Source organism: Exiguobacterium sp. UBA5002, from assembly GCF_002396765.1.
Classification (GTDB): domain Bacteria; phylum Bacillota; class Bacilli; order Exiguobacteriales; family Exiguobacteriaceae; genus Exiguobacterium_A.
In genome coordinates this window covers 37,161-94,831 of sequence record NZ_DGYQ01000034.1, presented here as the reverse complement: position 1 = coordinate 94,831, position 57,671 = coordinate 37,161, and the positions used below count along the sequence as shown (strand labels likewise).

Here is a 57,671-nt window from a genome sequence, read left to right as displayed (position 1 = left end):
ATAACGTCTCATTCGCCTTATTGACACGTCCCGCTGTTCCTTCCGTCGCTGCATACAGGGAACGCCGAACATCGGGGTCAGAGATCGGTGCATCTGCCCCACCGCATAATAATGCGCCGGTCTCAGCTAACGAACGTAAACGATAACTCCAGTCTAAGCGGTTCAATCCGAGTCGATCGACGATGAAGTCTGCGTCATCCAGTAAAAAGACCGGTTGAACGTCAATCAAGACCGGTAACTTCCGAATTCGTGCAAGCGTTTCTGGTCGAACGACCGTCGCATGAATGATCCGATCCCGCTTGCCTTTTGGTGCTGGATATTTCTCGAGCACCTGTACGAATCGTTCAATCGCTAAGTCACCGATGACATGTGCCGCAACTGTGAACCCGTAACTACGTGCACGCTTGACGAGTTGTTCGAGTTGTTCTGGCGTATGCACTTCGATGCCACGTGTCGTCGGATCATCAGAATAACCACGACCAAGTAGAGCTGTCCGTCCTCCGAGTGCACCGTCGACGAATAGTTTCATCGCACCAATTGACATCGTTGATGGCAAAATTGGTTGCTGTTGCACGAACTCATCGATGACAAGATGATGAACGAGTAGATGTGTATGGAAGCCTGTTTCTTGCGTCACTTCCTTATAAGCTTGCAAGATGTCCGCGACATCTCCGTGATACGATAAATCTTCTGTGTGTGCCGCAATGATGCCGTATTGATATAAGTTCTTAATTGCTGACCGGAGTGACGATTTGTTTCGCTCTAAGTTTCCAGCTTGTAACGCATACAAAGGTTCAAGCGCCGCATCGTACAAAAATCCGTCAGCTTCGCCGTTATCCGATAAGCCGATCTTTCCACCATCGATGACAGTCGATGCTTTATAGCCGAGCTGTTGGAATAAAACATCGTTGACAAGTGCGGTATGCCGGTCTGTCCGTTTTAATAAGGCAGGAACGTCCGGGAACAACTGATTCAGCCATGCTTTTGTCGGCGCACGGTCAAGTTTCGTTTCGTCATATCCTTCCGCCACGTGAATCCCATTGATTGGTTCTGCCTTGAGGAAAGCTTGTCCTAATGCTTCAAGCGTCGTATAACGCGAGGCATCGACACGGTTGATCGCTTCCCCGTAGCCAATCAGATGAATATGTGCGTCTGTGAAGGCTGGATAAACAGCTTTTCCGTTCAAGTCTTGAATCTGTTCAATACGTCTACCGAAACGTCGACGTAGTTTTCCTTCCTCCCCCATTGCGATGATCCGCGTCTTCTCGACGAACATCGTTGAATGGACGTCCTCTTCATGTGCCATCGTCCGAATCAATCCGTTTACGTATAGTGTTCCCATTCTACTCACTCCTCTTTTTACAAAAATAGGGTGACCATGACGGTCACCCTGAATTGTCGATCCTGATTTAAACGTGCAACGTTTCCTTTGGTGCACACGATCGTTTAATGCGTTCGATCGCGTCCGGATCGTATTCATTTAGGACACGTTCCGCTAAGATGATCGTACGTTCATAGTCTCCCGCTAAGAACTTCGTTTCCGCGATCGTCAGCGACATATGTATCTCATTGTCGTGGCGACGGTATCGGTTCGCATACTGGACGAGCCGTTCGGCATACGTGACTTCGAACACTAATGTATCTAACCGTTCTTGCACATGTTTAAACGTTTCTTGGACGTCTTGACTTTGTGCAACGATCGATCGGACATTAAACGGTAACTCTTCGAGCCGTGTCTCAAGCGTCTGTAGCGAACGATTCGCATTACGTAGTGCTTCTTCGACTTCCGTTGGTAAGTTCGGTAATCCAAGTCGTTTCAGACGAAGACGTGTTTGCGAGAGCTGATGACGCCATTCGACGATCCGTTCGCGCACTTCTGTCTCTTCTTTTCGAAGCGCTTGAAGTTCGACCGTAAAGCGTTCGTACTGAATCATCAACTGTTCCTCTAAGCGAATCGCATCGCGCATTTGATCTTCGAGCATACTGAACGGAATGATTTTCCCAGCAATCGACTCATCGAGATCTTTTGCCGCTTCAAATAGTAGCTCTTCGTCACGTTGGATCGTTTCGTAGTGAATTCCAAGATCTGCTGAGATTTCATACTTTTCACGTAAAATGCTGAACTCTTGTGCTAACTGATGAATCCGTTCGCGCATCCGTAATGCTTTTTGTTTCAAGGATTGATTTTCTTTTTTTACTTGATGACGTGCATCAACTTCACGACGGAACGTATCGTACATTTGATCAACGTCGGCTGATAACTGTTGAATCGCCTCTTCCAAACCATCGACTTCAAGTCTCTCGATTTTTTCAGCAAGACTTAAACGTTGTTCCTCGAACCGTTTAATCTCAGATTGAAGACCGAGGGGCTCAAGTGGATACCCATCTAACGACATTTCCTTATAACCCGCTCCGAGCTGATCAATCCGTTGACGCAATTCATGAGCGAGAATCTTCCATTGTTTCGGTACGAGCTCGACAAGGTGACGCGTCGTCGCTACTTCTTGCTCGAGTAACAAGCTTGTTTCATACGCCTTCGTCACTTCACCCGAAGCTTCGTACTGACACATCTCATTCCAGTGCGCGTCGATTTGTTCACTTCGTTCTTCCAGACGCGCGAGCGCCGGACCGAATGAGTTCGCTTGGATCAATAACGATTTCCGAACTTGCCCTGAATCGGCTTCCCCTTGCGCTTTCAACTCTGCTAGAACCGATTGATTCGTTTTGAACGTCGACATCTCGACGAGCATCTCATCGATCAATCCTTCGAGTTCCGCAATCAATTGTTCCGTTACTTCAAGGTCATTCTTGACGGCGATGAACCGGTATTTATCGAGCGCTTCTTCCGCTCGGTAAAGGGTTTCATCGATTTGGGCGACGTGGACCGTTAACAACTCTTCCCACGCTTGATGCCAGGAGCTGAACTTCGTCTCCGTCTCACCCGCCATCGGTAGTTGCTTTAAGTCCTGCAACTCCTTCGGAATCGATGCACTGACGATGCCTTGCTTGCGCATATCAAGTTCATCGATTTTCGTGTAGTATTTTTTTCGACTGATCATGCTGAATAGCATGACGAGTAATACGATGACGATGACTCCGATCACCCATGCCCACATTTGTCACGACCTCCACTCTGTCGTACGACTTTAGATTTTCTCTAAATCGCAATAATCTTATCCTTATAATAGTATAGCGCAACCGTTTTGCATAGATTTACAAAGGCTTTTCCTGATTTCTTCCGCTGTTTTGAATCCTTTTTCCAAAAATCAATTGTTTGTCAGCTACACGAAAACTCGTTAAACTAAAAAAAATACGCTTTTCACGGGAGGAATTTTTATTATGTTCGAAACAAAGACATATGAAGGTGACCGGACGAAACAATATGACATGCTATCAAAACAACTGGATGCTTTATTAATGGGAGAAGACAATCAAGTCGCGAACTTATCGAATGCGAGCGCGTTACTCAATCAGTTCCTTGACCGTATCAACTGGGTCGGTTTCTATTTGACGGATACCGAGCAAAACCAACTCGTCCTCGGACCATTCCAAGGACTTCCAGCATGCGTCCGTATTCCATTCGGTCGTGGTGTTTGCGGAACGTCCGCAGCAGAACAGACGACACAACGCATCGAAGACGTTCATCAATTCCCAGGTCACATCGCATGTGACGCGGCATCGAATTCTGAAATCGTCATTCCACTCGTCAAAGACGGCCAAACGATCGGCGTCCTCGATATCGACAGCCCAGAATTCAACCGTTTCGATGAAGTCGATCAAGCTGGTTTAGAAGCATTCTGTACGACGCTGCTTCGTCATCTGTAATTCTGATTGACAGTCGATTGTCCACACCGTATACTTGTAAAAGTGCAGAAATGATAACGATAGCGGTCAAATCGCTTACGTATCACATTTCATGACTCGGTGAATAACCGGAGGGGCATCGTGTAACTTTGCTATCAAGCGAGGGTGCCACATCATGAAATGGGCGTAATGTGGGTTTGATGGCGTTATTATTTTTATGCAAATAATAACGAACAATAAGGAGGAGTCTTATTATGGCTCGCTATACAGGTCCAGCTTGGAAACTCTCACGTCGTCTCGGTATCTCACTTACTGAAACAGGAAAAGAAATCGCAAAACGCCCTTACGCACCAGGTCAACACGGTAACAGCCGTCGTAAAGTATCTGAGTACGGTCTTCAACTTCAAGCGAAGCAAACACTTCGTCACATGTACGGAGTAAACGAACGCCAATTCAACCGTATCTTCAACGATGCTGGCAAAATGCCTGGTATCCACGGTGAGAACTTCATGTTCTTACTCGAAGCACGTCTTGATAACGTCGTTTACCGTATGGGTATGGCTCGTACACGTCGTGCTGCTCGTCAGCTCGTCAACCACGGTCACATCCAAGTTGATGGACAACGCGTTGATATCCCATCATTCCGCGTGAAACCAGGTCAAACGATTTCAGTTCGCGAAAAATCGAAGAACTTTGTCGTTATCAAAGAAGCACTCGAAGTTGCTCCAGCAACTAAAGACTTCGTTACTTTCGATGCTGAGAAGCTCGAAGGAACGTTCGTCCGTCTTCCTGAGCGTTCTGAATTGAACGATCAAATCCAAGAACAACTCGTCGTCGAGTACTACTCACGTTAATCGATTGTTCCAGCACTCACTTCGGTGGGTGCTTTTTTTATGCCTATGACTAAAATGTATACCTGGTCTTAAAAAAAGAGTGACGTCATTCATTCGTTTGTGTTAACCTTTAAATACACATAGTTAACACAAACAGGAAAGAGGACTTCATTCATGAAAACAAGAGATTTAACTTTCATCGCCCTTGGTGCTGCCATCATCGCAGCCGTCAGCTCTTTGCCACAAATTCAACTCGTCGGCGCTGTTCCAATCACGCTTCAGATGCTCGCGATCATGACGGTCAGCGCGATTCTCGGTGGAAAACGTGGTGGACTCGCTGTCTTAATCTTCTTATTACTCGCAGCAGCTGGTCTACCGGTACTTGGCGGAAAAGGCGGACTAGCTCCATTCGTCGGACCAACCGTTGGTTATTTGATTGCCTTTCCGATTGCTGGATTCTTCATCGGTCTTGTTGCTGAAAAAACGCGTCGCTTCGTTCCCCTCTTCATCGGGATGATCGTCTTTGGTCTTGGTTTAGTCTACCTGCTTGGAACATTCGGTCTAATGGCTGTACTCGATCTATCGTTCAAAGATGCTTTTGCGATTAACTATCCTTTCGTCTTATGGGATACGATCAAAGCTGTCATTGCCACGACGATTGCCGTTCGCTTGTTGCCACTCCGTTTATTCCGAACAGCTTAAAAAAACGCTCTCTGCATCTAAGTGCAGGGAGCGTTTCGTATATCATCAAGCATGCTCGATGACGAAGTATTTTTTCTTTCCGCGACGTACGATCGTAAAGCGACCGATTGCATCAGCTTCCGTAATTTCTTTCGTTAAGTCTTGCTCGCGTTCTCCGTTTAGGTAGATTGCACCGTTCGTAACGTCTTCACGTGCTTGACGTTTTGACGGACAGATCTTTGCCTCAACGAGAACGTCGACGAGGTTTGTCGCTTCGCCGAGTGTAAAACGCGGCATTCCTTTGAACGCATCTTCGATATCTTCTACTTGCAACGATTTAATATCTCCACTAAAGAGTGCCGTCGTAATACGTTGTGCTTGTGTCAGACCTTCTTCACCATGGACGAGAACGGTCATCTCTTCTGCAAGACGACGTTGCGCGACACGCTTCTCTGGTGCTGCCTTGACTTCTTCTGCGAGCGCGTCGAGTTCTTCGTGCGTTAAGAACGTGAAGTATTTCAAGAACTTGATGACGTCAAGATCGTCAACGTTGAACCAGAATTGGTAGAACTCGTACGGTGACGTTTTGTCAGCGTCTAACCAAACCGCACCACCTGCTGTCTTACCGAATTTTTGACCGTCTGCTTTTGTAACAAGCGGTACCGTCAAACCGAATGCTTTTTCTTCATGACCCGCACGACGAATCAATTCCATCCCTGCTGTGATGTTCCCCCATTGGTCACTTCCTCCGACTTGAAGGCGGCATCCTTTGTCTTCGTAGAGTTTCAAGAAGTCAAACGATTGAAGTAACATGTATGAGAACTCAGTGAATGAGATCCCGTTTTGAAGGCGTGAGTCAACAGAATCTTTCGCAAGCATGTAACTGACTGGGAAGTGTTTTCCGATATCGCGTAAGAAATCGATGATCGTCAAATCTTTCGTCCAGTCCAAGTTATTGGCGATCGTGACCGGGTTTTCTCCTTCAAGTGGTAAGAAACGTGACAACTGGTCCTTAATCCGATTCGCGAACTCTTCGACGATATCCGATGTATTCAACGAACGTTCTGTTGCGCGACCACTCGGGTCTCCGATCATTCCCGTTGCTCCACCGACGAGACCTACGACATGGTGACCTGCTTGTTGAAATCGTTTTAAGACTAAGATTGGCAACAAGTGTCCGATATGCAACGAATCAGCTGTTGGATCAAAGCCTGTGTAAAGCGTCGTTGGTGTCTCGAGTAATGTCTTCAATCCTTCTTCATCCGTCATTTGGTTAATTAAACCGCGAAATTCTAAATCCTCTAGTAACGTCATTGTGTCTCCTCCTAAAGTTCACTTTTAACAATAAAAAACCGCCCCTTCGTCTAAGACGAAGGGACGGAAGATTCCGTGGTACCACCCTGATTGCCCTTTACATAAAAAGGACCACTTGGTTCGTCGATAACGGGACGGACCGCTTGATTTCTCAAGAAACTCCCGGAAGCGTAATTCGTAAGTTCACTGTGTCCTAGTTCGCAGCACCACTAGGTCTCTGTCACAGGGAGTGACTTACTACTGTATTCCGATCACTGTTTATCGTAATATATGAAAATAAGATGGTTTCATGATACGTCGAAGGCGAATCCGCTGTCAAGTCCGATTTCACTGGTGGATTTATGGTATAATACGCCTATCTGTGATTTAATATTAATTTACACCTAAGTTTAAGATGCAAAGGAGATCATTTATGCGCGAGAACTGGTTCAAGTTTTGGAATCACCCCCGGACGAAAGCCGTTCGGCACTGGTCGAATATCACATACGATGTTTCGTGGAACATCATTTTATTCCTCATCATAGCAGTCCTTCTCATCGGCAGCTTCTCTGTCGGAGCGGCTGGAGGATATTTCGCTTCCCTCGTCAAAGATACGAAAGCCCCACCTTTGACTGAGATGAAACAAGAAGTGAACAGTTATGCGGTGACAAGTCAAATTTATTGGGGAAGTGGCGAAAAGCTGACGAACATCTCAACAGATGAAGAACGTCAGCCGGTCGATATCAAGAACATCTCCCCTTATTTAATTGATGCGCTTCTATCAACGGAAGACGTAGATTTTTATCAACATGATGGAGTCGTTCCAAAAGCGACTTTACGAGCAGTCTTACAAGAATTGACGAATTCAGCGTCACGCACCGGCGGAAGTACGCTGACACAACAATTAATTAAAAACCAAATCCTGACGAACGAAGTTTCATTCGAACGGAAAGCAAAAGAGATCCTCTTAGCGCTCCGCCTTGAAAATGCGATGTCAAAAGATGAAATTTTACAGGCATACTTGAATGTCGTCTCATTCGGACGAAATTCACTCGGGCGTAACATCGCTGGTATCGAAGCTGCTTCCCAAGGGGTCTTCAAGAAATCAGCGAAAAAACTGACGTTACCACAAGCAGCTTTCCTCGCTGGTATTCCGAAAAACCCTTACTACTACACACCTTATCTACAAGGCGGTGTCGTCAAAAAAGACTTGACGCCAAGTGTCAATCGGATGAAGACCGTGTTGAAGCGGATGTACGTTGCAAAAAACATTACAAAAGAACAATATGAAAAAGCAATCAAACACGACATCACGAAAGACTTCGCGAAACAGTCGAAACGTTCGCGTGACACGTATCCGTATGTCTATGATTTAGCAGAACGTGAAGCGACGAAGATCATGACGAAGTACTTGATGAAACAAGATGGTGTGAAAGAAGACGAAGTCAAACCGTCTGAACTGGCAGAAGTCCGGGCAAACTATCAAGATCAAGCACTGGTTGCACTCCGTCAAGGTGGATACAAAGTTCACATGACGCTAGATAAAAAAATTCATGAATCGATGCAACAACCTGCGAAGAACAATGGGAACTTCCCTGGTGGCATGCAGTACAAACAAGTCGTCGATCCAAAAACGAAAAAAACCGTTTCGAAACAAGATCCAGAAGAAACAGCAGCAGTCATGGTTCAGAATGAGACGGGGCGTATCCTCGGATTCGTTGGTGGACGTTACCTTGATGGAAAAGCCGATGATTTTAACCGAGCATTCCAAGCGAAACGTCAAATCGGGTCAACGGCAAAACCAATTCTCGTCTACTCGAACGGGATTGAAAATCGTTTGATCACTCCGGCATCTACCGTCAATGATGAAGAGTACTACTACCAGACCGTACCACGTCAACCAGGTGATCGTCCGATCAAGAACGAAGGTGGACGTTATCGTGGAAACGTGACGATTCGTACAGCACTTGAACTCTCATTGAACGTACCTGCCGTTAAGATTTACGAGAAGATGAACATGTCGAACTCGATTCAAAAACTCGTCGATATGGGTGTTGAAGTACCGGATGCGATTCGTTATGCTCCTTCGGCGGCACTCGGAACGATGGAGATTACACCGGTCGAGCTTGCTGGTGCTTACGCGACACTCGCCAACTATGGTGAATTCGTGCAACCATACGTCATTTCGAAAATTACGAAAGACGGAAAAGATATCTATAAAGCAAAACCGAAGAAAAAACGAATTTATGAACCACGAACAGCTTACCTGACGCTTGATATGATGCGTGGCGTCTTCTCAAAAGGTACAGCAACGTTTGCAAAAGATCGATTGAACGTTCCTGGAGATTGGGCTGGTAAGACAGGTACGACGAACGATATCAAAGACTCTTACCTTGTCGGTTCCACTCCTGGTGTGACGCTTGCCGTTTGGACAGGACACGATCAGAACAACTCGCTCATCGGTCCAACGACGTATTACCAACGAACACAAACGCTGTGGTCACAAATGGCGAATGCGACGTATGCCGCGAACAGTAGTTACTTCAAATCCGGTGCCCGCTTCACACAACCATCTTCTGTAACAGCAAACGACTTTAAGAACAGTGGTCGCTTCAAAGAAGAAGATAAGAAGAAAAAAGCGGAAGAGGCAAAGAAAAAGAAAGAAGCGGACGCACAGAAAAAAGAAGAGCAACAGAAAGAACAAGATCAGGCGAAAGAAAAAGCGGAAGCTGATGCTAAGAAAAAAGCAACCGATGACGCCAAGCGTGCTGCCGATGCAAAAGCCGAAGCAGAGGCAAAAGCAAAAGCCGAAGCAGAGGCAAAAAAGAAAGCGGAAGCGGACGCTAAGAAAAAAGAAGCTGATGCTAAGAAAAAAGAAGCGGACGCTAAGAAACAGCAAGAACAACAGAAGAAACAAGATGAAAAGAAAAACGATGCTGCTTCTGAAAACTAACAAAAAGGATGAATCACCTGTTGCGGTGATTCATCCTTTTTACGTTTAATCTTCCATCGTCGACAGATCACCTGTTTCAAGATTCAACTCCCATGCTTTCAGAACACGGCGCATGATTTTACCACTTCGTGTCTTCGGCAATTTATCCCGGAAATCGATTTCTCTCGGTGCCGCGTGAGCAGCCAGCCCCTCTTTGACGAATGCTTGGATTTCTTGTTTTAGCTCTTCCGTCGGCTCGTAACCATCACGCAAGGCAATGAATGCCTTGATGATTTCACCGCGGACTGGATCTGGTTTCCCGATGACACCGGCTTCTGCGACAGCTGGGTGCTCGACGAGACGACTTTCGACCTCGAACGGACCAACCCGTTCTCCAGCCGTCATGATGACATCATCGACACGTCCTTGGAACCAGAAGTAACCTTCGTCATCCATATAGGCAGAATCCCCTGAGACATACCATCCTTTAAAGAAATACGATTCATATTTCTGCGGATTGTTCCAAATTTGACGCATCATCGATGGCCATGGTGTTTTTAAAGCAAGGTTCCCCATTCGGAATGGCGGTAACTCATTTCCTTGATCATCAATGATCGCAGCCTGAGTTCCTGGAATCGGTTTCCCCATCGATCCCGGTTTGATGTCCATCGACTTGTAGTTACAAATCATCATCGCGCCTGTCTCCGTCATCCACCATGTATCATGGATCCGTTGATCAAAGGCTTCTTTCCCCCAACGAATGACTTCTGGATTCAACGGTTCGCCGACAGACAATACATGACGAAGACTTGAGAGATCATGATGATTTGCAACATCAGCTCCCGCTCCCATCAACATCCGGAAAGCCGTTGGTGCGCTATACCAGACCGTTACCTTGTACTTCTCAATGACACTGTACCAGAAATCCGGATTGAAGCGTCCACCGACGACGATGTTCGTCGCGCCATTCAAGAATGGTGCGAAGATACCGTAACTTGTTCCTGTGACCCATCCCGGGTCAGCCGTACACCAGTAGATATCATCTTCTTGGAGATCAAGTACCCAGCGACCTGTCATCAAGTGCTGAATCATCGCATTTTGAACGTGGAGGACACCTTTTGGCTTCCCTGTCGATCCTGAAGTGTAGTGCAGGATCAATCCGTCTTCACGATCTAACCAGACCGGTTCGAATACATCGGATGCTTGCTCGAACGCTTTGCGGAAATCGAGTAATGTGTCCGATTCTTCGATATCTTCGTCGACAAGTACTACTTTTTCAAGTGATTCCAGTTCCCCAACTGGAACACGTGGGAGCAATGCCTTCGTCGTCACGAGTAACTTCGCTTCAGAATCAAGCAAGCGATCACGGACCGCTTGTTCCATGAATGCTTCAAATAACGGACCGACGATTGCGCCTACCTTCAGTGCGCCAAGCAAGGCAAAATACAATTCCGGTGAACGTGGCATGAAGATGAAAATACGGTCACCCGTTTTGACCCCTGCATCGACTAATACGTTTGCCGCTTTATTCGTCAATCGTTTCATATCTGCATATGTGAATCGTTGTTCCGTCGTTCCATCGAAATAGATCAGCGCATCCTTGTTCGCCCGCTCGCCTTCTGCGTGGCGGTCGATTGCTTCATGAGCCATGTTGACTTTCCCCGTTGTCGCCCATGAAAAGTACTGCTCAGCATCTTTCCAGTCGTACGTGTTCGTTTCATCATACTCTGCTAACCAATGCTTCCCTGGAAGCGCTTTCAAAACTTTCATGTCTCGTTCCTCCCCTTCTATGTTTTCCTCTTTATTATAAGCTAGTTATCCGTCAGTTCAATCCATTTGCCGTCAATTTGTTAAAAAATCCCTCTCTTTGCTCAAGCGCTTTCGTCTATAATGAATAGGAAGGTGGTGACGCTTACATGTTTGAAAAACAATTCAATCATCGGACGCATGAAACATCACTCGGTCCTGTTGACATCGAAGGTCCCGTACCGAGTCAAACACTAGCAACGTATACACTCGATTCAGGGTTGACGGCTTTTCGTCCACCTGCTGAACAACATCAAGCACTCGTTGAGATTGCAGACCTTGAGGAAGGACGGATCATCGTCGCTCGTCAAGGAACGGAAATCATCGGTTATGTGACTTACTTATACCCTGATCCTTATGAAACGTGGAGCGAAGGAAACAATCCGTACATCTTGGAACTCGGAGCGATCGAAGTCTCCTCTCGGTTCCGCGGACAACAGATCGGTAAAAAATTGCTTGAAATCTCTATGCTCGATCCCGCTATGGAACACTATTTGATTTTAACGACTGAATATTATTGGCATTGGGACCTAAAAGGGAGCGGACTATCGGTCTGGGATTACCGGAAGATCATGGAGAAGATGATGAACCATGGTGGTCTTGTCTTCTTCCCGACCGACGATCCGGAAATCGCCTCCCATCCTGCCAACTGCCTGATGGCACGTATCGGAAAGCACGTCTCACCTGAAGTCGTCGCTCATTTTGATGCGCTACGCTTGAGAAGACGCTTCATGTATGACTAAGCTCGAGGAGGAATCGTCATGTTAATCGAACAAATCATGAATACGACGTGCATCACGATGCAACCGACGAATTCCATCGCGCATGCGGTCGAACTCATGCAACGTCATCAGATTCGTCATGTTCTTGTCGTCAATGCCCGCCATGAACTCGTCGGTCTTGTCGGACTAAAGGAAATTCAAAGCGCAAGTAGCATCTTTCATCCGGATACGGCAAAGCAAGACCTACAGTATCCGGTCTCAAGCATCATGATTGAAAGTCCTGTCACGGCTCACCCGCTCGATTTTATCGAAGATGCGGCTGTGCTGTTTTATGAATATCGATTGACGTGTCTGCCAATCGTCCGCGGTCGACGCCTTGTCGGTGTCGTCACGGAAACGGATTTGTTGCGGACATTCGTTCAATTGACGGGTGCACTCGAACCAAGTTCTCAAATCGAAATCCGTGTTGAGAACACTGCTGGAACATTAGCAAAGATTGCCGCACTGCTTGCCAAAACGAATATCAATATCTTAAATGTACTCGTATATCCAACAGACGATCCGTATGTCCGGATCGTTGCGTTTCGTGTCCAGACGATGAATCCGATTCGGATCATCGAAAAGTTGCGCAAAGAAGGATTCGATGTACTTGGACCGGATGTGAGCAGATGAAGGATTTTGCCTATCTGTACAGTCCTGAAGAGGCGACTTATCGGTTTTCGGAGACACATCCATTCAATCCGATTCGCCTCGAATTAACGGTTTCTTTGCTTGAAGCGATGCATCAATTAGATGACATTCCTTGTATTGCGCCACGTCATGCGACTGATGAAGAATTGTCACTCGTTCATGATCAGGATTATATTGCTGCCGTCAAAGCAGCCGGGACCGGAGCATTAACGCCTCTCAAGGCACAGATGTATGGTCTCGGGACAGAAGACACCCCTTTGTTCCAGGGGATGCATTCGGGCGCTTCTCTCCTTGTCGGCGGCACGATCGAAGCATGTGACCTCGTCTTATCTGGTCAATATAAACGGACCTTTCATATCGGTGGCGGATTGCATCACGGATTCCGTGGGCGTGCCTCTGGTTTTTGTGTCTATAACGATACCGCTGTCGCCATGGCAGCCATGATTGAAAAATATCACTGTAAAATTCTTTATGTCGATACGGACGCTCATCATGGCGATGGAGTACAATGGGCCTTTTATAATCGAAAGGACGTCATGACATTGTCTCTCCATGAGACGGGTCGCTACTTGTTTCCAGGAACGGGAATGGTGACGGAACGAGGGTCTGAAGAAGGATATGGATTTAGCTGGAACGTGCCACTGGACGCCTTTACGGAAGATGATTCGTTTTTACTCGCGTATGAGACGGCACTCTTTGAAGCCTGTGAATTGTTCCAACCGGATCTCATCATTACGCAAAATGGTGCCGATGCACACGCGCTTGATCCATTGACTCACCTATCCTTAACGATGAAAAGTTATGAGCAGATCCCTCAAATCGCCGTCGCTGCAGCAAATAAATATACGAATGGAAAAATCGTTGCTTTAGGAGGCGGTGGCTATGACTGGTATCGTGTCGTCCCCCGCGCGTGGAGTCAAGTTTTTGCTGCCATGACCGGACAAGCTCCGTTTCGTGGAGAGATTCCTACTTCATGGCAAGAACGTTGGAGTGGACAAGAAACACCCCCACCAACACACTGGCATGATCCAACACCACTCTACCCCGCCATTCCGCGACGACCTGAAATCGAAGAAAAAAATTGGGAGACTGTTAAACGACTAATTTGGCCGTTCGTGAGCGATGAGCGTAAGAAACAATTGACTGCGACTTCCCCTTACTCCGTTGATTAATCGACTTTATATCTTCACATTTATTTCGTTCGGAGTTCACAACTTGTTGCTATACTAAATATGGAATTTTTACTTAGTAAATGAATAATAGTTGGGGGAATCATCATGAAAAAGGCATGGCTTTATTCCGGTCTTATTCTATCGACAGGGATCGTACTCGCAGGGTGCGGCATTGAAAAACAGGCAATGGATCACGATAACATGCAAGGGTCAGGAAAACCGACGGTCGAGGTCAACGTCAATGTTCCGGCCAAGACAATGGAAGAAGATAAAGTTGTTTTTAAAGCGTCAGCTGTCGAACAAAAGAAGCCAGTCAATCTTGAGGACGTGACATTTGAAGTTTGGGAAGCCGGAAAACAAGACGGTGCCCATCAAAAGTTCAAGGCAACCTTGAAAAAAACGGGTTCTTATCAAGCAGAAGCTAAGCTTGCTGAAGGTGAGTATGAAGGACAGTATCATATCAATGATAAAAAAGGACTCCATCATATGGATAAGATCTCATTCGTCGTCATGGATCATTCACATGAAAAAGAGGAAGCATCGCACGAGCATGGACATGATCACAAAGCCGTCGATGGCCTGTCTGTCCATTACATGGGCGCAACAAAAGCGAAAGCTGGTGCTGAACTTCCCGTCTCCTTTCATGTTTTCCTCGATGGGAAACCGCTAAAAGCGAACGTACAAGTGGAAGTCATTGAAACGGGCATTGAAAAGCATAACTACGTTCCTCTAGAAAAAAAGGGTGATGCCTACAGCGGGAAAGTGACATTGACTGCACCTGGTCAGACGACGGTTCGACTCCATGTCGAAAATGACCAACTCCACCATCACCAAGATGAACTTATTACCGTCGCGAAATAAAAAAACGTCTCTTTTTTCAAGCAGCTTGCTTGAGAGAAGAGACGTTTTTTCGATTAAGGACGTGTCGAATCCCGTTGTTCGATCCGGTGTGGTAACGTGACATCGTTCGTTTCAATTTCTTCTTTATTCAAGATTTTCGTCAATAGACGCATCGAGACTGCTCCGATATCATACATCGGTTGAACGACAGTCGTCAGTTTCGGACGAATCATCGTCGCAAGACGTGTGTTATCGTGTCCGATGACTTCGAAGTCTTCCGGTACACGGTGTCCAGCATCCTGTAAGGCATGGATGACACCAAGAGCCATCTCATCCGTTCCAGCAAAAATCGCGCGTGGGCAATCTTCTCCAAGTTCAAGCAATTGATTCATCGCCTTCATTCCTGAATCATACGTATAGTTTCCAAGGACGACATTTTGCTCGTTAAACGGAAGATTTGCTTCTTCGAGTGCTCGGCGATAACCCGCAAATTTCTTTTCACCATTGATTTGCTGTTCGAGCGGTCCAGTGATGAATCCAATCCGTTCATGTCCACGGTCGATCAAAGACTTAACAGCATCGTGCGCAGCACTCTCATAATCGATGTTGACGGCAGGAAGATCATAATCTTGATTCAACGTCGCAGCAAGAACGATCGGAACTGGTGATGTTTTGAACTCACGAACGAGATCCTCATGCAAACGTCCGCCCATGAAGATGATTCCATCCACCTGTTTTCCGAGTAATGTATTGAGCAAATGAATCTCTTTTTCCCGGTTTTGGTCGGAGTTACATAAAATGATGTTATATTTATACATTGTCGCGACGTCCTCAATCCCGCGTGCTAAATCCGCAAAGAAGATGTTCGAGATATCGGGCACGATGACACCGACCGTCGTTGTTTTTTTACTTGCCAGTCCACGGGCAACAGCGTTCGGACGATAACCAAGCTGTTCGATTGCGTCTTGGACCTTCTTTCGTGTAGATGGTTTGACATTCGGGTTTCCGTTGACGACACGCGATACGGTCGCCATCGAAACAGCAGCCTCTCGCGCGACATCGTAAATCGTAATATTACTATTCAAAACAAATTCCTCCTTTAGTATGATCCATCTCAAGTGTTTTCATTTCGTTTTCATTTTTAGGCAACACGAAAGGAAGACAGGAAAGATAGTTTTCTTTTCCCATTCTTCCTTCATTGTAAAACGTTTTCATTCGCTTTAGGTTACCCTTTTTCGGAAATCATTGAACGTTTAGTGCCGGAAAGGTAGTCGTCAAGTTTTCGATGAACGTATCGAATTCTTGGAAATCGAGTTGTTGGTTCGCATCAGACAACGCAAGTGCTGGGAACGGATGGACTTCGACCATGACAGCGTCTGCCCCGATCGCGTATGCCGCTTTTGCTGTTGGCAAGAGTAAATCCTTACGTCCTGTCGAGTGCGTGACATCGACCATGACAGGGAGATGCGTCTCTTGCTTCAGAATCGGAACTGCTGAGATATCAAGCGTGTTCCGTGTTGCACGTTCATACGTCCGAATACCACGCTCACATAAGATGACTTGATCATTACCACTCGCCATGATGTACTCAGCCGCGTACATGAATTCCTCGAGTGTTGCAGAAAGACCTCGTTTTAAAAGAACCGGTTTATTCGTACGACCGACTTCCTTGAGTAAATCGAAGTTTTGCATATTGCGTGCGCCGACCTGGATGATGTCGACATATGGTAAAGCAGATTCAACGGCGCTCGGTGTCATGATTTCAGTGATGACATACAAACCGTGCGCGTCCGCTGCTTTTTTCAACATCTTTAGACCTTCGAGTCCTAGACCTTGGAAGTCGTAAGGCGATGTACGTGGTTTGTACGCTCCGCCTCGCATGAACTTCACGCCATGTTTCGCGAGCTGTTCCGCGACCTCAAATACTTGTTCTTCGCTCTCGACCGCACACGGTCCAGCGATCAATTGTTGTGAACCGTCTCCGATGACGGCATCTCCGATCCGGATGATCGTATTCGTCGGTTTTTGTTTCCGTGATACGAGTAATTTCCGAGTCCGATCTTCTCCTTGTAATTCGAGAGAAGCTTTGAAAATTTCTTTAAATACATGCTGAAGGCGTCCTGTTTCAAAAGGTCCATGGTTATTAGCGGCAATTGATTCGAGCATTTGACGTTCTCGAACAGGGTCGTATCGATCAAGCCCTTGTGCTCGTTTGACTTTTCCGATTTCAACAGCAATTTGACCTCGTCTGTTCATCAATTCCAATAATTCTGCATTCACTAAATCGAGTTCATCACGTAATCTTTTTAATTCTGCATGTTGATCCATGTCCTACCACTCCCTAATCAGCATATAGCTCGTAATAGCAACTAATTATAGCGAACTCTTTCCCTGTTGTACATAAAGAAGCTGCATGATTTCTTAAAATATGAAAATAAATTACGTTTTTTCATATAATTTTTTTGTGTTTTCTCTATAAGGAAACATAGAAAAAGAGCCCTCGTGATGAGAGCTCCTCATATATTGATTATTTCTTATGATTCACATCAGACTGCGGATCATTGTCTTCCTCTTGTTCGTCTGCTAACTGTTCACGTAACTCCGAAAGTTCAACGACCGTCTCCGTGTCGATCTCTTCTGCAACAGACGCCCCATCCACTTCGTCGCCGATTTCACGTTCGATGTCACGTACGAGCTGTTCTGCTTCTGCGAGAGCAGCATCGATGCTTGCCTGATCCTTCTCAAAGCCCGCATATTGTGCCGCTTCTTGAACCGTTGAATTGTTCTTCGCTTTTTCAATGACAGGTGCTGCCTTATCTTTCGCTAGTTGAATCCACTCACCTACGAGTGGCTCCGCTTTTTCGCGGACAACTTGTGTCTGTTCCGTCAAACGTTGACGCGCAGGCGCCGTACGCTCGTCAATCAGATTGCGTACTTCACGACCTGATTTTGGGCTAGAAAGGAGAGCTGCCGCAGCACCGATCAATCCACCAACGATGACTCCGGCAAGGAAGCCTCCTCCTTTAGAAGAATCTTGTGCTTGATATGGGTGTTGTTTCGTCATGATTTACGATCTCCCTTCAACTCATCTGGAATGCTTTCGACGTCCGGTACTGACACGACTTCCGGTGTGACCGGCGCCTCTGCCTTTTTCCGGAATCGACGACGTGGCTTTTTCTCAACCGTCGTCGTTGCCGTCGAATGATTTTGAACCGTAGTCTCTGCCGGTTTATTTTTCTTAAATAACTCTACAGCGACTGATCCCCAACGGACTGCTTGCGCAATCTGTTCTTTATTCGTATCCGCTGCACCAGCAACCGTATCGGATACTGTCCGGACAGAATCTGTCACTTTGTTTAAAGATGTACCGAGTTCTTCGATCGAGTTTGCGACAGGCGCAAGCAATTCTGTTTTTTCTTCAATCGTATCGACCAGACGATTCGTCTTATGTAACAACGCTGTCGTCTCCATCATGATACCGTCTAATTGACGTTCAAGTCCTGCTGTCGTGTTGGCTACATTGTTGAGCGTTTTACTCGCAGCACCTAATACACGGGCAAGGAAAATGACGAGCACTACGAATGCGATCGCAGCGACTAATCCGGCGATTCCGCCTAATGTGATTTCCATGGTTCTTGCCTCCAATTTTTTTGCATAGTCTTTTGTTGATAGTTCGACATGTAGCAAGTCGTTCCTGCTACTCCAAATGGTTTATTTCCGTTACAATGATAAATGAAACCTATATAATCCATTTCGAGGGGGAAATTTCATGCGTGACCCACGTCTTACTCAACTGGCAACGAATCTCATTAACTATTCGGTTGCCCTTGAACCTGGTGAAAAAGTATTGATTGAAAACTTCGGCATCGAACGCGAACTGGTCGAGGCACTCGTTGAAGCTGCCTACGCGGCTGGCGGTCATCCGTTCGTCTTACTTAAGGATAATCGTATCCTACGAAAATTATACCGAAATGCTTCAGAAGAGCAACTCCAATTGATGGCAGACATCGAACGCAAGCAAATGCAAGCGATGGACGCATACATCGGACTACGTGCTGGTGATAACATCAATGAATTGTCAGATGTGCCGGCTGAACAGATGAAACTTTACGGTCAAACGATCGGTAAGATGCACACACAAGATCGTGTCAAAGGAACGAAATGGGTCGTCCTTCGTTTCCCAACTGCATCGATGGCGCAACTTGCAAATCAATCGACAGAAGCATTCGAAGACTTCTACTTCGATGTCTGCACGCTTGATTATGAAAAAATGGGACAAGCGATGGAACCACTCGTCGACTTGATGAACCGGACGGATCGTGTTCGTCTCGTCGGACCAGGAACGGATCTAACGTTTTCAATCAAAGACATCCCAGCCATCAAATGCGCCGGAAATGCTAACATTCCAGACGGTGAAGTCTTTACGGCACCCGTCAAGGATTCGGTCAACGGTGTCATCTCATATAACACACCATCTCCGTATCAAGGGTTCACGTTTGAAAACGTCAAACTGACGTTCAAAGACGGTAAAATCGTCGAAGCGACGGCGAACGATACGGATCGGATCAACCAAGTCTTCGATACAGATGCTGGTTCTCGTTTTGTCGGCGAATTCGCGATTGGCGTCAATCCCTTCATTCAGCATCCAATGAAGGATATTCTATTCGATGAAAAAATCGATGGCAGCTTCCACTTCACACCAGGTCAAGCTTACGAAGAAGCCTACAACGGTAATGACTCATCCGTTCACTGGGATCTCGTCAACATCCAACGTCCTGATTACGGTGGTGGAGAAATCTGGTTCGACGACGTATTGATCCGTAAAGACGGTCGTTTCGTTCTTCCAGAACTCGAAGTCCTCAATCCTGAAAACCTGAAATAAGAAAAAGCGGATGGCTCGTCCTACATAGGACGGGGTCATCCGTTTTCTATATCTTATTTTTTCAATGTCGCACGAAGCATCCAAATTTGTTTTTCGATTTCCTTCGCTTGACCAAGTAGATCATCTTCAACCGTCACGTCTTGTGCCTCAAGATGTTCAATCGCATCGAGCATCTCTTTTCGGACTTGTTGGAAGTCTTTGATGACGGAATCAATCATCTCATCTGCCGATAACCCCGATTTCGCTTCTTCAAGCGTCGTTTGCTCTAAATACTCTTTCAGTGTCGCAGAAGGTGTTCCGTTATTCATCAGGAGACGTTCTGCAACGACATCATATTGTTCAGACACCCATGTATAAAGTTCTTCAAGCTTCTCGTGAAGCGTTAAGAAGTCTGGTCCTTTAATGTACCAATGATAATTGTGGAGTTTGACGAACAGTACCCCATAGTTTGCTACCTGTTGATTCAAAGCTGATTTTGCATGATTACTAATCATCCGATATTCCCCTTTCCTGATTTCAAATGACGTTCTATTTCATCTTTATCCTTAAATAACAAAGAATAAACATCATTCTCAGGAAAAGTGCTCTATCGAGGACGCTTTAATCCTTTCAACATATACCCACCTTTGAAGTCGACGGAATCGAATGCGACGAGGAATGCTTTCGGTTCGTATTCTTCGACGAGATTACGAAGCACTTTCATACGTGTTCGAGCCGCGAGCACATCTAACCGATAACGGACACCGTCTCGTCCTTGACCTTGATAATGTGTCACACCAAAACCATTATCGCGAATGACCTGAATCAGTTCCGCTGGAAATTCTTGCGTATGCACTTGAATCATATTGTAACCGATGGCGAGTTTTCGCTCGACATATCCACCGACGAGTATTCCTAGACCAAATCCAAGCGCGTAAACGACCATACCGAGTGTCGTTAAGTCTTGGAATACGATTCCTAGTGCAAAAATGTAAATCAATGTTTCGACTGTGCCAAACAATCCGGCAATGACAGTTCGCCCTTTGACGAGCATGATCGTCCGTAATGTCAAAACAGGAACGTAAATCAACTGGAGCAATAAGATGAGTAAAATCTGTCCCATGGTGTCTTTCCTTTCTGTTAATAACTTCAACACATACACACTATTTCAAACTTTTTTTCAAGATGCAATCCTATTTTAGATTTTCCTCATCGGTTTTTTGAAATTACTATCATAATTCAAAATTACGACAAAAAAAGTGCCACTCGAGTCGAGTGACATTTTGATTCTCGCTTATTTCACACTTTGATATTGATGCTGATACGTTTGGATATCGCCCGCTCCCATGAACAGAAGCACAGCATTTTCATGCTGACGTAGAACAGAAACGTTATCGCGCGTCAGAATAGAAGCTTGCGGGATTTTCTCCTGCAGATCTTCGACGCGAACTTGCCCTTCCTGCTCACGTGCCGATCCAAAGATTTCGCATAGATATGTCGCATCTGCTTCACGTAAAGAAGTCGCGAAATCATCCATGAATGATTTCAAGCGTGTGTACGTATGCGGTTGGAAAATCGCAATGACTTCACGGTCCGGATATTTCTTCCGTGCCGACTCAATCGTCGCGCTGATTTCCTTCGGATGGTGCGCGTAGTCATCTACTAGGATTTGTGTGCCGAATTCCGACTCACTGAAGCGACGTTTTACACCACCAAATGTGGCTAAACGTTCAGCAACGTCGTCTTTGCTCAATCCTTCGTACTGACAGATCGCAATGACAGAGAGTGCATTCAAGACATGATGACGACCGAATCCTGGAATGAGGAACGTGCCGTAGAAATCATCACGTAAATAAACATCAAATGATGTACCATCTGGCGTTGACGTCGCGTTTTCCGCGCGGAAATCATTGTTTTCTCCAAATCCATAATAGAGAACAGGTACATTCGCTTGAATGTTTTGAAGATGCTCATCATCTCCACAAGCAACGATCGCTTGCTTAACCTGCATCGCCATTTCTTGGAATGCCGAAACGACGTCATCGATTCCTGTGAAATAATCCGAATGATCGAAGTCGATATTCGTCATGATAGCGTAGTCCGGCTTGTAATATAAGAAGTGACGTTTGTATTCACATGCCTCGAAGACGAATGCTTTCGCATCCTCTACTCCTGCCCCTGTCCCGTCTCCGATCAAGAAAGCTGTCGGCGTGATACCGCTCAAGACGTGTGAAAGCAAACCTGTCGTCGACGTTTTTCCGTGTGAGCCTGTAATGGCGACCGAACGATATTCATTTGCTAGGTGTCCTAAGAAATCGTAATAATGATGGATGGTTAAACCAAGTTCATTTGCCCGTGCGATTTCTGGATGATCATCTCCAAAAGCATTCCCTTGGATAATGACATAATCTTCTTTGATGTTATCCGCATTGAACGGGAAAAATGGAATTCCCTTAGCCCGTAACGCGTCTTCAGTAAAAATGTGCTTTTCGATGTCTGAACCTTGCACCTCATGATTCATCTCATGTAGTACTTGGGCGAGCGCACTCATCCCTGTTCCTTTGATTCCAACAAAATGATACTTTGTCATATAAAAGCCCTCCAATTCACGTTCCGGTCCGTACCATCGGGCTCGGGTACAAAACCTGTACCATTATAGCAAACCGATTTATTTTTTACCATGTAAATTATTTTGTTCTCGACGTGCGCGATACATCGCCATCAAGTCTTTCGTCGTCATAACGACGTTAACAGGCGGTCCGACCGGTTTTTTCACTTCCGACTGAACAGGCTTATCGACCTCAGTAACAGATGGATCTTGATCTACTTCAATAGCAGATGTATCAAAAGTCGGTGCGAAGCTCTCCGCTTGTTGCTCAGCTTCTTTTTCATCAGCAGACTCTTCACCTGATGTCTCTGTCGGAACAACTAATTGTTCCACCGTCTCACTGTTGGAAGATGTTTCAGTTTCGTCCGTTTCTTCTACTTCGGTTACGGTCGGCACTTCTTCTCTCACGAGCTCTTCGCTTGTGTGAGGTTCCGGTACAAGTAATTCGACGTCCGTTACCGGTACAAGACCAGCATTTGCTTCGTCTGATACGACTTCTGTCGGATCAGCTGATTGTTCCATCGTCTCACTGTCGGAAGATGTTTCAGTTCCGTCCGTTTCTTTTACTTCGGTTACGGTTGGCATTTCTTCTCTCACGAGCTCTTCACTTGTGTGAGGTTCCGGTACGAGTAATTCGACATCCGTCACCGGTACAAGACCAGCATCTGCTTCCGCTTCGTCTAATACGACTTCTGGCGCGATCAGTTCTTGATCCGTCAAAGCAACCTCATCAGTATTTCCCTCTTCGACTGTTTCCGAAACCTGCTCACTCATTTCCGTTTCTTCCGCAGCTTTTACGGTTTCCGATGCAGATTGCTTCGGACGTTGGAATCCATAAATCGGTGAAGGCACATCCGTTAAAACGAAGCGATCTTCACGCTCCTCTTTTTTCGGACGTTCCACCGGCTTTGTCTCACGTTCCCCTGCAAGCTCTCGACGAATCCGGGCAGCCTGCTCTTTTAGTGACTGTTCATAACGATTACTCATACGTTCACCCCTCCATCTTGTTAAAAAATCGGTCGAATCATCGACCGATTGAGAATGCTTCCCCTACTGCTTTTGTATCATCGAGTACAAGAATCCCTTTTTCTTGTGGTGCATCGACAAGTCCGAGCTCACGTGCTGAACAGAGCATACCGCTTGATGGTACGCCGCGTAACGCTGAAGGACGGATGATTAACCCAGACGGCATGACCGCTCCCGGTTTAGCAACGACTACTTTTTGACCCGCCGCTACATTCGGTGCTCCACAAACGATTTGTAAAGTTCCGTTATCTACTTCTACCTGACAGACCGATAATTTATCAGCATCCGGATGCTTCTCGCAAGAAGCAACGAACCCAACAACGAATTTCGGAGAATAATCCACTTGTTCGAGTGACAATTCGATATCTCGACTCGCCAGTTCCTTTTGGATGCGTGTTGCCAATTCTTCCGTCAATTCAACCGGTCCTTGTGTCTCGATCGTAAACATAGTCGAAGCATCAAACAGGTTGTAACCGACGACACGATCACCATGCTTGATAGTTGCTACGTCTCCTTCACGAGTCGCTGTCACTTCCGCACGTGGTGCGTCTTCCAAAATGATCATTAAGACGTCGCCGACGCCCTCTTTATTATAAAACACATTCATTCAATCCATGACTCCCTTCCGCCTTTCTCACAATGCCTATTGTATCAGATTCTTCACTCTTTCGGCTGCTTGTTTTTCGCAAGGACGAAGACCGGCTCCAGATTGCCCTCTTCATATAAGAATGGCAGTGCCGTGACCGGTACACGACCGTTCGAAAAGAAGTCAAACATCAGTTGCTGTAAGACATCATATCCGGCGTCATTCCGAATATCAGCGAAAATCAGGACATCCTGATGCGGAATTCCGACTGCGAATTCTCCTTCGATTTGCGCCGCATAATCTGCTAATAACGTCTTGTTCAAAACACGACTCGCCTCATATCCGTCGCCGAGACTCAAGAAATAAAAGATATTCCCTGCGACTTCGTCTTGTTTAAATGGCGCTTCAAGCGATTTCACATTAAAACGCGCTGCTTCTGATAACTGTTCAGCTGTCCATTCAGCAGACGCCAGTAACTCCTCATCAATCAAACGATACGTCGCTCCTAAATCGAGTGCATACATGATTTTCGTCTCGCCCGTATGTGGTGTACTGACAAGCGTCTTCCCTTCTTTTGTCGTATCGGCAAACGATTTAGCACGAATGACAGGAAAGATTTTTTGCTCTTGTCCAACGAGTGAGATTTGATCCGTTTGTCCGAGTACAGCACGGATATATTCGATCGTCTCTTCGACTGCGATGACACCTCTTCGTTTTGCTTTTGCGACAAGCGGATTCAATCCGACATCAACGCCTGATTTATCGTGCTTTCGCTCAATTCGTAATACAGACTTTTCACGATCGAAATATGTCGCGTACCCTTCTTCTTCAAATGTTTGTGTCATCATTCTTCGGATTTGTTGTAGTTCCATTCGAATTCATCCTTTCTATCATGAAAAAAAGCGAGTCAGCGCTCGCTTTTTTCTTAAACCGTCTCTAAAAATGCTGTCACCTGTTCTGGTGTCTTCCGCTCTTTCCCGACATAACGCCCTGTCTCTTCACCATCGCGGAATGCAACAAAACTCGGAATTCCGAAGATGTCCATTTCCTGGGCAATTTCAATATGATCGTCGCGATCGACGTAGTAAAACTCGAAGCCGTTAAATGTTTGCTCGATTTCCGGCATGAACGGATCTAAGAAGCGGCAATCCGGGCACCAGTTTGCTGAGAATAAAAAGACGGCATTTCCTTGTTTTGCTGTATCGAATTCTTGTTTGGATTGTAATGTTTTCATGATGATTTCCTCCTTTGATTTCCCTAGAAGTCATTGTCCTCATCATAGCATATTCAATTGTGGCTGTGCGTTTTCGTGCTTGGTTTGCTATACTGCAACTAGAAAACACCTGGAAAGGACTTCACTATGGCAGATCAACCAATCAAACATCCGTTCGAACGCTTCGTCGGCTTCGTTGGCATGACGAGTTGTTTACGTTACGGCTATTCCTTCATTGATTCTGAACGAAGCTTACCCGAAATCTTTTTGTATTTGGTCGTCGGTTTTGCGATCATCATTTTACTCGAAGCACTCGGAAAACGACTCGCTCGAAAATTGCCTGTCGTACGCATGCGGTATTTGACTCCGCTTTACCTCATTTACCTCTACGTTTTCTTTACGAGTTTTTATTCAAGTTCATTCGGATTCTCTTTATGAAAAAAGCTGATTCAAAAAGTCATATGCTTGTTCGTCCACCATCCGGTCAAACAGGCGTATCCTTTAGAATCAGCTTTTTGTATTTAATATTCGATTTTTAAATCGCCATCTTGAATCCGACCGAGACGTCGTAATATGCGATAAATGAAATAACTGATGATGCCGGGCGCAAGGAAACAGAGGACAGCGACTGCGAGGTAATACTCCGTTTCGAACCCCATCGTTTTTAATAACATCAATGGACCAACGAATCCGCTCGTACCCATACCAGAACCTTCCGGGTTACTCTCAAGCATTAACAAAACAGTCGCAAATGGCGCTAGTATAGCACCGGCTACAGTCGGCGGTAGAAGAATCCAAGGATTTCGAATGATATTTCCTACTTGTAACATCGATGTTCCAATCCCTTGAGCAACCACACCACCGATTCCGTTATCACGATAACTGATGACGCCAAATCCAATCATCTGTGCCGCACAACCGATCGTCGCCGCCCCTGCAGCAAGTCCATCCAAACCAAGCATAATTCCAAGCGCAGCACTCGAAATCGGCGCTGTCAATGCAAGACCCATGACGGTAGCAACGAAAATCCCCATGAATAATGGTTCGCGTTCCGTTCCCCAATGAATCAACTCACCGAGATCCGTCATGCCTTTTCCAATCCACTTTCCTGCGTAACGTCCGGCAACGAATCCGGCTAGTAACGTAACGAACGGCGTCAATAGAATATCGAGTCTCGTCGTCTTTGAAACGAGTTTTCCGACCTCTGTCGCTAGAAGCGTTGCAATGTAACTACCTGCTGGTCCTCCTGCTTCATATCCGAACGCACCAACGGCAACTGCTGCGAACAAGATAAGCAGTGGTGCCTCAAGCGCAAACGCTACAGCCACACCGATTGCTGGCCCGGTCAGTGCGATTGCCTGCTCTCCTAACTGAATGAGAAACTTCGCCTCTACACCACGATCGACCAGTCCTTCACCAATCGTTCGGATGATGAGACCCATGATCAACGAACTAAACAAACCAAGCGCCATATAACTTAATACGGTGATGAAATATACTTTAGGGCTAAGTGAGATCCCTTTTTGTTTGAACATCTTGTCACGTCCTTTTCTTAACATCGCGTATCATTATATCAAATCTCCTTTCTATCCGACTACATTGTTTTTCCAACTGACAAGACAGTTCATGCTTACGCCGTTCTTATTTAAACAAAAACAGACAGCGGATTCATATCCACTGTCTGTCATGTCATTCACTTGACTTGTAGCGTCGCGAGCGTCGTCGTATCGAGGTTCGTGACGAGTTTCCGAAGCAATTCCTTCGCCGCATCATAATCATCTGTATGCATGATCGATGCATGCGTATGGATGTAGCGTGCTGGTAATCCAACGACTGTTGTAGGAATCCCATTATTCGAACGATGGATGACACCACCATCGGTCCCACCTGCACCGACATAATATTGATACGGAATCTTGTTCGATTCTGCCGTATCGAGGACGTAATCCGTCATCTCTTTTGAGAGGATCATGACACTGTCTTTAATTCGAAGCAACGGTCCTTGTCCGAGTTGACCGAATTCCGTTTTGTCTCCTGATGCATCATTGGCAGGAGAAGCGTCGACGACGAACGCGACGTCGGGATCGATGAGTGCCGTCGCTGTTTGCGCACCGCGCAATCCAACTTCTTCTTGAACCGTTGCACCCGAGAACAAAATGTTCGGATGATCCGCCGCTGTCGTCTCTTCCAACAATTCAATCGCCATTCCGACACCATAGCGGTTATCCCATGCTTTCGCCATGATCTTCTTCGGATTCGCCATCGGTGTGAACGGGAAGAATGGTACGGCAGGAATACCTGGACGTACTCCAAACGATTCCGCCTCTTCTTTTGAGTCTGCACCGATATCGATGAACATGTCTTTGATCGCCATTGGCTTATTGCGCACTTCTTCTGTCAATAAGTGTGGTGGAATCGATGCGATGACACCAGGGATGACACCGTTGTCCGTACAGATCGAGAAGCGTTGCGCAAGCAACACTTGGCTCCACCAGCCACCGAGCGGTTGAATCCGCAACATTCCGTTCTTCGTGATTTGCGTCACCATGAATGCCACTTCGTCCATGTGCCCGGCAACCATGACTTTCGGTCCTGTCGCATCGCCTGTTCGTTTTCCGAAAATCGAACCAAGTCCATCCGTAACGATCTCATCCGTGACAGGTGTGATGCGCTCGCGAACGAACTGACGAACGTCGTGCTCAAACCCCGGTGCCCCATTCAATTCCGTCAGTGTTCGAAATAACTCTCTCGTTTTTTCATTCATATGTATCGCCTCCTGCTTCTCATTATACAAAAAATTGCTTCTATCACTTAACCTTTTGTTTCTCTCTGAACGAATTATTTGGTACAGTAGGAATAGAACCTGTAAGGAGGGGAATTTTAATGAAAAAACGCTATTGGATTATCGGATTGGCAGCAGCTGTCGTCGCCGCTTTCGCAGTGAAGAAAGCCGTTGATAACAAACAACTTTCTGCCGAGGAAGCGCTCGAAATCACGAAACGCACATTTTCAGCAAAAGGACGTGTCCAAGGTGCATGGATCTCTGCAACACCAGAGGCTTACGCATATGAGTCACGTGACTACCAAAGCTACAAAGGTGGCATCTCGGTCCTTGAAGGTGATGACGAAAAAACGTATCAATTCACAGTTGATGCCGAAACTGGCGCTTTACTCGAATACGCTTAATCAAAAGACCGTCCTTCGATCGACGAAGTACGGTCTTTTTTCCACGTTCATCTGAAGGGGGTATGATTCATGTCGATTCTTGCTACGCTGTTCGTTATCCTCGTTGCTTTGGAACACTTTTATATTTTAGCACTTGAAATGTTCTTTCTTTCTTCCAAAGCGGCTCGTCGAACGTTCGGTTTAACGGACGAAGCTGTTGCATCACAACAAATTCGGACACTTTTTGCGAATCAAGGCTTATATAATGGATTTTTAGCAGCCGGACTAGTATTTGGTCTGATTCGTCAGGATGTGGCTGTCCAATTGTTCTTTTTAGCGTGCGTCATCATCGCTGCGCTTTATGGCGCCGTGACTGCCAATCGCTCCATTTTACTCAAACAAGGCTTGCCTGCCATACTTGCTTTCATCTTCGTGTTGCTTGCATGAGAAAAGCCCCTATCCGATTGGATAGAGGCTTTTTTCTTAATTAACGCGGGTTGTCGTTGCGTTCGTAGATCGGGTTCATGTATTCCGTCGTCGAGTATAGACGTGGAACAACGATGTATAAGATGACTGCTGGTACAGCGATGATCAACAACATCAAGAGCATCGGTAACCAGTAGACGACTTTTTGTTGAAGATTATCCGAGTTACCGTCGATGTATTCTTTTACGCCATCAACTTTTGCAGCATCGGCACTCGTCAACAATTTACCGCTATCGGCATTGAAGAAGTGGATTTCACGTTTGATCGTGATGAAGATGCCGTCACGGACTGTCTCGATGACAGCGATCCCGCCGATGACTTCTTCTCCTTTTTCATTCGTGAACGTCTTCGGATCCTCGATTTCGACCGAACCTTTTTTATAATCGTAATGCGTCGTTGGTAATTCCTCATTCAATGCTTTCGTCATTTCTGAGGTATCAACCGCAGCAAGTACCGATTGACCGATACTTAATGCGAGAAAGAGCGCCGTTACGAAGGCTAAGCTTTTCTGCCACATCCCCAAATTCCCCCTTTACCTATAAGTACAAGTTCTTCAGTCAACAACATTGTACCAATTAATAAGAAAAAAGTGTGAAAGAAATACCAGGAAAATAAGAAAACTTTTTGTCTAAATTAATTTTGGTACGTTGCTTCCATCCGATAAATCGGTTGACCCATTGATGAAAAGCGCTCTTCGTACTCTGTCCGGACGTTATCTTCCGGTTCATTCGCATGTAAATCAAGTGACATCCAGTCGAAGCGCATGCCGTATGCTGACATCGTCATCAAACTCGATTCGAACAACTTCCGATTATCTGTCTTGAAGTGGATTTGACCCTTCGCCGGTAAAATATCTTCATATGTCGAGAGGAATGTTTTATACGTCAAGCGGCGTTTCGCATGACGTGTCTTTGGCCATGGATCAGAGAAGTTCAAGTACACGCGGGACACTTCGCCTTTTTCAAAGTAATCACGTAGGTCTTTTGCATCGACCGTCAAGACGCGAACGTTCGATTGTGGTGTTTCGACCAATTTTTGAACGATCGTCACGGCAACGCTTTCGAATAGTTCGATCGCGATGAAGTTGATATCCGGGTGTTGGTGCGCCATTCCGGTAATGAAAGCTCCCTTCCCTGATCCCACTTCGATGTAGATCGGGTTATCATTCTTGAACTCGCTAGCCCATGCCCCTTTAAGAGATGCTGGTTCTGCTATATAGATCGAGGATTGTTCCTTCATATAATCCTGCGCCCATGGTTTATGTCGTAAACGCACTATCGTTCATCCTTTCCAAACTTAAATTATCCGCAGATAAGTTTATCATGATTCGGGTAATTATATAAGAACTTCTTCGTTTCCTATCGAAGAATGTTCAGCAGTTCGTCACTTGAGAAATAGTGAGCATTCTAATACACTTAAGGTACGTAAGAACCGAAAAGGAGGGCTATACTGTGGATGATTTCTTGATTAGTTGGGCATCTCCCATCGTTCTCGTCTTGGGAATCACTGCTTTGTTCGTCTGGGCGACTTTCGGAAAAGTCGACGTCGAATAAGGGCAATCTCTGTACCTTGTGTAATCATACACAAGGTACTTTTTTTATTTTCTCAATGATTTTAGGTTGGTTTTACCATGAAACAGATGTATACTTTTTTTGAAACAGATAATTTATTACAGCTATCGAACACCAAAAAACGTTGGTAAAAAGGAGAATTGTAATGAACGAAAATAAAAACAGTGATTCAAAAGAATTAGTACAGAAGAAAACAGGTGCGGATCTCGTCGTCGATTCACTCATCGAGCAAGGTGTAGATTACATCTTCGGTATTCCCGGCGCCAAAATCGATTCCGTCTTCAATGTGTTACAGGACCGGGGACCTGAACTCATTGTTGCACGCCACGAACAAAACGCTGCCTTCATGGCTCAAGCCATCGGACGCTTGACGGACAAACCGGGTGTCGTCCTTGTGACATCTGGTCCTGGGGCATCAAATTTAGCGACTGGTCTTGTGACGGCGAACTCTGAAGGTGACCCTGTTGTCGCAATTGCCGGAGCTGTCACACGGGCCGATCGTTTAAAACGAACACATCAGTCCATGGACAATCAGGCACTTTTTACACCGATTACGAACTTTAGTGCTGAAGTGCAAGATGCCGACAACATTCCAGAAGTATTATCGAATGCTTTCCGAACAGCTGAAACGACAGCTGGAGCTGCTTTCGTCAGTATCCCGCAAGACGTCGGGCTAAGCGAAGCGAACGTCACGGCGTTCCGTGCGGTCGAAGCACCAAAGCTTGGTGTTGCACCAGAAGCATGGGTCGATGAAACAGCCCGTCTGATTCAAGAGGCAAAACTCCCTGTCTTGTTACTCGGTATGCGCGCGAGTCAGCCAGACGTCGTACATTCGATTCGTTCGTTACTCAAAAACGTCTCGATTCCTGTTGTTCAGACATTCCAAGCGGCCGGCACGTTATCACGAGAGCTTGAATCGAATTTCTACGGACGTGTTGGATTGTTCCGTAACCAGCCGGGAGATGCATTACTTGCAGAAGCGGATCTCGTTCTCTCGATCGGATATGACCCAATCGGTTATGACCCGAAATTCTGGAACCAACCAACGCACGACCGGACGCTTGTTCACATCGATCAAATGCGTGCTGAAATCGATCATTTCTATCGTCCAGATCATGAGCTTGTCGGTGATATGGCGAAAACCGTCGATGCGATCGCTGAACGCCTACGACCACTCACATTACCTGAAAGCTCTGTTCAGTTCCTTGAAGGATTACATCAACGTCTTGTCGATCGCGATGTTCCTCCTGTCGCGGATTCTTCATTGACGCATCCACTTTATTTCATGAAGACGTTGCGTGAAAAAATTGCGGACGATGTCACCGTCACGGTCGATGTCGGCTCACACTATATTTGGATGGCACGTCACTTCCGTTCGTACGAACCGCGCCACCTCCTCTTTAGTAACGGGATGCAAACGCTCGGCGTCGCACTTCCATGGGCAATCGCAGCTACACTCGTTCGTCCTGGAAAGAAAGCTGTCTCGATTTCAGGTGACGGCGGATTCCTCTTCTCTGCAATGGAACTTGAGACAGCTGTCCGTTTGAACTCACCACTCGTCCACTTCGTCTGGCGCGACAGCGGATTCGATATGGTCGCGTTCCAACAAGAGATGAAATACAAACGGAAATCCGGTACGTCATTTGGTGACGTCGATCTCGTCAAATACGCGGAAAGCTTCGGAGCAAAAGGACTCCGCGTCAATCATCCTTCGGAACTCGCAGCAATCATGGATGAAGCACTCGCGACAGACGGTCCCGTCATTGTCGATGTGCCGATCGATTACCGTGACAACATCGCGCTCGGAGAACAAGTTCATCTCGATCAATTGAACTAAGGAGGATTCACATGGCACACGATAAAACACTCGTCCAGATTTCAACGATGATGGCACTACTTGACGGCGTATTTGAGAGTGAAGTCACGTACGCTTCCGTCCTTGATCAACGTGATTTCGGTATCGGAACGTTTGACCACTTAGACGGTGAGATGATTGGATTCGATGGTCAATTCTATCAACTCCGCTCAGATGGTAGTGCTCGACCGCTCCAACCTGAGACGACGACGCCTTTCGCGACATTAACCCGTTTCGAGCCGGAACAAACTCTGACCGTGACGGAAGAGATGTCAAAAGCGACGTTTGAGCACTGGCTGAACGAACAACTCCCAACGATCAATAGCTTTTATGCTATCCGGATTGACGGAACATTCACGGAGGTTCAGACACGCACCGTCGCACGCCAGGAAAAACCATTCGTTCCAATCACGGAAGCTGTCGCTTCTCAAAGCGCTCGTACGTTCGAGCACACGGAAGGAACGCTTGCCGGATACTATACACCACGATTCGGTCACGGTATCGCCGTCGCCGGATATCACCTTCATTTCATCGATGCTGCTCGCGAAGGTGGTGGTCACGTCTTTGACTACACAGTTAAGAACGTCACCGTCTCATTCGAAGAAAAGCCGCAACTTGATTTACGTCTACCGACGACAGCGGCTTATCGATTGGCAGATCTCGAAAGTCACGATATTGAAAAAGAGATTAAAATCGCAGAAGGTTAATCAAAAAAAGCGTGTCGTTCCCTTTCGGAATGACACGCTTTTTAGTCGTTTGAGTATTCAAGTAGCTGTTCAAGAAAATGATAACTGTCGTCGACATCCGGATGACGCGTATCTTCATACCAGTAGAGTGACAATACTGCTTGCGCTACGACATACCAGTGCATGCGTCGCTTCAAATCGCTCGTCAAAGGATGTCCATAATGTTCGAACCATTCTGGCCAAGCCGCTTCGTCGACATAACTATATAACATCATTCCAAGATCGTACGCACGGTCAGCAATGATCGCATCATCCCAATCGTTCAGATAGAGTTGACCGTCTGCTCCCGTCAACCAGTTATTATGGTTCAAATCTGAATGACAAACGACCTGCTCATCCGTTCTGACCTGCTCCAGATTTTGTTCGAGGTAAACCATCGCATGTTCCACGAGCTCCGGATCCTCTAAATCATCCGGTTGAAAGTACAAACGACATTGTCGCAATAACTCATCAGGTTCGATCGGGCGCTGGTCAAGCTGTTGTAGCATGAACAGTAATTCCTTCGAATCATGGATTTTCCCAAGCAAACGTGCTACTTCAGGACGTTCCATCATTTCGGGCTCCAACTCGTCGCCTTCAATGAACTGTTGGGCGCTGATGACGTCCCCACTATAAATCCGTTTCGTCCATAATAACTTCGGAACGATTCCGTCTGCAGATAAAATCGCCAAAAACGGCGATGAATTTCGTTTTAAGAACAACTTCGATTGTCCGGTTGAAGCGATATACGCTTCTCCTGTGATTCCACCTGCTGGCGTAAGGGTCCAGCCTTCGCCAAGCGCATCTAAAATATCTAATTCCATTATAATCCGCTCAACTTTTTTAGTAGATTTGCCTAAGGCACAATGCTTATCTTAACACGTTGCGATCGTCGTTGACAACGGAAGGACCTGAATCCTGTCGACACCTTTCAGAAGCGGGTCGACCGAGGCCTTATCCCCTTGTACATGCACATTCCAGCGCGAATGATCAAGTGAGACTTCAACGATTTCGCGCGTCGTATTGTAAACGATGAGCGTGCGTTGCCATGCATCATACGAGTGGACCGCTCCAAGTTCATAAGCAATGACACCCGGACGTAAGTCGATGAAATGAAGCAACTCGCGAATCTGATTCGCTCGGTGCAACCGGAATCCGCCATGCATTCTACGAATCTGCAAAATCGTCCTGATGTATGTGACAAGGGACAGATGATCATCCCGCCGTTCCCAATCCATTCGATTGATCTCGTCTGGTGCGTTATAGCTGTTTTCAACACCTTGTTTCGTGCGCAAGAACTCTTGACCTGCGTGAAGAAACGGAATCCCTTGCGCAAACAAGGCAATCGTCTGAGCTAAGCGACTCATCCGCAATAATTGCTGTTCATCTGCCTCTGGACAAGATAACTTTAATTTATCGTATAACGTATGATTGTCGTGCGCCTCGACGTAATTGATGGAATAGGTAGGTTCCGGAAAACGTCCGTACGTTTGATTGTCGATATGGACACTTCCCGCAATCCCGTTTCGGACCTCCCCTTCCTTCCAGCCATCTCCCGCAACGAATCCTCGGTCGAATTCACTGAACGTCGATCCTTTTAACGCGTCACGGAACACATCATTAAAATGGGCGATCCGCGGCATTTGCGCAGCGGAGGCACTCATCGCCTTTAATCGTTCCGGTAACGCTGTCGCAAGATCCCATCCTTCTCCATACACCAGAATCGTTGGATCAATCGCATCGAGCGCCGCGCGAACATCATTCATCGTCTCAATGTCATGAATCCCCATCAAATCAAATCGAAAGGCATCAATCCGGTAGACTCGAGCAAAGTACGTCAAACAGTCAACGATCAGACGGCGCATCATGAATCGCTCAGATGCGGTATCATTTCCGACACCTGTTCCGTTCGATAGTGTTCCGTCTACTTCATAGCGGAAATAATAACCAGGGACAAGCTGTTCGAGAGAGGAGCGTTCTCGAATGAAAACGTGATTCATGACGACATCAAATGTGACACGAATGCCTGCTTCATGGAGCCGCTCTACCATTTCCGCGTATTCTCTGACACGAACGAGTGGTTCAACCGAACTCGCATAACTCCCAGCTAGCCCGAACCAAAGCATTGGGTCGTATCCCCAGTTATATGGAGACCGTGTCCGTTCATCGGTCGTCTCAAAAAAGTGGACTGGTAGCAATTGCAGATGGGTGATCCCGAGATCTAGGAGATAATCAAGTCCCGTCGCATGTCCGCGAGGAGAGCGTGTCCCTCGTTCCGTCATCCCCGCGTATTGACCCGGATGACTTGAACCAGCTGAGTGATCGATCGTGAAATCACGGATATTCGCTTCGTAAATGACAGCGTCTGACGGTTTGACGAACAGAGGACGCGCGACACGCTTCGGGAACCACTTGGTCATCGTCCGTTCGACGTCAACGATGACGCCGTATCGACCATTCTCCGATATCGCACTAGCGTACGGATCGACGACCTCTTGTGTGCCAAGATATGTCGTCACTTCATACCGATACCAGCACTCTGCGATATCTTGTTCCAGTTGAAGATGATAAGCACCTTGCTCTTGTCGCTCCATTTCGTGCTTTCCGAGTAACCGTTCATCTTGATCGTACACGACACACATGATCCGTTCTGCGACCGGTGACCAAACAGCAAAGTGAAATGCTCCCTCTTCTTCCCAGACACCGAGCTTCCCTTCGTAACGGTACTTGCGCTCGAATGCTTCCGTCCTGACTAACCGGTCGGGAACGACGCGGATTGACCGACCTGCTCCAAATACCTCATATCGACATTCTAGCTCGACCGGTTCCAGAACCGTCAATTCATAAAGCACCAGTTGTTCCTCACGGTGTGTCTCGACTTGCTGGATCGCAAGTGATTGTCCATCACATTCAAGCGACCAGTGGATTGACGGATTGCCTTCGACCTCGACCCGGATGCTCTGGAACGATAAGAACTCCGCCCGGATCACTGGTATCGCTACTTCTTGATTCGTCATCTCTTTCGCAACGACAATGCCGTCGCTCCCTCCCTTACTCTTGGATTCGAGACTGTCCCTCACTTTGAATCGCCATATGAAACGGAATCGATACCGTCTCTTTTAGGATTTTTTCGCACACTCGCATCTGAAATGCCTTTGTATGAGTCGCATTCGCATTCATCCGTTGCACCCAGTTCGGAAAATCGACTTTATTGACATACGTCGTCGTCGTTTCCTTTGGAATTTGATCAAAATAACCTGAAGGGGCGAGGATGACTCGTTCGATCGGCAAGACGTAATCTCGACCGAGTACGACCCGTAAAATATCTTCTGTCCGCTTTAAACCGATGTTCGGATTCAAAATTTGTTTCGCAGAAGCCTTGAACGGCTGCTCCCGCCATAACTTATCTCGCCGGATATGATAGATACTTTCGTCGCCATCGAGCCATTCCATGATATAGATCGCGGACGGACCGACGACGAACGGACTCAATTCGACTTCTCCGACTTGATATTGGATGACCGCTCGATAAAACATCGCATATTGTTCATTTAGTAGATGCAACATCTGATAGAAGTCTAAATGACGTTTCAATGGAATCCGCCAAATGTCCTCCTCCCCTGCTCCACCAGTGACGTTCAAGAGCTTTTGTAACTCGAGACGTTTTTTGTACCATTTATCAAACGCTCTTCGAGATAATTGTTTACCCGGAAGTTGAATAACTTCACTTTTTTTCATCACTTGCCACCACTTCTTCGGACGGATGAGCGTCTCCCCTGGAAACAACTCTCCTGCTTCCCATCTGCGATAGACATGGGCATAATCAAGTGCCTGGTGTTCACCGAATCGTTTTGTCATCTCTAGCGGATTTTTTTCAAATCGACTATCTAAGTCATATAGTTTCATCAAAATTGCGATGGGGATCACCTCATTCCTCTTCACCTATATGAATCCGGTAAACCGGCTCATACCGCGGTGAAACCTCTGGTCGTACTTCAAATAGAACGAGCTCACGAACAGTCCACTCTACTGATCGGATCGGACTCGTCTCCCATTCAGCTGCCTCAGTACGCCATTTTTTCGCGATCGTGACATGAGGTACGAATGGTCTGGTCGAATTCGGATCAATCTGTTCTACTAATTGAAACAATTCCTCCGATTCCGTTCCGAACCCTAAGACGCGTGGTCGTTCATTCCGACCAAACGTGATTAAACGATCGAATCGTAGCACGAAGGGTTCCATCGTACGCGCGATCTGCTGTAACTGCTGTTTCCACGACTGCTGTTCTTTTTCCTCCAATGGACCGAAAAAACGAAGTGTTAGATGATACTCTTCTAATGTATAAACGTTACGAAAGTGCTCAGGTAGCGATAACCGTTCAGCAAGATTCGCTAAATCTTTAGAAGGGATCGGTAAGGCAATGAAAAAGTGTCGTTCTTGTCTCATCGTCGCGTTCACTCCTTCATACGACCACTGATACCATACAGAATCGCACCTAGGATACTACTACTTGTATATACCCAAAAGACGATATAGATTGTACTCTTCTCGAGTACAAAACCACTCATCAGATTAAACAACGCGGTCGCGAGTCCCGTCGTCGTTGCCATATATGTACTGACAGCTGTTGCGACCATCGTCTCTGGAACGAGCGATCGGACATAATCTAAGGCGACAGGAATCAGCAGACCTACGATCATACCTTGCATCGCAGATAATACCCACAGCATGACGATTGGAAGTTCTAAAGCAATCATCGCCGTCCGCGCAGCCGACAACAAGGAGACGAATACAAGAACCGGAATCGCTCCGAAGCGTAATAACAGACGCGTGGCGATGCGCATAAACGGAATTTCGCACAGAACGGCGACAAAGAATAGTGTTCCGACGAGTGCTGTCGTCTCGCCACGAATCATGACGTAGCTACCAAAGTAATAATTATTGGCGAAGATGGGTCCGAAGATCAAACTCCCCCCTGCTAGGAACAATAAGAAACGCCGATTCGAAAAGAGCTGCTTTAACGGTACGGATTGCTGATTTGAAACATGGACGCTGCCCGTCTCTTCAATACCGATCAGAACAAGGAAACCGAGAACCCATGCTGCACCGGTTGCATAAAAAATCAGATTTAGTCCGCCATCCTCAGTGATTTGCCCAAGAATGAAAACAGCTAAAGCGAACCCTGCTGAGCCGAAAAGACGTAAAGCGCCGTAATCCACTTTACGCTTTCGCGTGTACTCGATCGCTAATGTATCCACGAGCGGAATATGCGCACACTGGAACAACGCCCAGACACAAGAAATCAACAATAAAAGTAGATAAACAGACGTCAGTAAGTAACTGAGTGTAAAAATACCGGCAGCAAGCATCGCGACGAGCAAAAGTCGTTTCGGTTTCCCGAGTCGATCCGCCGCGATTCCCCAGACAGGTTGTAGAAAAATGGAGAGAATCGGTCCAATCGCAACGATTGTTCCAATCTCTGAAGCCGACAGTCCGAACGCGTCGTTTGAGAAATAAAGCGCGAGGTACGGAATGAGTGCTCCTTGTCCAAAGAAAATAAAGAAATATAAAGCTTGGAAATGATAGGTTTGACGATTTTTCACACGGAACTTCCTTTCAAGAAGCAATCCCCCCATCTTTACGATGCGGGGATCATCAATCATTATTTTGCGAGCTCATAAATCGCTTCTGCATAGATCGCGACAGCAAGCAATAGTTCATCAAAATCAACATATTCATCGACTTGGTGGGCAACTTCAGGACCACCCGGGAAGACTGGACCAAAAGCAACTCCCGCCGTCAACGAACGCGCATATGTGCCGCCACCAATTGCTATCAAATCAGCTGATTGGTTAGTGTGGCGCTCATAAACGGCACTTAGCGTCTTGATCAATTCATGGTTTGGATCAACATGGTGCGGTGTCATATGCGTCCGCGTCTGCAATTCAAAACCATATCCTGCCGCGGCTTCCTTAATGATTTGCAGACGTTCCGTGAAGTCTGCTGTATACGGGTAACGGATATTGATCGATGCCGTTCCTTGCTCTTCAGCGTAACGGAATACACCGCCATTGATCGTTAAGTCACCTGTCTCGTCTGAAGCAGCGACACCGATCGCTACACCGCGAGAATCCCGGAACATATGCGTCACGAGTTGAATGTAACGACGACCGTTAGAATCCAAATGAAGCGTATTGAGGAAACGCGCCAAATGTAAAGCAGCATTTTTACCATTGTCCGGCTCCATCGCATGGGCTGCGACACCATTGACATCAAGTACGAGACCTTCCGTTTCTTGCTTGACTGTTCCTGTCAAACCTTGTTCTTCAAGATAAGCATGGAAATCCGTCTCAAGCGTTCCTACTTCGACGACACGAAGAAGCGCTTGAGCATGACCTGGAACCATGTTCGGACGTTCGCCACCTTCAAAACGAACGAGATGGTAACCTGTATCAGATGCTTGCGCTGGTTTCCCTTGAATCAATAACCCATCATAGAGTCCTTTTTCCGCATTGATGATCGGGAAGTCGGCATCTGGTGCAAAACCGAGTGTTGGCATCTCTTCATGTTTGAAGTAATGATTGACACAACGCCATTCACTCTCCTCATCCCCTCCTGCAATCAGACGGATGCGCTTCGAGAGTGGTAAGCCAAGTTCTTTGACGATTTTCAAAGCGTAATAAGCTGCCATCGTCGGTCCTTTATCATCAATTGCTCCACGTGCATACAGTTTTCCATCTACAAGCGTCGGGTTGAATGGACCGTATGTCCAGTGATCGCCACCAGCTGGTACGACGTCTAAGTGACAAAGAATACCGAGTAACTCTTCCCCTTGACCATACTCCAAATGTCCTGCATACCCATCGACATTTTTTGACGTGAACCCATCGCGTTCCCCTGTCGCGAGCATCCAATCGAGGGCACGTTTGACTTCATGACCAAACGGCGCGCCCTCTTCGATCGTGGATTCGTCGAGTACACTCGGAATCCGTAATAGTTCTTTTAAATCTTCTAATAAATCCTCGCGACGTGCGAGTACTTCTTCTTTCCAATTCACCATCTGATTTCGCTCCTTCATTACGGGTTTTGGATTCGTTTCCTATACACCTTCCTAGTATAGCGAATATTCGTTCAGATACGAACATCCAAATTCTGTTTTCTTTTTTATTTATTGAAATGACGAACATTCATCTGAAATAAAACTTGAATCGTCGACTTTACAAACTATTTGAATATGTTTTTTATGAAAACGTTCGGTTAAATTACTTGCATTTTAATATCAAAACGTTATACTAAAGGCGAAACAACTGGATATTGCATTGTCTTTTGTCACCCGAAGCTTTAGAACACTATTCTATCCATTGGGGGAGTGGTTATACCAATGAAAGATTCTACAGACCGTATGTTGACCCGGATTAAATCGATCTATCTCTACATCCAAGAGAACGGAGCTACTACGACAGCAGAGTTGGTTGAAGAGTTTGGCATCACTTCAAGGACCGTCCAGCGGGATTTGAACGTGCTCGAATACAACAATCTCATTGTGAGCCCTCGACGCGGTACATGGACGTCGAGTAAGAAACAAAAGCAAGCGGGTTGATCCAATGTTTCACTATGTATATCTTTCGATGACGCGATTCTTCGCGTCTTTTTTTGTTATCTTTTTTAAAACGTGGGGTATAGCTATTGGGAGAAGGAGATGATAAGCATGAATATTTTAATCATTGGAGCAAACGGAACAACGGGACGCAAAATGGTCGAATTGATCGCTAAACAAGGAGATCACCAAGCGATCGCTGTCGTACGGGAAGAAAATCAAATCAACGATTTGATCGCACTCGGTGCATCTGAAGTCAGACTTGGGGATTTGACGAAGGATGTCAGTGGCGTCGTCAGTAACGCGGACGTCGTCATCTTTGCAGCGGGTGCTGGTGGCGCATCGGACGAATTGACACGCGCCGTCGATCAAGAAGGTGCAATCAAAGTCATCGATGCAGCAAAAGCGAACGGGATCGATCGTTTTCTGATGCTCAGTTCAGTCGGTACGGAAGAACCGAAAGGCGAACTAAAAGTATATCTCGAATCGAAAGCAGTAGCAGACGCTCACCTAAAAGAAAGCGGACTCGACTATACGATCGTCCGTCCCGGTCCACTCAGCTACGATGACCCAGCAGGTACTGTTGAAACGAAAGAGCATTTTGATTCACACGAAGATCGTAAGGTGTCTCGTGACGATGTGGCGGCGCTGTTCGTTCACTTGATTGATCACCCGACACAGTCTCGTGTATTCGAAGTACTCAGCGGTCCTTATCCGATCGCAGAAGCACTACGTAATCAATAATTGAATCCCACAATAAAAGGCGATGGAATGCACATTCATTCCATCGCCTTTTCGTTTTGCTTATTCAGGTAGCCAATCAAATAACGCCAATTCCTCTTGTGTCAGTTCACGGTAGTCCCCGAGTTCAAGTGCCGGATCAAGCTCCAAGCGACCAATCGAGCGTCGTTTCAAGAACGTGACCTCTTTACCGAGGGCAAGCATCATCCGTTTGACTTGATGGAATTTCCCTTCTGTGATCGTCAATTCAAGCGTTGAATCTGTTTCTGTCGTCGATAAGATGACGAGTTTTCCTGGCTTTGCTTGATAACCGTCTTCTAAGGTGACGCCTTCCGCAATTGCCTCGACGTCTTCTTGCGTCAATACACCTGTCACTTCCGCGTAATACGTTTTTTCGACGTGTTTCTTCGGAGACATCAAGGCATGATTGAACGCTCCATCGTTTGTCAGTAACAATAAGCCTTCTGTATCCTTATCAAGTCGTCCGACCGGAAATGGTTTGAAATACGTCACGTCTTCAAACAATAGATCAATGACGGTCTCATCTCGTTTATCCTCCGTCGCACTAATGACACCCGGTGGTTTATTCATCATCAAGTAGATGTATTTTTGATACGTGACCGATTCGCCGTACATCAGAACCTGTTGCGTCTCGACATCGACATGTTGTTTCGGATCACGTACGATCTCACCATCGACTTGAATTGCCCCTGCCTTGAGCAAAAGTTTTACTTCTTTTCGGGAGCCTGCCCCCATGTTGGATAATAGTTTATCTAGACGCATGACCTCGTCCTCGTTTCAATGAAATTTTACGTCCTAATACGACTTCTGCTAATCCACTCCAAATCGAGAGTCCAGCGAAAATCACGATTCCAACTGCCGCACCAATGATCAGGATCAACAGAGATGCCCATGTCGTCTCTGGTAAGAAGGACACCATTCCCCACTTCACGAGTGCAACACCTGCTCCCATCAATGCACTGATGATTAGAATCAAAGATGTCCGGCGCAAGACCGTACTGAATGGGAACTTCACCGTTTGTGTGATCCGGAAGAACATCAATCCCGTCGCAACGAGATAACCAATGATCGTCGCATAACCAGCACCCGTTCCATCACCAGTCAAATGAATCAACGGCGCATTCAAGAGATACTTCGCAAGTAGTCCAGCAAATGTTGCGATGATCGTGAAGTACTGACGGTTAATTCCTTGAAGGACGGCTGCCGTAACAGAATACAAGGCAAGGAACAACGCACTCGGCGCATAACTTAATAGATAAACCCAGGCCGCTTGATCTTTCGGGAAGAGTACATGGAACGTTTCTTCACTAAGGAGAATCATCCCGACGACTGCCGGAATCGTCACGAAAAAGACGAGTTGATAAATCTGTGAGATTTGAGCCCGTACTTTCCGCATATCCCCTTGCGTAAAGGAGGCGGTCAACAGTGGAGTCGCAGATAATGACAATCCTGTTGCGACCGACACCGGAATCAAGACGATCTTATGACTATCCGCAATCAGATAGGCAGTCGCGTTTCCGGCCGCTTCGAGCGTGTAACCGATACTTTGTAATGCGGCATTCATCGTATTCTGGTCGATGACTTGATAAAGGGGTGTCGAAAGACCGACCATGACGATTGGAATCGCATACGTCAATAATTCCTTATACAAATCCGTTAACGGGCGATCCGGCGAACGGACGGTTTGAGTAGCACGTAGTTCCTGCAAGCCGCTGGCACGTTTGCGGAAATAATAGATCAGAACTGCGACACTACCGATTGCACCAATGAATGCACTGAACGTTGCAATCGTTGCGGCAAATGCTGCACCTGAATCAAAGATATAAATCGCGATGCTGACTCCTGCAAGCAGGAAGATGATCCGGACGATTTGTTCCAAGATTTGCGAAATCGCTGTTGGTCCCATCGATTGATATCCTTGGAAGTAACCTCGGGTCATACTCATCGGTGGAATCAAGAGTAAAGCGAAACTCACGCCACGAATCGTCATCGTGACGGCATCAACGTAGGCTGCTGAATCAACGTCACCACCCGGAATGGCCCGATGTGCTAAATACGGTGCGAGAAAGAATAAAGCGAGGAAGGAAACAATCCCGGTCAAGGACATGATTTTCAGACCAGACCGATATAACCGTTCACTCGTATCATATTCTCCTAATGCATTGTATTTGGCGACGAATTTCGAGACGGCGACAGGAATCCCCGCTGTCGCAAGTCCGATCATGATTGCATAATAGTTATAGGCATAGGTATAGAACATGATGCCTGTCGCGCCGACCATGAACTGAAACGGAAAGAGATAAATCAAACCCAGTGCGCGGGAAATCAGTGACGCACCGGACAGGAGCATCGTTCCACGAACGAATCCTGAATTGCCGGAAGAAGTAGACTGCTTATTACTGACTGTGGACATGGTAACATCCCTCACGCTTTCTAATTTTTAAACTCGACACTCTGATCGTGACTGTCTCATTATACAAGTTCTCTCGTACACAATTGCAAATCATTATACCGCTGTCTATCTTGAATTGAAAGAGACGGTTTGTTTACAGTCGCAACTTCTGCTAAAGTGAAACAAGCAGAATTCTATGAATGAGGTGACCTTATGTACGATGTAATCGTAATCGGAGGCGGACCGAGCGGCTTGATGGCAACGCTCGCCTCTTTACAGGCTGGAGCTCGAACACTCCTGCTTGATAAAGGAAATAAATTAGGTCGGAAGCTTGCGATCTCTGGCGGCGGACGTTGTAACGTCACGAACCGAAAACCACTCGATGAACTCGTCCAGTCGATTCCAGGAAACGGACGTTTCCTTTATAGTGCCTTTTCTCAATTCAATAATGAATCGATCATCGAACTCTTCGAAGGGTTTGGTGTCGCCCTCAAAGAAGAGGACAATGGACGGATGTTTCCTGTCTCGGATAAAGCAGCAGATGTCGTCCGTGTATTGATCGATCAAATCCGCGCGCATGGTGCCGAGATTCAAACAGACGCGCAGGTCGCTACGCTCGACTTCCATCCAGACGGTTCTTTTGCAGCTGTCATCTTAGAAAATGGCATGCGTCTTGAAGCAAAAAGTTGCATCGTTGCAGTCGGCGGACAATCCGTTCCACATACCGGTTCGACAGGTGACGGCTACCCGTGGGCTGAAAAGGCGGGTCATACGATCACGGAACTCTTCCCAACGGAAGTTCCGATTTTGTTAGGTGATACGTTCATTCATGAAAAAACATTACAAGGGCTGTCGCTACGTGACGTCGCCTTAACGGTCCACGGCAAAAAAGATAAAGCAATCAAAACACACACGGGTGACTTACTCTTTACCCACTTCGGTTTAAGCGGTCCGATTGCTTTACGCTGTAGCCAGTACACGATCAAGGAGCGCAAACGTTCGAAGGAGACGATTGTCCATTTATCAATCGATCTCTTCCCGGACGAATCACTCGGTGCGTTAACCGAACGCTTCCAAGCCGCGCTTGCAGCAAATCCCAAGAAAACGGTACGCAACGCTCTCCGCGGCTTCGTGCCGGAACGTCTGCTTGAACTTTTATTTGCTCAAATCGGCTTTGGCGATGAAGTCTGCACACAAGTCAAGAAACAGGACTGGACGGACTTCTTGCAAAAATTAAAGCGATTCCCACTTAAAGCAACGGGAACGCTCGACTTTGATAAAGCTTTCGTCACGGGTGGTGGCGTCTCAATCAAAGAGATTGATCCAAAGACGATGATGTCGAAAAAAGCGGAGCGGTTATTCTTTGCCGGGGAGATTCTTGATATCCACGGCTATACAGGTGGTTACAACATCACCGCTGCATTCGTGACGGGTCATTGCGCCGGTAGTCACGCCGCAGAGATGGCACGTGATACTGTCTTTTAATATGAACAAGACCCGATTCTTCTGCTTAGCAGAGGAATCGGGTCTTGTTCTGTCAGGATTTAATCAATCGGTGTAAACGATCGGCTTGAGAATTTATCCGTGACGACTAATGCGAACAACTCATTATCTTGCACGAAAATCCCTTTCGAACCATATACTTTCGGACTGGCTGTCTCGCCCGTGATCGTTTTGTCCTTTCGATCGATCGAATAGAGATAGAGCGCTTCTGAATCGAGTGTGTAGATCCGACCTTGTCGTTCAGCAAGACCAATCGGACGGAACTCGGACTCGAACGATTTCTTCGCATCACTTCGCATCCCACTCGCCGCTTCAATCTTCTCACGTTTGATGACTGACAGATAAGACGGTTTCTGTTTTTTCTTCAATGCACGTTTTTTCTTTTCCGAGGCGTCAGGATCAATCTTGATCTTATCCTCTTTCATCGCGAAATAAGTCACCTCGACTCGTCCCAGTGCTCGAATATGATTAATCGTATAGAATTCTTTTTTCTTCGCATCATATCCAAGACCATGGAAACTATCCCGTATCGTCGTTCCTTGTACTTTTTCACGTTTTTCTTCGCTCCAGACACCGTCTTTTCGCGTAATCGTGACCAGAATCTGATTCGACGTCAATAGCGCGACTGTCTCCCCGTCAACGAGCGTCATACCGTCTAAACCAGCGAGCAACAACTTTCCTTCTTCTAACTGGAAAGATGCGTTGATGCGTTCTCCGGTTCCACTGATTTCAAAGAAACGATAATCGTCTGTGACGACGAGGTACGAACCAATGGAATCATCATATAACATGTGTTGGACATTTTTGATTAATGGCTCTTCCGGGTTCGGAATAGCTGAAGGCGTTTTCGGTGGCACCTGTTTAACGGCTGCCTGATGCTTTGATTGCGTCTCGATTTTCGCGAACGTTTCTTGAATACGTGATAACGTCTCCGGCTTCGAGAAGACGAGCAGTACGCAAAGGATCAACCCCGAAACGACAGCAAAAATCGTTGTATAGACTATATAAGATCGTTTCATTGATGGTACTCGCCTTTCTTTCTCGGTTTCTGATTCAGTGTAGCAGAAGGTCGTTGAAAAAAAAAGCGGACTTGCGACGGAAATGAAGAAACCCCCTCCATTCGCATCAAACGAATGAAAGGGGCTATGGATTAGTTTGCCACGATATTGATTAATTTTTTCGGTACGACGATGACTTTACGAACTGTTTTGTCGCCGATCCATTCTTGTGTCTTTTCATCAGCAAAGGCAAGTGCTTCGATTTCTTCTTTTGTCGCATCGATGTTGATTTCGATTTTCGAGCGAACCTTTCCGTTCACTTGAATGACGAATTCCATCGTATCGCTGACGAGTTTCGATTCATCGAATGTTGGCCATGCTGCATACGTCAATGTCTCTTCAAATCCAAGTTGTTCCCAGAGTTCTTCACCAAGGTGTGGTGCGACTGGCGTTAACAATTGGATGAATCCACGAAGGAAGTGACGTGGAAGAACCGGCTGTTTGTTTGCTTCGTTGACGAAGACCATGAGTTGCGAAATTCCGGTGTTGAACTGGATGTTCGCGAAGTCTTCCGTGACCTTCTTGACTGTCTGGTGGTACGTCCGCTCGAAGTCAGCATCGACTTCTGTGACGTCCTGAATGTCTGCTGTCCGTTCGAACAAGCGCCAGACACGATCGAGGAAACGACGCGCCCCGTCAAGACCGTTCTCCGACCAGGCAACTGATGCATCGAGTGGTCCCATGAACATTTCGTACAAGCGTAATGTATCCGCACCATGCGATTTAACGATTTCATCCGGATTAATGACGTTACCGCGTGATTTCGACATCTTCTCGTTGTTCTCTCCAAGAATCATCCCTTGGTTGTACAACTTCTGGAATGGTTCTTTTGTTGGTACGACGCCTGCATCATACAAGACTTTATGCCAGAAGCGCGCATACAACAAGTGGAGAACGGCGTGTTCCGCACCACCGATGTAAATATCGACTGGAAGCCAGTATTTTAATTTTTCTGGATCCGCGATCGCCTCTTCATTGTGCGGATCGATGAAACGGAGATAATACCAGCAGCTTCCGCCCCATTGTGGCATCGTATTCGTCTCGCGACGCCCTTTCATTCCTGTTTCAGGATCCGTATAATCCAACCAGTCTTCCGCAAGCGCAAGTGGTGATTCGCCTGTACCAGACGGTTTGATTTCCGGAATGATTGGAAGTTCAAGCGGTAACTCCTCTTGACTGAGCGTCTTCATCGAACCATCTTCCATATGAACGACTGGAATCGGCTCGCCCCAATACCGTTGACGACTGAACAACCAGTCGCGGAGACGATACGTGATTTTCTTACGTCCGACTTGATTCGTTTCGAGTTCAGCAATCATCGTCTCGATTGCTTCTTGTTTTCCAAGACCATCAAGCATATGCGAGTTGACGTGTTCGCCCTCTCCTGTATAGGCTGCTTCATCGACGTTTCCACCCGCGACGACTTCAACGATTGGCAAGTCGAATTGTTTCGCGAATTCATGATCGCGCTCATCGTGTCCTGGGACCGCCATGATTGCACCCGTTCCGTACGAAGCAAGGACATAATCAGCGATCCAGATTGGAAGACGATCACCTGAGATTGGATTGACGGCGAAAGCACCCGTGAAGACGCCTGTTTTTTCCTTCGCTAAATCCGTCCGCTCGAGGTCCGACTTCGTTTGGACTTGCGAAATGTACGTATCGACGGCTTCCTTGTGATCCGCTGTCGTGATGTCAGCTACGAATGGATGCTCCGGCGCAAGCACGAGGTACGTCGCACCAAAGATTGTGTCCGGACGTGTCGTAAAGACCGTGACTTGTTTTTTGTGTCCATCAATCGTGAAGTCGATTTCAGCACCTTCTGATTTTCCGATCCAGTTCCGTTGCATCTCTTTGACAGAATCCGGCCAATCGAGGTCATCGAGATCTTCAAGAAGACGATCCGCATATTCCGTGATTTTCAAGACCCATTGACGCATCGGGACACGCACGACCGGATGATTTCCGCGTTCAGATAATCCGTCGATGACTTCTTCATTCGCAAGAACGGTTCCGAGTGCTGGGCACCAGTTGACCGCGACTTCGTCCACGAACGCAAGTCCTTTTTCATACAACTTCGTAAAGATCCACTGTGTCCATTTGTAGTACTTCGGATCTGTCGTGTTGATTTCACGATCCCAGTCATAGGAGAATCCAAGTTCTTTCAACTGACGCTTGAACGTCTCGATGTTTTTCGCTGTGAATTCACGTGGGTCATTCCCTGTATCGAGGGCATATTGCTCTGCTGGTAATCCAAACGCATCCCATCCCATCGGGTGAAGGACGTTATATCCTTGCATCCGTTTCATCCGTGCGAGGATATCCGTTGCTGTGTAGCCTTCCGGGTGACCGACGTGGAGACCGGCACCTGACGGATACGGGAACATATCAAGGGCATAAAACCCTTCTTTTTCTGGATCTTCTGTCGTGACGAAGGCGTTGTCTTGATCCCAACGCGCCTGCCATTTTGGTTCGATTTCGCGATGATTGTACGGCATGTCTTTTCCTCCTCTAATCTAAAAAAACCGGTCCTCCGCCCCTAGGAATAGGGACGAAAGACCGGTTTGGCTTCCGCGGTACCACCCACGTTGTCTGTCTATGACAGACCGCTTGATTCACGGATAACGGTGTGAAAGACCGGATTCGCTACTACGACTTCACGAATCGTGCTCCCTGACGAGTTCACGGTTGTTACCGACTGGTTCGCACCTTCCACCAGCTCTCTTGACGGCGCCTTTCCCCTACTACTTCAGTTCCATGCAATTGACTATCTTTTCCTAGTGTAATCTGTTTCTTCCTCAAGCGTCAACGCTTCCGTAAAATTTCCTCGATTTCTGCATGCGATCGTGCTACATGATCCGCTTGTTCTAGACGTTGCATCGGCATCCGATCATCGAGAAGCGCAATCACTTCCATGCCTGCTGCTTTTGCGCCGATCATCCCGTTTGCAGCGTCTTCAATGACGAGACAATCTTCAGGCGCGTGCCCGATTCGTGATGCTGCAAGATGAAAAATCGCAGGATCAGGCTTTGAACGCACGACTTCTTCTCCACTGACGTAATGCTTGATTGGAAGCTTATAATGACGGATGACGCGTTCGATTTTTTGAAGCGAACTCGAGGAGGCAATCCCGATATCGTAACCAAGAGACGCCGCTTGCTCGATGACTTGTTTGACTCCCTCTTTTAAACCACATTCCTCCGGTTTTGCATGAATTTGAAACAACCGATGTTCTTCTTCTAGTAACGCACTAGCTGTTTCTTTTAGCTGATGCTGGGCGACAAGCTCTTCCCACATCTCATCACCTGTTTTTCCCATAAACGTCGCATACTGAATCGGATCGAGCGGAATCGATAACGTTTTGAACATCTGCTGATGGACCTCGAAGTAGCGAATTTCACTATCTAAAATGACCCCATCCATATCAAAAATAAGACCTCGTTTTTTCAAGACACATCCCCCTCAATTGATCTATCATGATTTCAGCATATCAAAAAAAACGACTACACGATGTAGTCGTTTCGCCTTCTTCATTTAGTTACTGTTTAACTTGTCGCCATTTGGACACTGGTTTGTCGGTAAGCTGGAAAATAATCCGAATCAGCATCTGACCCGTATCGTACACATAACTGATCGTATATGGCTGGTTGAAGAATCGATTTTCCTTGATGATACTCAAATAAACGATACCCGGTGTAACGGCATTTACTCTCAAAGAGACTATCCCGTTCTTGATATCCACCCCCGAGATGTTGTTCGACGAGACCGCGTGCTTTCGCCTGAAGAATCGCTTCGTACTCGAGTCGCTGATTCGGGAACATCTTCGCTTCGTCCCGCTTACACCCAATCAAATGACCGTGGGCATATTCTTTTCCAAGCAATACGAAGTATCCACCAACAGGTTCTCCGTCGATTTCCGCAATCAGTAACAATGGCTCACAGAGTGGATTTGCTTCAAATAATTGTTCAAAATAACTGTCCGTAAAATAGTAATGAGCCGAAGCATTCTTTCGGTCCATCGTTTCATGATACAACGCTACAAAGACAGGTAGGTCATCTCGTGTTCCTGTTCTAACGGTTAAAGGAGAGGCAAGCGATTTGCGAATCATACTTCTCGTCTTCTTATGAAATGTCTGCATGATATCCTCTATTGAAGGGCGTAAATCGATACTCGTCGTATGACGGATGAAGGAGACTTTCGTCCAATCCCGCATGAAGCGTTCATTACCCGTCAATGGATTAAAGCGAATCATTTCCGAGACGATCTCTTCTCGATCTGCCCATCTTTCAAACAATAAGCGTGCATGCTGCATTTCAGTCGCAGTCAGTTGACCGATGATTTCCGGTCCACCATAGCCATACGGCGTGATGAAATCTGAATAAGGCGTATCAAAAATCCGGCGCTTTAAAAAGGGATAGAACAGTGTTCCTGCATCACCTTCATAACGGAATAGCACCGCTTGCTCAGACGGTCTAGCGTTGAGCGTGACATATTGGTGACTGTAGAAGATATCAAGAGGCTGTTGCTGTACGTGTGTCGTCCAAGTTGCGGCATCTGTGATGAATTGACACCTTTCCATTCGTGCACCTCCAGTCAAAAAGAAGCAACGTTCATATGACCTTTCTTTTTCAAGTTCTTGATTAAAAAGTACCCGTTTCTTTGCCGAAATATTCCATATTATTAAATGTTTATTTTATGATTTTGGAACTAATGACGTAACAAAAGACAGCGGTCATAATGTCCGCTGTCTTACAGATGATGTTCATGATGTGATTTTTGGAATGGCACGAAGGAAGACGACGCCCGCTAACAGAATCAATCCAATCAATGTCAAGAAGACCGCTGACATACCGGATACATCGTAGATCAACCCTCCAACGGTCGGACTGATCATTCGCCCCGCTGAAGCAGCAATATTGACGTACCCTTGGAATTCTCCTTCTTTTCCGATTGGCGCGAGTCTCGCTGCCATGGCAGGAACCGCTGGCCAGATGAACATTTCACCAATCGTCAGGATGATCATCGCGACGAGGAACATCTTGAATCCTCCTGCGAACGGAACGATCAGATAAGACAAGAGGAAGATTCCTGTACCGGTCATCAATTGTCGCTTTAAGTCATCTCCAAACCAACGAAGAATTGGTGTTAGTAAAGGTTGTGCGAACACGATGAGTGCTCCGTTAATCGTCCAAAGAATCGAGTATTCGGAAATCGTGACACCAAGCGATTTCGTGTGTACAGCAAAGGTTCCTTGCCACTGTACATAAACGAACCAAAGTAAGGCATAACCAATCGAGACGAGCAACATCGTCCGTGCCGCACCGCGTGCAAGGGGTGTGCGTGTCGTTTCGATCTCGTCATGGGTCGCATGCATCCGAGCCGGTGCCTGAATCCAGGACAAACCGACGAACAAAATGATGGCAAAAGCGATGTAGAGGACAAGATTGGCGATGAAGATGTACTGAATCGAAAAGGCAGCGATTTGACCGCTGACAGCTGTCCCGAGCGCTACACCAACGTTTTGTGCGACATAGATCGCATTAAAGGCACGACGCCCGCCTTCAGGCCAAATGACACCCGTCATCGCGTAGATCGTCGGAAAAACCATCCCACCGACGAATCCAATCAATCCAAGCATCGCGACGTATCCGAGGTACGTCTGATGAAACAGCAACAAGCCGACAGAAGACAGGACAAGTCCGATGACACTGATGACAAGCGTCTTCTTGCCACCGAGACGGTCAAACGCTTTTCCACCTAAGTAGTTTCCGACGATTGCTAAGGCCGAGTTGACGAACAACGCCATCCCTGCTTTTGTCATCGACTCTCCTAAATATTCATGAATATATAATGTATTAAACGGCCATAAAAAAGAGGATCCCGTCGTATTGATGGCCATCGCAAGGACGAGGATCCAGACCGCTTTTGGTAATTTTGGCATACCTGTGGTCCTCCTATTTCATTCTCAACCTTGCCACTTTACGCAATCCGTCCCCTAGCTGTCAAGCCACTTCGCTTTTCGTCAACGAATCAAAAAATGATATAATGCAGAAAGAATCTTGCACATACTGAACCATTACTAGAAAAACAGACCATAGGAACAGGAGTCTATGCCATGTCACTTGCCCGTGTACTACCTTATACGAAACAATTACTCGAGTCCGTTATCGAACCCGGAGACTGCGTCGTCGATATGACTGCCGGAAATGGACATGATACACAGTTTTTAGCAGAACGCGTCGGTCCAGAAGGAAGGGTTCTTGCGTTCGACGTCCAGGCACAAGCCATTGAGGAATCGACGCGACGTCTCGACGAAGCCGGAATGTTAGCACGCGTCGACCTTTATCATGAAAGCCATATCCATGTCGGTGCCCGTCTTTCGGACGAACAACGTCCTGTCCGCGCCGGTGTCTTCAATCTCGGATACCTGCCTGGAAGCGACAAATCAATCACGACGACCGGAGAAGAGACGCTTGAAGCACTCGATGCCCTCCTCCCAGTCCTCGCTCCCGGCGGTCTTGTCGTCCTCGTCGTCTATCACGGTCACCTGGAAGGAAAACGTGAACGCGACGCTGTCCTCGATTACGTCACAGCCCTTGATCAGCAAGATTATGCCGTTCTCCAGTACCGTTTCTTGAATCAACAAAATCATCCCCCGTTTATCATCGCGATCGAGAAAAAAGTGCGCTGACAGTAGAAATAAAGAAGTGATGGCTTCCGCTATGGAAACCATCACTTTTTTCATTCTTCGACTAATTTAAAAAACAACAATAATTTTTCCGCAAACCGTGTATTCAACCGTTCAAAGCTGAAATGCGGGAAACCGTGTAGACGTTGTAAGTAAATCTGATCGCCACCCATTTTCCGGCATACTTCAAGCGTCAGTTTGACGTCTGCGAACTGATCGTCTGGTGCATAAAAACAAGCCAAGTTTACACGAGGCAGTTTTTTTCGTTCCTCGTCATGTACGACGATCTCTTCTTCGATTTCCCGGTACTGCGCATACGTCAGTTCACCGATGCGAACGGTATCTTCCGTACTTTGACCAAACGGCAACGTACCGAGTGGCGCATCGGGACGGAAACGATCAAACGCACTCGCGAAGACTTGTTTGACACCTCCGAGTTGTTTCGACGGATGCCAATCAAACAATGGTGAAACGAACGCAAGACTTGCGACTGGTAGTTCATATTCTTGCAACAGACGATTGACGACGAGTGCGCCCATGCTACAGGCGATGATATGAATCGGTAGCTTTCGTTTTCCTGCTTCGCGTAATGCTTCTTTTAACAGTTGACCGTGCTCTTCAAACGAAATGCGACGTGGTGCGTCGACGAGTAGCACTTCATACTCTCTTTCGAGTACTCGAATCAAAGCTTCACTCGGACGGGCACGCAGTTGTAACGGATAGACTAATACGATGATTCCTGTTGGTTGTTCAACCACAAACTCACCTCTTCACTTCATACTTCCTTTTCACGATACCTTATTTCAAACGCAAACGAAACCGTCCCGAGACGGATTTCACGAGGCAACATGGCGAAGACGAACGACTGATTCCGCTTGCCCAAACACTTCTTCCGTCATCTCACTAAGTTCTTCAAAACCAAATGAGGTCAGGAATTGACGCGCTTTATAGTTACGTGCTTCCACGTATACTTCGAGTGGGACGGCTCCTTGTCGTTCGAGTTCACGGATCAATCGTCTTCCGATTCCGTTTTGCTGATATTTCGGTAAGACGTACAGACGAACGATCTCCCACGTTCCTTCGACATCAACAGCATGAATGAAACCGACGATTTCCTCGTCGATGATTCCGACATAAAAATACTCTCCCCGTGCTTCTTCCGCCGTCCGGATCGCACGAACGACTTCTTCTTGCGGATACGCCTCCTGCACGAAATGCGCTTTCGAACGTTCGGAATAGATTTCTGCATACGTATCCAACCAAGATGTGACGGCAATGTCATGAATATGTCCTGCATCAGCTGGAATAGCTTCGCGTATTTCCATAATCGGAACCCCCCTTTGTATTCATACGAATCGACTCATGTACTTTTACCCTCTTCTAGAAAAAACATTCGTTTCCTGCAAAGTTCCGCGGAAACAAAAAAGTCCGAAAACCCGCGTAGGGTTCTCGGACTTTTTGATTATGCGAAACGTTTTGCTTGTTCTTCAAGAACTGCTGCTTTATCTGTTTGTTCCCATGGAAGCTCAACATCTGTACGACCGAAGTGACCGTATGCAGCTGTTTGACGATAGATCGGACGACGGAGATCAAGCATGTTGATGATTCCAGCCGGACGAAGATCGAAGTTTTCAGCAACCAATTCGACGAGTTGCGCTTCAGGAAGTTTTCCTGTACCGAATGTGTCAACCGCGATTGATACTGGGTGCGCGACACCGATTGCGTACGCGAGTTGAACTTCTGCTTTATCTGCAAGACCTGCAGCAACGAGGTTCTTCGCGACGTAACGTGCTGCGTATGCAGCTGAACGGTCGACTTTTGTTGGATCTTTACCTGAGAATGCTCCACCGCCGTGGCGTGCGTATCCACCATACGTATCAACGATGATCTTACGACCCGTCAATCCAGCATCTCCTTGTGGTCCGCCGATGACGAAACGACCAGTTGGATTGATGAAGAATTTCGTTGCTGCGTCGATGTATTCAGCCGGGATGACCGGTGTGATGACGTGTTCTTTCAAGTCAGCTTGAATTTGCTCAAGCGTAACTTCTTCCGCGTGTTGTGTCGAGATGACGATCGTATCGACACGAACCGGCTCGTTGTTCTCGTTGTATTCGACCGTGACTTGTGTTTTTCCGTCCGGACGAAGGTAGTCGAGTTGACCGTTTTTACGCACTTCTGCCAAACGGCGTGCGAGACGGTGTGAAAGCGAGATTGGAAGTGGCATGAGTTCTGGTGTTTCTTTCGTTGCGTAACCGAACATGAGACCTTGGTCTCCTGCACCGATTGCATCGATTTCTGCATCAGACATGCTACCTTCACGTGCTTCAAGCGCTTGGTCTACACCAAGAGCGATGTCTGCTGATTGCTCATCGATTGATGTCAATACAGCACATGTGTCCGCGTCAAAACCGTATTTCGCGCGTGTATAACCGATCTCACGAATCGTTTCACGAACGACTTTTGGAATGTCGACGTAAGTGGATGTCGTGATCTCACCTGCAACGAGAACGAGACCTGTTGTAACAGAAGTTTCTGCCGCAACACGCGCGTTTGGATCCGCTGCGAGGATTGCATCAAGAATTGAATCCGAAATTTGGTCACAGATTTTATCTGGATGACCTTCAGTGACTGACTCCGACGTGAATAGTCGGCGATTAAGGTTTGTCATGTATGACCCTCCCAAAAAAGAATTTGACGGTGTACTCATTTCCCCTAGTTGAGTGGGACGGTAAAATGAAAAAAACCTTTCCAAGTCCAAAAAATGGTCAGGGAAAGGTTGTGCGTTCTTCCTTTACCCTCTTATCGTTCGAAGTGTTTACTTCGCTTCAGGAGAGCACCTTTTCCCTCATTAATATGTGAATTAATGTAGGACGGTTGCCGGGTTTCTTCGGGCCTTGTTCCCTCCACCTGCTCAGAATAAGAGTATCCGTTACGAATTACATGATATAAAGTTGTAACTACTCTGTCAAGCAAGGTTTCAAATTCTAGTCGAAACTTTTTGAAAGAGATGTTAAACTGTTAATGCTGAAAGCGTTTCCAGATAAATAGAAATCAGCACTAGAAAATGATTGCTCTCTCTTTAGTATGTCACATATAATAAATGTGTCATGCTAAATACAGTGAGCCAAAACCAACGTAGGGGAAAGGTGGGGTCAGGATGCCGATGACGGTCCTGAATATCGAAGAACTACTCAAGAAAGAGCATGTGTTCAAACAACTATCTGTTGCTGAACTTGTCGAACATGCGATTCTAAACGAAGAAGGTGTCCTTGCTGAGAACGGCGCATTATCTGTAGAAACGGGGAAATTTACAGGTCGTTCACCAAAAGATAAGTTCATCGTCCGTGATTCTTCCTGCGAGTCTCACATTGATTGGGGTCATGTCAACCAACCAATGGATGGAGACAAATTTGAACAATTGTTGCAAAAGGTTCTTCGTTACATGAACGAAGCTGATCATCTCTACTACACAGAAGCTGCTGCTGGAGCAGATACGCACTTCACCCTTCCGGTCCGTGTGCTCACACAATATGCTTGGCATAACCTGTTTGCCAAACAACTCTTTTTACGCGAGTATCCTGAAGTGGCTGCCTTCGAACCGTTCACGGTCGTCTACGCGCCACATTTCAAAGCAGATCCTGCCGTTGACGGAACGAACTCCGAGACGTTCATCGCGATGTCGTTCGAACACCGGATCGTCTTGATCGGTGGAACGGAATACGCTGGAGAAATCAAAAAGTCGATCTTTTCCGTCATGAACTACCTCTTGCCACAAGAAAACGTCCTTTCGATGCACTGCTCGGCAAACGTCGGACACGAAGGCGACGTCGCCTTGTTCTTCGGTCTATCTGGTACTGGTAAGACCACCCTTTCAGCCGATGATAGCCGTCAATTGATCGGTGACGATGAGCATGGTTGGTCGCACGATGGTGTCTTCAACATCGAAGGCGGATGTTACGCGAAGACGGTCAATCTATCGCGTGAAAAAGAACCGCAAATCTTTGACGCGATCCGTTTCGGAACCGTCCTTGAGAACGTCGTACTCGACGAAGCCCGTCATCCTGATTACGATGATACATCGTTGACGGAAAATACGCGTGCTGCTTATCCGATCACTGCAATCGATAACATCGCTGTTCCGTCACGCGCTGGTCATCCGAAGACGATTGTCTTCTTGACAGCTGATGCGTACGGCGTCTTGCCTCCGATCAGCAAATTGACGAAAGAACAAGCGATGTATCACTTCCTATCAGGATATACATCAAAACTCGCTGGAACAGAACGCGGTGTCACGGAACCAGAAGCGACCTTCTCGACGTGCTTCGGTTCACCATTCCTTCCACTGATGCCTGAAAAGTATGCGACGATGCTCGGCGAATTGATTGATCGTCATGGTGTTACCGTTTATCTCGTCAACACGGGCTGGACAGGCGGTGCTTACGGAACAGGTAGCCGCATGAAGCTATCTTATACACGGACGATGGTCAACGCTGCCGTTAACGGCACACTTGCAACGATTCCAACAGAAGAACACCCGATCTTTGGACTTCATATGCCGCTCGAAGTTCCTGGTGTTCCAAGTGAGTTACTCAACCCGGTACGCGTCTGGTCGAATCCGGACGAATACGACACACAAGCGCGTTCGCTTGCTGAGAAATTCCAGAACAATTTCCTTCGTTTCGAGAGTGCGACGGATGCGATCAAGTCAGCTGGTCCGCGCCTATAAAGTAGAGTTTTCTGACTTGCATCAAAAAGATAGACACCGAATTTACATCAAGTAACTAAAAAATCTGAGTC

At 46.7% G+C, this 57,671-nt stretch carries 55 protein-coding genes, 1 riboswitch and 2 other annotated features (1 of these 58 only partly in view); of the genes, 20 read left to right on the top strand and 35 right to left on the bottom strand.

Going from position 1 to position 57,671, the window contains the following annotated elements:
• Together B4C70_RS10805 and ezrA are read right to left on the bottom strand one after the other, a co-directional pair.
• On the bottom strand, nucleotides 1-1,342 hold the 5' portion of the coding sequence (locus tag B4C70_RS10805; protein WP_290779237.1) for an amidohydrolase. Its footprint begins 218 nt before the window's first position; 1,342 of the gene's 1,560 nt are visible here — the first part of the coding sequence; the start codon lies at nucleotides 1,340-1,342; the stop codon falls past the left edge of the window.
• A 67-nt stretch (nucleotides 1,343-1,409) separates the two neighbouring features.
• Complete coding sequence (gene ezrA, locus B4C70_RS10800; protein ID WP_290779234.1) at nucleotides 1,410-3,116, bottom strand: septation ring formation regulator EzrA; 1,707 nt, start codon at nucleotides 3,114-3,116, stop codon at nucleotides 1,410-1,412.
• Between the two features lie 223 nt (nucleotides 3,117-3,339).
• On the opposite strand from ezrA, the gene B4C70_RS10795 reads away from it, so the two are divergent.
• From B4C70_RS10795 to B4C70_RS10785, 3 genes are all read left to right on the top strand, one after another.
• Nucleotides 3,340-3,825, top strand: a complete 486-nt coding sequence (locus B4C70_RS10795) for a GAF domain-containing protein (RefSeq protein WP_023469058.1) — start codon at nucleotides 3,340-3,342, stop codon at nucleotides 3,823-3,825.
• 233 nt (nucleotides 3,826-4,058) lie between these two features.
• Nucleotides 4,059-4,658 carry a 30S ribosomal protein S4 gene (gene rpsD, locus B4C70_RS10790; RefSeq protein ID WP_023469059.1) on the top strand — a complete coding sequence of 200 codons (600 nt, stop codon included), beginning with the start codon at nucleotides 4,059-4,061 and terminating at the stop codon, nucleotides 4,656-4,658.
• Between the two features lie 153 nt (nucleotides 4,659-4,811).
• The gene (locus B4C70_RS10785; protein ID WP_023469060.1) at nucleotides 4,812-5,339 is read left to right on the top strand and encodes a biotin transporter BioY; all 528 of its coding nucleotides are present in this window, start codon (nucleotides 4,812-4,814) and stop codon (nucleotides 5,337-5,339) included.
• A gap of 45 nt (nucleotides 5,340-5,384) precedes the next feature.
• Here B4C70_RS10785 and tyrS read toward each other — a convergent pair whose 3' ends face one another.
• The gene (gene tyrS, locus B4C70_RS10780) at nucleotides 5,385-6,632 is read right to left on the bottom strand and encodes a tyrosine--tRNA ligase (protein ID WP_290779231.1); all 1,248 of its coding nucleotides are present in this window, start codon (nucleotides 6,630-6,632) and stop codon (nucleotides 5,385-5,387) included.
• A 56-nt stretch (nucleotides 6,633-6,688) separates the two neighbouring features.
• Nucleotides 6,689-6,896: a binding site (T-box leader), on the bottom strand.
• A 148-nt stretch (nucleotides 6,897-7,044) separates the two neighbouring features.
• Between tyrS and B4C70_RS10775 the strand changes: the two genes are divergently transcribed.
• Nucleotides 7,045-9,564 carry a transglycosylase domain-containing protein gene (locus tag B4C70_RS10775; protein ID WP_290779228.1) on the top strand — a complete coding sequence of 840 codons (2,520 nt, stop codon included), beginning with the start codon at nucleotides 7,045-7,047 and terminating at the stop codon, nucleotides 9,562-9,564.
• Between the two features lie 45 nt (nucleotides 9,565-9,609).
• Here the strand turns inward: B4C70_RS10775 and acsA are convergent, their stop codons facing one another.
• Nucleotides 9,610-11,313 carry an acetate--CoA ligase gene (gene acsA / locus B4C70_RS10770; RefSeq protein WP_290779225.1) on the bottom strand — a complete coding sequence of 568 codons (1,704 nt, stop codon included), beginning with the start codon at nucleotides 11,311-11,313 and terminating at the stop codon, nucleotides 9,610-9,612.
• Nucleotides 11,314-11,459: 146 nt separating this feature from the next.
• Between acsA and B4C70_RS10765 the strand changes: the two genes are divergently transcribed.
• From B4C70_RS10765 to B4C70_RS10750, 4 genes are all read left to right on the top strand, one after another.
• Complete coding sequence (locus B4C70_RS10765; protein ID WP_023469064.1) at nucleotides 11,460-12,092, top strand: GNAT family N-acetyltransferase; 633 nt, start codon at nucleotides 11,460-11,462, stop codon at nucleotides 12,090-12,092.
• A gap of 18 nt (nucleotides 12,093-12,110) precedes the next feature.
• Nucleotides 12,111-12,743 (top strand): acetoin utilization AcuB family protein, encoded by a 633-nt coding sequence (locus tag B4C70_RS10760; RefSeq protein WP_290779222.1) that lies wholly within the window; start codon nucleotides 12,111-12,113, stop codon nucleotides 12,741-12,743.
• The gene (locus B4C70_RS10755; protein ID WP_023469066.1) at nucleotides 12,740-13,933 is read left to right on the top strand and encodes an acetoin utilization protein AcuC; all 1,194 of its coding nucleotides are present in this window, start codon (nucleotides 12,740-12,742) and stop codon (nucleotides 13,931-13,933) included. Before B4C70_RS10760 ends, B4C70_RS10755 begins: the two co-directional genes overlap by 4 nt.
• A gap of 105 nt (nucleotides 13,934-14,038) precedes the next feature.
• The gene (locus tag B4C70_RS10750) at nucleotides 14,039-14,794 is read left to right on the top strand and encodes a FixH family protein (RefSeq protein WP_290779218.1); all 756 of its coding nucleotides are present in this window, start codon (nucleotides 14,039-14,041) and stop codon (nucleotides 14,792-14,794) included.
• A gap of 53 nt (nucleotides 14,795-14,847) precedes the next feature.
• Here B4C70_RS10750 and ccpA read toward each other — a convergent pair whose 3' ends face one another.
• The 4 genes from ccpA to B4C70_RS10730 form a co-directional block, all read right to left on the bottom strand.
• Nucleotides 14,848-15,858 carry a catabolite control protein A gene (gene ccpA, locus B4C70_RS10745; RefSeq protein ID WP_023469068.1) on the bottom strand — a complete coding sequence of 337 codons (1,011 nt, stop codon included), beginning with the start codon at nucleotides 15,856-15,858 and terminating at the stop codon, nucleotides 14,848-14,850.
• Nucleotides 15,859-16,015: 157 nt separating this feature from the next.
• Nucleotides 16,016-17,101 carry a bifunctional 3-deoxy-7-phosphoheptulonate synthase/chorismate mutase gene (locus tag B4C70_RS10740; protein ID WP_290779215.1) on the bottom strand — a complete coding sequence of 362 codons (1,086 nt, stop codon included), beginning with the start codon at nucleotides 17,099-17,101 and terminating at the stop codon, nucleotides 16,016-16,018.
• A gap of 199 nt (nucleotides 17,102-17,300) precedes the next feature.
• Nucleotides 17,301-17,837: a YtxH domain-containing protein gene (locus B4C70_RS10735; protein WP_064299494.1), complete on the bottom strand. Its 537-nt coding sequence runs from the start codon at nucleotides 17,835-17,837 to the stop codon at nucleotides 17,301-17,303.
• The gene (locus B4C70_RS10730; RefSeq protein ID WP_029342359.1) at nucleotides 17,834-18,403 is read right to left on the bottom strand and encodes a DUF948 domain-containing protein; all 570 of its coding nucleotides are present in this window, start codon (nucleotides 18,401-18,403) and stop codon (nucleotides 17,834-17,836) included. Before B4C70_RS10730 ends, B4C70_RS10735 begins: the two co-directional genes overlap by 4 nt.
• A gap of 139 nt (nucleotides 18,404-18,542) precedes the next feature.
• Between B4C70_RS10730 and B4C70_RS10725 the strand changes: the two genes are divergently transcribed.
• On the top strand, nucleotides 18,543-19,655 hold the full coding sequence (locus B4C70_RS10725) for an aminopeptidase (RefSeq protein WP_029342360.1): 1,113 nt from the start codon (nucleotides 18,543-18,545) through the stop codon (nucleotides 19,653-19,655).
• A 53-nt stretch (nucleotides 19,656-19,708) separates the two neighbouring features.
• Here the strand turns inward: B4C70_RS10725 and B4C70_RS10720 are convergent, their stop codons facing one another.
• From B4C70_RS10720 to B4C70_RS10690, 7 genes are all read right to left on the bottom strand, one after another.
• On the bottom strand, nucleotides 19,709-20,149 hold the full coding sequence (locus tag B4C70_RS10720; RefSeq protein ID WP_023469073.1) for a Dps family protein: 441 nt from the start codon (nucleotides 20,147-20,149) through the stop codon (nucleotides 19,709-19,711).
• A 92-nt stretch (nucleotides 20,150-20,241) separates the two neighbouring features.
• The gene (locus B4C70_RS10715; protein WP_023469074.1) at nucleotides 20,242-20,757 is read right to left on the bottom strand and encodes a DUF2179 domain-containing protein; all 516 of its coding nucleotides are present in this window, start codon (nucleotides 20,755-20,757) and stop codon (nucleotides 20,242-20,244) included.
• A gap of 171 nt (nucleotides 20,758-20,928) precedes the next feature.
• Nucleotides 20,929-22,224 (bottom strand): UDP-N-acetylmuramate--L-alanine ligase, encoded by a 1,296-nt coding sequence (gene murC / locus B4C70_RS10710; protein ID WP_023469075.1) that lies wholly within the window; start codon nucleotides 22,222-22,224, stop codon nucleotides 20,929-20,931.
• A 78-nt stretch (nucleotides 22,225-22,302) separates the two neighbouring features.
• Nucleotides 22,303-23,229, bottom strand: coding sequence for a hypothetical protein (locus tag B4C70_RS10705; RefSeq protein ID WP_290779212.1), 927 nt, complete (start codon nucleotides 23,227-23,229; stop codon nucleotides 22,303-22,305).
• 37 nt (nucleotides 23,230-23,266) lie between these two features.
• Entirely contained in the window at nucleotides 23,267-23,875 is a 609-nt protein-coding gene (ytpR, locus tag B4C70_RS10700; RefSeq protein WP_290779210.1) for a YtpR family tRNA-binding protein, read from the bottom strand.
• A gap of 53 nt (nucleotides 23,876-23,928) precedes the next feature.
• Complete coding sequence (locus tag B4C70_RS10695; RefSeq protein WP_290779207.1) at nucleotides 23,929-24,726, bottom strand: DUF1444 domain-containing protein; 798 nt, start codon at nucleotides 24,724-24,726, stop codon at nucleotides 23,929-23,931.
• A 53-nt stretch (nucleotides 24,727-24,779) separates the two neighbouring features.
• A complete protein-coding gene (locus B4C70_RS10690; protein ID WP_023469079.1) occupies nucleotides 24,780-25,088 on the bottom strand; it encodes a thioredoxin family protein in 309 nt (102 codons plus the stop codon).
• A 126-nt stretch (nucleotides 25,089-25,214) separates the two neighbouring features.
• On the opposite strand from B4C70_RS10690, the gene B4C70_RS10685 reads away from it, so the two are divergent.
• Complete coding sequence (locus B4C70_RS10685; protein WP_023469080.1) at nucleotides 25,215-25,505, top strand: hypothetical protein; 291 nt, start codon at nucleotides 25,215-25,217, stop codon at nucleotides 25,503-25,505.
• A gap of 83 nt (nucleotides 25,506-25,588) precedes the next feature.
• Here the strand turns inward: B4C70_RS10685 and B4C70_RS10680 are convergent, their stop codons facing one another.
• Both B4C70_RS10680 and B4C70_RS10675 read right to left on the bottom strand, forming a co-directional pair.
• Complete coding sequence (locus tag B4C70_RS10680) at nucleotides 25,589-26,602, bottom strand: PTS transporter subunit IIC (protein ID WP_290779204.1); 1,014 nt, start codon at nucleotides 26,600-26,602, stop codon at nucleotides 25,589-25,591.
• A gap of 158 nt (nucleotides 26,603-26,760) precedes the next feature.
• Nucleotides 26,761-27,831 carry a M42 family metallopeptidase gene (locus B4C70_RS10675; RefSeq protein ID WP_035396484.1) on the bottom strand — a complete coding sequence of 357 codons (1,071 nt, stop codon included), beginning with the start codon at nucleotides 27,829-27,831 and terminating at the stop codon, nucleotides 26,761-26,763.
• Between the two features lie 119 nt (nucleotides 27,832-27,950).
• Here B4C70_RS10675 and B4C70_RS10670 point away from each other — a divergent pair, with 119 nt between their 5' ends.
• Together B4C70_RS10670 and B4C70_RS10665 are read left to right on the top strand one after the other, a co-directional pair.
• Entirely contained in the window at nucleotides 27,951-28,253 is a 303-nt protein-coding gene (locus B4C70_RS10670) for a PepSY domain-containing protein (RefSeq protein ID WP_012371126.1), read from the top strand.
• 69 nt (nucleotides 28,254-28,322) lie between these two features.
• Nucleotides 28,323-28,679 carry a DUF1304 domain-containing protein gene (locus B4C70_RS10665; RefSeq protein WP_058264707.1) on the top strand — a complete coding sequence of 119 codons (357 nt, stop codon included), beginning with the start codon at nucleotides 28,323-28,325 and terminating at the stop codon, nucleotides 28,677-28,679.
• A gap of 40 nt (nucleotides 28,680-28,719) precedes the next feature.
• On the opposite strand, the gene B4C70_RS10660 is transcribed toward B4C70_RS10665, so the two are convergent.
• Entirely contained in the window at nucleotides 28,720-29,235 is a 516-nt protein-coding gene (locus B4C70_RS10660) for a hypothetical protein (RefSeq protein WP_058703918.1), read from the bottom strand.
• 116 nt (nucleotides 29,236-29,351) lie between these two features.
• Entirely contained in the window at nucleotides 29,352-29,993 is a 642-nt protein-coding gene (trmB, locus tag B4C70_RS10655) for a tRNA (guanosine(46)-N7)-methyltransferase TrmB (protein WP_023469086.1), read from the bottom strand.
• A gap of 176 nt (nucleotides 29,994-30,169) precedes the next feature.
• Here trmB and cydS point away from each other — a divergent pair, with 176 nt between their 5' ends.
• The 3 genes from cydS to budA all read left to right on the top strand — a co-directional run bounded on the left by cydS (nucleotide 30,170) and on the right by budA (nucleotide 32,851).
• The gene (cydS, locus tag B4C70_RS15165) at nucleotides 30,170-30,271 is read left to right on the top strand and encodes a cytochrome bd oxidase small subunit CydS (RefSeq protein WP_023469087.1); all 102 of its coding nucleotides are present in this window, start codon (nucleotides 30,170-30,172) and stop codon (nucleotides 30,269-30,271) included.
• 163 nt (nucleotides 30,272-30,434) lie between these two features.
• On the top strand, nucleotides 30,435-32,126 hold the full coding sequence (gene alsS / locus B4C70_RS10650; RefSeq protein WP_290779199.1) for an acetolactate synthase AlsS: 1,692 nt from the start codon (nucleotides 30,435-30,437) through the stop codon (nucleotides 32,124-32,126).
• 11 nt (nucleotides 32,127-32,137) lie between these two features.
• Nucleotides 32,138-32,851, top strand: a complete 714-nt coding sequence (budA, locus tag B4C70_RS10645) for an acetolactate decarboxylase (RefSeq protein WP_290779196.1) — start codon at nucleotides 32,138-32,140, stop codon at nucleotides 32,849-32,851.
• Between the two features lie 41 nt (nucleotides 32,852-32,892).
• Here budA and B4C70_RS10640 read toward each other — a convergent pair whose 3' ends face one another.
• Genes B4C70_RS10640 through pepV form a run of 6 tightly spaced genes read right to left on the bottom strand, consistent with a single transcriptional unit; the run spans nucleotide 32,893 to nucleotide 39,930 of the window.
• Nucleotides 32,893-33,693, bottom strand: a complete 801-nt coding sequence (locus B4C70_RS10640) for a phosphotransferase family protein (RefSeq protein WP_087681261.1) — start codon at nucleotides 33,691-33,693, stop codon at nucleotides 32,893-32,895.
• A gap of 51 nt (nucleotides 33,694-33,744) precedes the next feature.
• A complete protein-coding gene (gene pulA, locus B4C70_RS10635; RefSeq protein WP_290779193.1) occupies nucleotides 33,745-35,949 on the bottom strand; it encodes a type I pullulanase in 2,205 nt (734 codons plus the stop codon).
• Nucleotides 35,921-36,796, bottom strand: a complete 876-nt coding sequence (locus B4C70_RS10630) for a hypothetical protein (RefSeq protein ID WP_231925647.1) — start codon at nucleotides 36,794-36,796, stop codon at nucleotides 35,921-35,923. The genes pulA and B4C70_RS10630 overlap by 29 nt, the downstream gene beginning before the upstream one ends.
• Nucleotide 36,797: 1 nt before the next feature.
• A complete protein-coding gene (gene thpR, locus B4C70_RS10625; RefSeq protein WP_290779190.1) occupies nucleotides 36,798-37,316 on the bottom strand; it encodes an RNA 2',3'-cyclic phosphodiesterase in 519 nt (172 codons plus the stop codon).
• Nucleotides 37,317-37,324: 8 nt separating this feature from the next.
• Nucleotides 37,325-38,473, bottom strand: coding sequence for an MFS transporter (locus B4C70_RS10620; RefSeq protein ID WP_290779187.1), 1,149 nt, complete (start codon nucleotides 38,471-38,473; stop codon nucleotides 37,325-37,327).
• Nucleotides 38,474-38,532: 59 nt separating this feature from the next.
• Nucleotides 38,533-39,930, bottom strand: a complete 1,398-nt coding sequence (pepV, locus tag B4C70_RS10615) for a dipeptidase PepV (protein ID WP_290779184.1) — start codon at nucleotides 39,928-39,930, stop codon at nucleotides 38,533-38,535.
• Nucleotides 39,931-40,251: 321 nt separating this feature from the next.
• Here pepV and B4C70_RS10610 point away from each other — a divergent pair, with 321 nt between their 5' ends.
• Nucleotides 40,252-40,470, top strand: coding sequence for a DeoR family transcriptional regulator (locus B4C70_RS10610; RefSeq protein ID WP_023469095.1), 219 nt, complete (start codon nucleotides 40,252-40,254; stop codon nucleotides 40,468-40,470).
• 108 nt (nucleotides 40,471-40,578) lie between these two features.
• Nucleotides 40,579-41,211, top strand: coding sequence for an SDR family oxidoreductase (locus B4C70_RS10605; protein ID WP_290779181.1), 633 nt, complete (start codon nucleotides 40,579-40,581; stop codon nucleotides 41,209-41,211).
• Nucleotides 41,212-41,271: 60 nt separating this feature from the next.
• Here the strand turns inward: B4C70_RS10605 and B4C70_RS10600 are convergent, their stop codons facing one another.
• Nucleotides 41,272-41,991 (bottom strand): pseudouridine synthase, encoded by a 720-nt coding sequence (locus B4C70_RS10600; protein WP_290779178.1) that lies wholly within the window; start codon nucleotides 41,989-41,991, stop codon nucleotides 41,272-41,274.
• Nucleotides 41,978-43,642 carry a putative polysaccharide biosynthesis protein gene (locus tag B4C70_RS10595; RefSeq protein WP_290779175.1) on the bottom strand — a complete coding sequence of 555 codons (1,665 nt, stop codon included), beginning with the start codon at nucleotides 43,640-43,642 and terminating at the stop codon, nucleotides 41,978-41,980. Before B4C70_RS10595 ends, B4C70_RS10600 begins: the two co-directional genes overlap by 14 nt.
• A 192-nt stretch (nucleotides 43,643-43,834) precedes the next feature.
• Between B4C70_RS10595 and B4C70_RS10590 the strand changes: the two genes are divergently transcribed.
• Nucleotides 43,835-45,106, top strand: coding sequence for an NAD(P)/FAD-dependent oxidoreductase (locus B4C70_RS10590; RefSeq protein ID WP_050678607.1), 1,272 nt, complete (start codon nucleotides 43,835-43,837; stop codon nucleotides 45,104-45,106).
• A 59-nt stretch (nucleotides 45,107-45,165) separates the two neighbouring features.
• On the opposite strand, the gene B4C70_RS10585 is transcribed toward B4C70_RS10590, so the two are convergent.
• The 5 genes from B4C70_RS10585 to B4C70_RS10565 all read right to left on the bottom strand — a co-directional run bounded on the left by B4C70_RS10585 (nucleotide 45,166) and on the right by B4C70_RS10565 (nucleotide 52,124).
• A complete protein-coding gene (locus B4C70_RS10585; RefSeq protein WP_290779172.1) occupies nucleotides 45,166-46,143 on the bottom strand; it encodes a hypothetical protein in 978 nt (325 codons plus the stop codon).
• A 131-nt stretch (nucleotides 46,144-46,274) separates the two neighbouring features.
• Nucleotides 46,275-48,680, bottom strand: coding sequence for a leucine--tRNA ligase (gene leuS, locus B4C70_RS10580; protein WP_029342384.1), 2,406 nt, complete (start codon nucleotides 48,678-48,680; stop codon nucleotides 46,275-46,277).
• Nucleotides 48,681-48,726: 46 nt separating this feature from the next.
• Nucleotides 48,727-48,949: a binding site (T-box leader), on the bottom strand.
• Between the two features lie 38 nt (nucleotides 48,950-48,987).
• A complete protein-coding gene (locus tag B4C70_RS10575) occupies nucleotides 48,988-49,632 on the bottom strand; it encodes an HAD family hydrolase (protein WP_290779168.1) in 645 nt (214 codons plus the stop codon).
• A gap of 95 nt (nucleotides 49,633-49,727) precedes the next feature.
• Nucleotides 49,728-50,762 (bottom strand): peptidoglycan bridge formation glycyltransferase FemA/FemB family protein, encoded by a 1,035-nt coding sequence (locus tag B4C70_RS10570; RefSeq protein ID WP_290779163.1) that lies wholly within the window; start codon nucleotides 50,760-50,762, stop codon nucleotides 49,728-49,730.
• 183 nt (nucleotides 50,763-50,945) lie between these two features.
• The gene (locus B4C70_RS10565; RefSeq protein ID WP_290779161.1) at nucleotides 50,946-52,124 is read right to left on the bottom strand and encodes an MDR family MFS transporter; all 1,179 of its coding nucleotides are present in this window, start codon (nucleotides 52,122-52,124) and stop codon (nucleotides 50,946-50,948) included.
• 153 nt (nucleotides 52,125-52,277) lie between these two features.
• Here B4C70_RS10565 and B4C70_RS10560 point away from each other — a divergent pair, with 153 nt between their 5' ends.
• The gene (locus B4C70_RS10560; protein ID WP_290779249.1) at nucleotides 52,278-52,874 is read left to right on the top strand and encodes a class I SAM-dependent methyltransferase; all 597 of its coding nucleotides are present in this window, start codon (nucleotides 52,278-52,280) and stop codon (nucleotides 52,872-52,874) included.
• Nucleotides 52,875-52,924: 50 nt separating this feature from the next.
• Here B4C70_RS10560 and B4C70_RS10555 read toward each other — a convergent pair whose 3' ends face one another.
• The 3 genes from B4C70_RS10555 to metK all read right to left on the bottom strand — a co-directional run bounded on the left by B4C70_RS10555 (nucleotide 52,925) and on the right by metK (nucleotide 55,542).
• Nucleotides 52,925-53,629 (bottom strand): serine aminopeptidase domain-containing protein, encoded by a 705-nt coding sequence (locus B4C70_RS10555; RefSeq protein WP_035406117.1) that lies wholly within the window; start codon nucleotides 53,627-53,629, stop codon nucleotides 52,925-52,927.
• Between the two features lie 78 nt (nucleotides 53,630-53,707).
• Nucleotides 53,708-54,196: a GNAT family N-acetyltransferase gene (locus B4C70_RS10550; protein WP_290779159.1), complete on the bottom strand. Its 489-nt coding sequence runs from the start codon at nucleotides 54,194-54,196 to the stop codon at nucleotides 53,708-53,710.
• Between the two features lie 137 nt (nucleotides 54,197-54,333).
• Complete coding sequence (metK, locus tag B4C70_RS10545; protein WP_023469108.1) at nucleotides 54,334-55,542, bottom strand: methionine adenosyltransferase; 1,209 nt, start codon at nucleotides 55,540-55,542, stop codon at nucleotides 54,334-54,336.
• A 128-nt stretch (nucleotides 55,543-55,670) separates the two neighbouring features.
• Nucleotides 55,671-55,797, bottom strand: a riboswitch (SAM riboswitch).
• A gap of 234 nt (nucleotides 55,798-56,031) precedes the next feature.
• Here metK and pckA point away from each other — a divergent pair.
• Nucleotides 56,032-57,600 (top strand): phosphoenolpyruvate carboxykinase (ATP), encoded by a 1,569-nt coding sequence (gene pckA, locus B4C70_RS10540; protein WP_290779156.1) that lies wholly within the window; start codon nucleotides 56,032-56,034, stop codon nucleotides 57,598-57,600.
• The last annotated feature ends 71 nt before the right edge of the window (nucleotides 57,601-57,671 follow it).

Coding starts and splice junctions, on each gene's coding strand:
- B4C70_RS10665 (WP_058264707.1), top strand. CDS start 28,323: ATGTCGATTCTTGCTACGCTGTTCGTTATCCTCGTTGCTTTGGAACAC.
- pckA (WP_290779156.1), top strand. CDS start 56,032: ATGCCGATGACGGTCCTGAATATCGAAGAACTACTCAAGAAAGAGCAT.
- B4C70_RS10715 (WP_023469074.1), bottom strand. CDS start 20,757: ATGGGACAGATTTTACTCATCTTATTGCTCCAGTTGATTTACGTTCCT.
- B4C70_RS10785 (WP_023469060.1), top strand. CDS start 4,812: ATGAAAACAAGAGATTTAACTTTCATCGCCCTTGGTGCTGCCATCATC.
- thpR (WP_290779190.1), bottom strand. CDS start 37,316: ATGAGACAAGAACGACACTTTTTCATTGCCTTACCGATCCCTTCTAAA.
- B4C70_RS10735 (WP_064299494.1), bottom strand. CDS start 17,837: ATGACGAAACAACACCCATATCAAGCACAAGATTCTTCTAAAGGAGGA.
- pepV (WP_290779184.1), bottom strand. CDS start 39,930: ATGGTGAATTGGAAAGAAGAAGTACTCGCACGTCGCGAGGATTTATTA.
- B4C70_RS10695 (WP_290779207.1), bottom strand. CDS start 24,726: ATGGAACTACAACAAATCCGAAGAATGATGACACAAACATTTGAAGAA.
- B4C70_RS10660 (WP_058703918.1), bottom strand. CDS start 29,235: ATGTGGCAGAAAAGCTTAGCCTTCGTAACGGCGCTCTTTCTCGCATTA.
- B4C70_RS10565 (WP_290779161.1), bottom strand. CDS start 52,124: ATGCCAAAATTACCAAAAGCGGTCTGGATCCTCGTCCTTGCGATGGCC.
- acsA (WP_290779225.1), bottom strand. CDS start 11,313: ATGAAAGTTTTGAAAGCGCTTCCAGGGAAGCATTGGTTAGCAGAGTAT.
- B4C70_RS10670 (WP_012371126.1), top strand. CDS start 27,951: ATGAAAAAACGCTATTGGATTATCGGATTGGCAGCAGCTGTCGTCGCC.
- B4C70_RS10675 (WP_035396484.1), bottom strand. CDS start 27,831: ATGAATGAAAAAACGAGAGAGTTATTTCGAACACTGACGGAATTGAAT.
- B4C70_RS10690 (WP_023469079.1), bottom strand. CDS start 25,088: ATGAAAACATTACAATCCAAACAAGAATTCGATACAGCAAAACAAGGA.
- B4C70_RS10550 (WP_290779159.1), bottom strand. CDS start 54,196: ATGGAAATACGCGAAGCTATTCCAGCTGATGCAGGACATATTCATGAC.
- B4C70_RS10730 (WP_029342359.1), bottom strand. CDS start 18,403: ATGGAAATCACATTAGGCGGAATCGCCGGATTAGTCGCTGCGATCGCA.
- metK (WP_023469108.1), bottom strand. CDS start 55,542: ATGACAAACCTTAATCGCCGACTATTCACGTCGGAGTCAGTCACTGAA.
- B4C70_RS10600 (WP_290779178.1), bottom strand. CDS start 41,991: ATGCGTCTAGATAAACTATTATCCAACATGGGGGCAGGCTCCCGAAAA.
- B4C70_RS10585 (WP_290779172.1), bottom strand. CDS start 46,143: ATGAAACGATCTTATATAGTCTATACAACGATTTTTGCTGTCGTTTCG.
- B4C70_RS10750 (WP_290779218.1), top strand. CDS start 14,039: ATGAAAAAGGCATGGCTTTATTCCGGTCTTATTCTATCGACAGGGATC.
- budA (WP_290779196.1), top strand. CDS start 32,138: ATGGCACACGATAAAACACTCGTCCAGATTTCAACGATGATGGCACTA.
- B4C70_RS10610 (WP_023469095.1), top strand. CDS start 40,252: ATGAAAGATTCTACAGACCGTATGTTGACCCGGATTAAATCGATCTAT.
- B4C70_RS10595 (WP_290779175.1), bottom strand. CDS start 43,642: ATGTCCACAGTCAGTAATAAGCAGTCTACTTCTTCCGGCAATTCAGGA.
- B4C70_RS10590 (WP_050678607.1), top strand. CDS start 43,835: ATGTACGATGTAATCGTAATCGGAGGCGGACCGAGCGGCTTGATGGCA.
- ytpR (WP_290779210.1), bottom strand. CDS start 23,875: ATGAATGTGTTTTATAATAAAGAGGGCGTCGGCGACGTCTTAATGATC.
- B4C70_RS10570 (WP_290779163.1), bottom strand. CDS start 50,762: ATGGAAAGGTGTCAATTCATCACAGATGCCGCAACTTGGACGACACAC.
- B4C70_RS10705 (WP_290779212.1), bottom strand. CDS start 23,229: ATGAGTAATCGTTATGAACAGTCACTAAAAGAGCAGGCTGCCCGGATT.
- B4C70_RS10605 (WP_290779181.1), top strand. CDS start 40,579: ATGAATATTTTAATCATTGGAGCAAACGGAACAACGGGACGCAAAATG.
- B4C70_RS10795 (WP_023469058.1), top strand. CDS start 3,340: ATGTTCGAAACAAAGACATATGAAGGTGACCGGACGAAACAATATGAC.
- leuS (WP_029342384.1), bottom strand. CDS start 48,680: ATGCCGTACAATCATCGCGAAATCGAACCAAAATGGCAGGCGCGTTGG.
- B4C70_RS10760 (WP_290779222.1), top strand. CDS start 12,111: ATGTTAATCGAACAAATCATGAATACGACGTGCATCACGATGCAACCG.
- B4C70_RS10725 (WP_029342360.1), top strand. CDS start 18,543: ATGCGTGACCCACGTCTTACTCAACTGGCAACGAATCTCATTAACTAT.
- alsS (WP_290779199.1), top strand. CDS start 30,435: ATGAACGAAAATAAAAACAGTGATTCAAAAGAATTAGTACAGAAGAAA.
- B4C70_RS10680 (WP_290779204.1), bottom strand. CDS start 26,602: ATGTTCAAACAAAAAGGGATCTCACTTAGCCCTAAAGTATATTTCATC.
- rpsD (WP_023469059.1), top strand. CDS start 4,059: ATGGCTCGCTATACAGGTCCAGCTTGGAAACTCTCACGTCGTCTCGGT.
- B4C70_RS10740 (WP_290779215.1), bottom strand. CDS start 17,101: ATGGATCAACATGCAGAATTAAAAAGATTACGTGATGAACTCGATTTA.
- B4C70_RS10755 (WP_023469066.1), top strand. CDS start 12,740: ATGAAGGATTTTGCCTATCTGTACAGTCCTGAAGAGGCGACTTATCGG.
- B4C70_RS10775 (WP_290779228.1), top strand. CDS start 7,045: ATGCGCGAGAACTGGTTCAAGTTTTGGAATCACCCCCGGACGAAAGCC.
- tyrS (WP_290779231.1), bottom strand. CDS start 6,632: ATGACGTTACTAGAGGATTTAGAATTTCGCGGTTTAATTAACCAAATG.
- B4C70_RS10640 (WP_087681261.1), bottom strand. CDS start 33,693: ATGGAATTAGATATTTTAGATGCGCTTGGCGAAGGCTGGACCCTTACG.
- ezrA (WP_290779234.1), bottom strand. CDS start 3,116: ATGTGGGCATGGGTGATCGGAGTCATCGTCATCGTATTACTCGTCATG.
- B4C70_RS10685 (WP_023469080.1), top strand. CDS start 25,215: ATGGCAGATCAACCAATCAAACATCCGTTCGAACGCTTCGTCGGCTTC.
- B4C70_RS10720 (WP_023469073.1), bottom strand. CDS start 20,149: ATGATTAGTAATCATGCAAAATCAGCTTTGAATCAACAGGTAGCAAAC.
- murC (WP_023469075.1), bottom strand. CDS start 22,224: ATGACAAAGTATCATTTTGTTGGAATCAAAGGAACAGGGATGAGTGCG.
- B4C70_RS10765 (WP_023469064.1), top strand. CDS start 11,460: ATGTTTGAAAAACAATTCAATCATCGGACGCATGAAACATCACTCGGT.